Source organism: Caballeronia sp. RCC_10 (assembly GCF_041360715.1).
Taxonomy (GTDB): domain Bacteria; phylum Pseudomonadota; class Gammaproteobacteria; order Burkholderiales; family Burkholderiaceae; genus Caballeronia; species Caballeronia grimmiae.
Genome location: NZ_JBFUPT010000001.1, coordinates 340456 through 395179 on the forward strand (window position 1 = coordinate 340456; position 54724 = coordinate 395179).

At 63.8% G+C, this 54724-nt stretch carries 60 protein-coding genes and 2 tRNA genes (2 of these 62 running past the window's edge); 32 read left to right on the forward strand and 30 right to left on the reverse strand.

The window, feature by feature from the left end:
• The 3 genes in view from AB6804_RS01625 to AB6804_RS01635 are tightly spaced (at most 21 nt apart) and all read left to right on the forward strand, a layout consistent with a single transcriptional unit that may run on beyond the window.
• Nucleotides 1–289, forward strand: the end of a protein-coding gene (locus AB6804_RS01625) for an FAD-binding oxidoreductase (RefSeq protein WP_370884960.1). It extends 1169 nt beyond the left edge of the window; the window shows 289 of its 1458 coding nt (coding positions 1170–1458); the start codon falls outside the window, past its left edge; the stop codon is at nucleotides 287–289.
• Nucleotides 286–1089: a metallophosphoesterase gene (locus AB6804_RS01630; protein ID WP_370884961.1), complete on the forward strand. Its 804-nt coding sequence runs from the start codon at nucleotides 286–288 to the stop codon at nucleotides 1087–1089. Before AB6804_RS01625 ends, AB6804_RS01630 begins: the two co-directional genes overlap by 4 nt.
• 21 nt (nucleotides 1090–1110) lie before the next feature.
• On the forward strand, nucleotides 1111–1815 hold the full coding sequence (locus AB6804_RS01635; RefSeq protein ID WP_370884962.1) for an SOS response-associated peptidase: 705 nt from the start codon (nucleotides 1111–1113) through the stop codon (nucleotides 1813–1815).
• Nucleotides 1816–1821: 6 nt separating this feature from the next.
• On the opposite strand, the gene AB6804_RS01640 is transcribed toward AB6804_RS01635, so the two are convergent.
• Both AB6804_RS01640 and AB6804_RS01645 read right to left on the reverse strand, forming a co-directional pair.
• Nucleotides 1822–1989: a hypothetical protein gene (locus AB6804_RS01640; RefSeq protein WP_244792778.1), complete on the reverse strand. Its 168-nt coding sequence runs from the start codon at nucleotides 1987–1989 to the stop codon at nucleotides 1822–1824.
• A gap of 123 nt (nucleotides 1990–2112) precedes the next feature.
• The gene (locus AB6804_RS01645; RefSeq protein WP_370884963.1) at nucleotides 2113–3051 is read right to left on the reverse strand and encodes a LysR family transcriptional regulator; all 939 of its coding nucleotides are present in this window, start codon (nucleotides 3049–3051) and stop codon (nucleotides 2113–2115) included.
• A 165-nt stretch (nucleotides 3052–3216) separates the two neighbouring features.
• Between AB6804_RS01645 and AB6804_RS01650 the strand changes: the two genes are divergently transcribed.
• The 4 genes from AB6804_RS01650 to AB6804_RS01665 are packed head-to-tail and all read left to right on the forward strand — an operon-like array spanning nucleotide 3217 to nucleotide 8021.
• Nucleotides 3217–4734 (forward strand): efflux transporter outer membrane subunit, encoded by a 1518-nt coding sequence (locus AB6804_RS01650; RefSeq protein WP_244792782.1) that lies wholly within the window; start codon nucleotides 3217–3219, stop codon nucleotides 4732–4734.
• Nucleotides 4731–6929 carry an FUSC family protein gene (locus AB6804_RS01655; protein WP_370884964.1) on the forward strand — a complete coding sequence of 733 codons (2199 nt, stop codon included), beginning with the start codon at nucleotides 4731–4733 and terminating at the stop codon, nucleotides 6927–6929. The genes AB6804_RS01650 and AB6804_RS01655 overlap by 4 nt, the downstream gene beginning before the upstream one ends.
• Entirely contained in the window at nucleotides 6919–7119 is a 201-nt protein-coding gene (locus tag AB6804_RS01660) for a DUF1656 domain-containing protein (RefSeq protein ID WP_370884965.1), read from the forward strand. Before AB6804_RS01655 ends, AB6804_RS01660 begins: the two co-directional genes overlap by 11 nt.
• Before the next feature lie 38 nt (nucleotides 7120–7157).
• Entirely contained in the window at nucleotides 7158–8021 is an 864-nt protein-coding gene (locus AB6804_RS01665) for an efflux RND transporter periplasmic adaptor subunit (protein ID WP_370884966.1), read from the forward strand.
• 39 nt (nucleotides 8022–8060) lie between these two features.
• On the opposite strand, the gene AB6804_RS01670 is transcribed toward AB6804_RS01665, so the two are convergent.
• From AB6804_RS01670 to AB6804_RS01730, 13 genes are all read right to left on the reverse strand, one after another.
• Nucleotides 8061–8861: an ABC transporter substrate-binding protein gene (locus tag AB6804_RS01670; protein WP_370884967.1), complete on the reverse strand. Its 801-nt coding sequence runs from the start codon at nucleotides 8859–8861 to the stop codon at nucleotides 8061–8063.
• 269 nt (nucleotides 8862–9130) lie between these two features.
• Nucleotides 9131–10153, reverse strand: coding sequence for a succinylglutamate desuccinylase (astE, locus tag AB6804_RS01675; RefSeq protein WP_370884968.1), 1023 nt, complete (start codon nucleotides 10151–10153; stop codon nucleotides 9131–9133).
• Nucleotides 10137–11477 carry an N-succinylarginine dihydrolase gene (gene astB, locus AB6804_RS01680; protein ID WP_370884969.1) on the reverse strand — a complete coding sequence of 447 codons (1341 nt, stop codon included), beginning with the start codon at nucleotides 11475–11477 and terminating at the stop codon, nucleotides 10137–10139. Before astB ends, astE begins: the two co-directional genes overlap by 17 nt.
• Nucleotides 11478–11492: 15 nt before the next feature.
• Nucleotides 11493–12965: a succinylglutamate-semialdehyde dehydrogenase gene (gene astD / locus AB6804_RS01685; RefSeq protein WP_370884970.1), complete on the reverse strand. Its 1473-nt coding sequence runs from the start codon at nucleotides 12963–12965 to the stop codon at nucleotides 11493–11495.
• Between the two features lie 20 nt (nucleotides 12966–12985).
• Complete coding sequence (gene astA, locus AB6804_RS01690; protein ID WP_370884971.1) at nucleotides 12986–14011, reverse strand: arginine N-succinyltransferase; 1026 nt, start codon at nucleotides 14009–14011, stop codon at nucleotides 12986–12988.
• The gene (gene aruF, locus AB6804_RS01695) at nucleotides 14008–15054 is read right to left on the reverse strand and encodes an arginine/ornithine succinyltransferase subunit alpha (RefSeq protein WP_370884972.1); all 1047 of its coding nucleotides are present in this window, start codon (nucleotides 15052–15054) and stop codon (nucleotides 14008–14010) included. The genes astA and aruF overlap by 4 nt, the downstream gene beginning before the upstream one ends.
• Nucleotides 15055–15078: 24 nt before the next feature.
• Nucleotides 15079–16308, reverse strand: a complete 1230-nt coding sequence (locus tag AB6804_RS01700; RefSeq protein WP_370884973.1) for an aspartate aminotransferase family protein — start codon at nucleotides 16306–16308, stop codon at nucleotides 15079–15081.
• A gap of 138 nt (nucleotides 16309–16446) precedes the next feature.
• A complete protein-coding gene (locus tag AB6804_RS01705) occupies nucleotides 16447–17487 on the reverse strand; it encodes a GlxA family transcriptional regulator (protein WP_370884974.1) in 1041 nt (346 codons plus the stop codon).
• Nucleotide 17488: 1 nt separating this feature from the next.
• Nucleotides 17489–18280 carry an ABC transporter ATP-binding protein gene (locus AB6804_RS01710; protein ID WP_035967055.1) on the reverse strand — a complete coding sequence of 264 codons (792 nt, stop codon included), beginning with the start codon at nucleotides 18278–18280 and terminating at the stop codon, nucleotides 17489–17491.
• Between the two features lie 54 nt (nucleotides 18281–18334).
• Nucleotides 18335–19048 (reverse strand): ABC transporter permease, encoded by a 714-nt coding sequence (locus tag AB6804_RS01715; RefSeq protein WP_035967056.1) that lies wholly within the window; start codon nucleotides 19046–19048, stop codon nucleotides 18335–18337.
• Between the two features lie 13 nt (nucleotides 19049–19061).
• Complete coding sequence (locus AB6804_RS01720) at nucleotides 19062–19751, reverse strand: ABC transporter permease (RefSeq protein WP_370884975.1); 690 nt, start codon at nucleotides 19749–19751, stop codon at nucleotides 19062–19064.
• 233 nt (nucleotides 19752–19984) lie between these two features.
• Nucleotides 19985–20383, reverse strand: a complete 399-nt coding sequence (locus tag AB6804_RS01725; RefSeq protein ID WP_370884976.1) for a hypothetical protein — start codon at nucleotides 20381–20383, stop codon at nucleotides 19985–19987.
• A gap of 19 nt (nucleotides 20384–20402) precedes the next feature.
• Nucleotides 20403–21989 carry an EAL domain-containing protein gene (locus tag AB6804_RS01730; protein WP_370884977.1) on the reverse strand — a complete coding sequence of 529 codons (1587 nt, stop codon included), beginning with the start codon at nucleotides 21987–21989 and terminating at the stop codon, nucleotides 20403–20405.
• Between the two features lie 321 nt (nucleotides 21990–22310).
• On the opposite strand from AB6804_RS01730, the gene AB6804_RS01735 reads away from it, so the two are divergent.
• The 4 genes from AB6804_RS01735 to rpsU all read left to right on the forward strand — a co-directional run bounded on the left by AB6804_RS01735 (nucleotide 22311) and on the right by rpsU (nucleotide 24172).
• Nucleotides 22311–22841 (forward strand): N-acetyltransferase family protein, encoded by a 531-nt coding sequence (locus AB6804_RS01735; protein WP_370884978.1) that lies wholly within the window; start codon nucleotides 22311–22313, stop codon nucleotides 22839–22841.
• A gap of 28 nt (nucleotides 22842–22869) precedes the next feature.
• Complete coding sequence (locus AB6804_RS01740) at nucleotides 22870–23463, forward strand: YigZ family protein (RefSeq protein ID WP_370884979.1); 594 nt, start codon at nucleotides 22870–22872, stop codon at nucleotides 23461–23463.
• Entirely contained in the window at nucleotides 23460–23792 is a 333-nt protein-coding gene (locus AB6804_RS01745) for a 2Fe-2S iron-sulfur cluster-binding protein (RefSeq protein WP_370884980.1), read from the forward strand. Before AB6804_RS01740 ends, AB6804_RS01745 begins: the two co-directional genes overlap by 4 nt.
• A 167-nt stretch (nucleotides 23793–23959) precedes the next feature.
• Nucleotides 23960–24172, forward strand: coding sequence for a 30S ribosomal protein S21 (rpsU, locus tag AB6804_RS01750; protein ID WP_006999077.1), 213 nt, complete (start codon nucleotides 23960–23962; stop codon nucleotides 24170–24172).
• Between the two features lie 340 nt (nucleotides 24173–24512).
• Here rpsU and AB6804_RS01755 read toward each other — a convergent pair.
• The 4 genes from AB6804_RS01755 to AB6804_RS01770 all read right to left on the reverse strand — a co-directional run bounded on the left by AB6804_RS01755 (nucleotide 24513) and on the right by AB6804_RS01770 (nucleotide 28092).
• Nucleotides 24513–24589 (reverse strand) — tRNA-Met (locus AB6804_RS01755).
• A gap of 52 nt (nucleotides 24590–24641) precedes the next feature.
• Entirely contained in the window at nucleotides 24642–26171 is a 1530-nt protein-coding gene (locus tag AB6804_RS01760; protein WP_370884981.1) for a peptide MFS transporter, read from the reverse strand.
• A gap of 197 nt (nucleotides 26172–26368) precedes the next feature.
• Complete coding sequence (locus AB6804_RS01765) at nucleotides 26369–26995, reverse strand: LysE family translocator (RefSeq protein ID WP_370884982.1); 627 nt, start codon at nucleotides 26993–26995, stop codon at nucleotides 26369–26371.
• Nucleotides 26996–27012: 17 nt separating this feature from the next.
• Nucleotides 27013–28092 (reverse strand): porin, encoded by a 1080-nt coding sequence (locus AB6804_RS01770; protein WP_370885398.1) that lies wholly within the window; start codon nucleotides 28090–28092, stop codon nucleotides 27013–27015.
• Between the two features lie 299 nt (nucleotides 28093–28391).
• Here AB6804_RS01770 and AB6804_RS01775 point away from each other — a divergent pair, with 299 nt between their 5' ends.
• The gene (locus AB6804_RS01775) at nucleotides 28392–29135 is read left to right on the forward strand and encodes an SDR family oxidoreductase (protein ID WP_370884983.1); all 744 of its coding nucleotides are present in this window, start codon (nucleotides 28392–28394) and stop codon (nucleotides 29133–29135) included.
• A 3-nt stretch (nucleotides 29136–29138) separates the two neighbouring features.
• Here AB6804_RS01775 and AB6804_RS01780 read toward each other — a convergent pair whose 3' ends face one another.
• Nucleotides 29139–29819: a reverse transcriptase-like protein gene (locus AB6804_RS01780; protein ID WP_370884984.1), complete on the reverse strand. Its 681-nt coding sequence runs from the start codon at nucleotides 29817–29819 to the stop codon at nucleotides 29139–29141.
• A gap of 189 nt (nucleotides 29820–30008) precedes the next feature.
• Between AB6804_RS01780 and AB6804_RS01785 the strand changes: the two genes are divergently transcribed.
• Entirely contained in the window at nucleotides 30009–30518 is a 510-nt protein-coding gene (locus tag AB6804_RS01785) for a PRC-barrel domain-containing protein (RefSeq protein WP_370884985.1), read from the forward strand.
• A gap of 43 nt (nucleotides 30519–30561) precedes the next feature.
• Here the strand turns inward: AB6804_RS01785 and AB6804_RS01790 are convergent, their stop codons facing one another.
• Nucleotides 30562–30807 (reverse strand): hypothetical protein, encoded by a 246-nt coding sequence (locus AB6804_RS01790; RefSeq protein ID WP_370884986.1) that lies wholly within the window; start codon nucleotides 30805–30807, stop codon nucleotides 30562–30564.
• 136 nt (nucleotides 30808–30943) lie between these two features.
• Here AB6804_RS01790 and AB6804_RS01795 point away from each other — a divergent pair, with 136 nt between their 5' ends.
• The gene (locus tag AB6804_RS01795) at nucleotides 30944–31171 is read left to right on the forward strand and encodes a hypothetical protein (protein WP_370884987.1); all 228 of its coding nucleotides are present in this window, start codon (nucleotides 30944–30946) and stop codon (nucleotides 31169–31171) included.
• A 31-nt stretch (nucleotides 31172–31202) separates the two neighbouring features.
• Here AB6804_RS01795 and AB6804_RS01800 read toward each other — a convergent pair whose 3' ends face one another.
• Together AB6804_RS01800 and AB6804_RS01805 are read right to left on the reverse strand one after the other, a co-directional pair.
• On the reverse strand, nucleotides 31203–31946 hold the full coding sequence (locus AB6804_RS01800; protein WP_370884988.1) for a DUF2968 domain-containing protein: 744 nt from the start codon (nucleotides 31944–31946) through the stop codon (nucleotides 31203–31205).
• A gap of 273 nt (nucleotides 31947–32219) precedes the next feature.
• Nucleotides 32220–32771 carry a hypothetical protein gene (locus AB6804_RS01805; protein ID WP_370884989.1) on the reverse strand — a complete coding sequence of 184 codons (552 nt, stop codon included), beginning with the start codon at nucleotides 32769–32771 and terminating at the stop codon, nucleotides 32220–32222.
• Between the two features lie 228 nt (nucleotides 32772–32999).
• On the opposite strand from AB6804_RS01805, the gene AB6804_RS01810 reads away from it, so the two are divergent.
• Nucleotides 33000–33284 carry a hypothetical protein gene (locus tag AB6804_RS01810; RefSeq protein ID WP_370884990.1) on the forward strand — a complete coding sequence of 95 codons (285 nt, stop codon included), beginning with the start codon at nucleotides 33000–33002 and terminating at the stop codon, nucleotides 33282–33284.
• A 975-nt stretch (nucleotides 33285–34259) separates the two neighbouring features.
• Here the strand turns inward: AB6804_RS01810 and AB6804_RS01815 are convergent.
• Nucleotides 34260–34649 (reverse strand): DUF3597 domain-containing protein, encoded by a 390-nt coding sequence (locus AB6804_RS01815; RefSeq protein ID WP_370884991.1) that lies wholly within the window; start codon nucleotides 34647–34649, stop codon nucleotides 34260–34262.
• A 1206-nt stretch (nucleotides 34650–35855) separates the two neighbouring features.
• Between AB6804_RS01815 and AB6804_RS01820 the strand changes: the two genes are divergently transcribed.
• The 3 genes from AB6804_RS01820 to AB6804_RS01830 all read left to right on the forward strand — a co-directional run bounded on the left by AB6804_RS01820 (nucleotide 35856) and on the right by AB6804_RS01830 (nucleotide 37812).
• On the forward strand, nucleotides 35856–36242 hold the full coding sequence (locus AB6804_RS01820; protein ID WP_370884992.1) for a hypothetical protein: 387 nt from the start codon (nucleotides 35856–35858) through the stop codon (nucleotides 36240–36242).
• 214 nt (nucleotides 36243–36456) lie between these two features.
• The gene (locus AB6804_RS01825; protein WP_370884993.1) at nucleotides 36457–37320 is read left to right on the forward strand and encodes a hypothetical protein; all 864 of its coding nucleotides are present in this window, start codon (nucleotides 36457–36459) and stop codon (nucleotides 37318–37320) included.
• 24 nt (nucleotides 37321–37344) lie between these two features.
• On the forward strand, nucleotides 37345–37812 hold the full coding sequence (locus AB6804_RS01830) for a hypothetical protein (protein WP_370884994.1): 468 nt from the start codon (nucleotides 37345–37347) through the stop codon (nucleotides 37810–37812).
• A gap of 346 nt (nucleotides 37813–38158) precedes the next feature.
• Here the strand turns inward: AB6804_RS01830 and AB6804_RS01835 are convergent.
• The 4 genes from AB6804_RS01835 to acs form a co-directional block, all read right to left on the reverse strand.
• Nucleotides 38159–38248: transfer RNA gene (locus AB6804_RS01835), tRNA-Ser, on the reverse strand.
• A gap of 43 nt (nucleotides 38249–38291) precedes the next feature.
• Nucleotides 38292–40316, reverse strand: coding sequence for a VC_2705 family sodium/solute symporter (locus tag AB6804_RS01840; protein WP_370884995.1), 2025 nt, complete (start codon nucleotides 40314–40316; stop codon nucleotides 38292–38294).
• Nucleotides 40313–40702 carry a DUF4212 domain-containing protein gene (locus AB6804_RS01845; protein WP_370884996.1) on the reverse strand — a complete coding sequence of 130 codons (390 nt, stop codon included), beginning with the start codon at nucleotides 40700–40702 and terminating at the stop codon, nucleotides 40313–40315. The genes AB6804_RS01840 and AB6804_RS01845 overlap by 4 nt, the downstream gene beginning before the upstream one ends.
• Nucleotides 40703–40782: 80 nt before the next feature.
• Complete coding sequence (gene acs / locus AB6804_RS01850; RefSeq protein ID WP_370884997.1) at nucleotides 40783–42765, reverse strand: acetate--CoA ligase; 1983 nt, start codon at nucleotides 42763–42765, stop codon at nucleotides 40783–40785.
• Between the two features lie 330 nt (nucleotides 42766–43095).
• On the opposite strand from acs, the gene AB6804_RS01855 reads away from it, so the two are divergent.
• From AB6804_RS01855 to AB6804_RS01900, 10 genes are all read left to right on the forward strand, one after another.
• Nucleotides 43096–44025 carry a DMT family transporter gene (locus AB6804_RS01855; RefSeq protein ID WP_370884998.1) on the forward strand — a complete coding sequence of 310 codons (930 nt, stop codon included), beginning with the start codon at nucleotides 43096–43098 and terminating at the stop codon, nucleotides 44023–44025.
• A gap of 231 nt (nucleotides 44026–44256) precedes the next feature.
• Nucleotides 44257–44793: a TIGR00645 family protein gene (locus tag AB6804_RS01860; RefSeq protein ID WP_229753835.1), complete on the forward strand. Its 537-nt coding sequence runs from the start codon at nucleotides 44257–44259 to the stop codon at nucleotides 44791–44793.
• 54 nt (nucleotides 44794–44847) lie between these two features.
• On the forward strand, nucleotides 44848–46371 hold the full coding sequence (locus AB6804_RS01865; RefSeq protein WP_370884999.1) for a fumarate hydratase: 1524 nt from the start codon (nucleotides 44848–44850) through the stop codon (nucleotides 46369–46371).
• Nucleotides 46372–46392: 21 nt separating this feature from the next.
• Nucleotides 46393–46596, forward strand: coding sequence for a hypothetical protein (locus AB6804_RS01870; protein ID WP_370885000.1), 204 nt, complete (start codon nucleotides 46393–46395; stop codon nucleotides 46594–46596).
• A complete protein-coding gene (gene bfr, locus AB6804_RS01875) occupies nucleotides 46563–47039 on the forward strand; it encodes a bacterioferritin (RefSeq protein ID WP_035970068.1) in 477 nt (158 codons plus the stop codon). Before AB6804_RS01870 ends, bfr begins: the two co-directional genes overlap by 34 nt.
• Nucleotides 47040–47051: 12 nt before the next feature.
• On the forward strand, nucleotides 47052–47942 hold the full coding sequence (murI, locus tag AB6804_RS01880; protein WP_370885001.1) for a glutamate racemase: 891 nt from the start codon (nucleotides 47052–47054) through the stop codon (nucleotides 47940–47942).
• A 173-nt stretch (nucleotides 47943–48115) separates the two neighbouring features.
• Entirely contained in the window at nucleotides 48116–48358 is a 243-nt protein-coding gene (locus AB6804_RS01885; protein WP_370885002.1) for a bacterioferritin-associated ferredoxin, read from the forward strand.
• A gap of 282 nt (nucleotides 48359–48640) precedes the next feature.
• Nucleotides 48641–49372 (forward strand): energy transducer TonB, encoded by a 732-nt coding sequence (locus tag AB6804_RS01890; RefSeq protein WP_370885003.1) that lies wholly within the window; start codon nucleotides 48641–48643, stop codon nucleotides 49370–49372.
• A gap of 26 nt (nucleotides 49373–49398) precedes the next feature.
• Nucleotides 49399–50145 (forward strand): MotA/TolQ/ExbB proton channel family protein, encoded by a 747-nt coding sequence (locus AB6804_RS01895; protein WP_035970071.1) that lies wholly within the window; start codon nucleotides 49399–49401, stop codon nucleotides 50143–50145.
• 12 nt (nucleotides 50146–50157) lie between these two features.
• Complete coding sequence (locus AB6804_RS01900; protein ID WP_035970072.1) at nucleotides 50158–50580, forward strand: biopolymer transporter ExbD; 423 nt, start codon at nucleotides 50158–50160, stop codon at nucleotides 50578–50580.
• Between the two features lie 335 nt (nucleotides 50581–50915).
• On the opposite strand, the gene AB6804_RS01905 is transcribed toward AB6804_RS01900, so the two are convergent.
• Nucleotides 50916–51878: a LysR family transcriptional regulator gene (locus tag AB6804_RS01905; protein ID WP_370885004.1), complete on the reverse strand. Its 963-nt coding sequence runs from the start codon at nucleotides 51876–51878 to the stop codon at nucleotides 50916–50918.
• A gap of 162 nt (nucleotides 51879–52040) precedes the next feature.
• On the opposite strand from AB6804_RS01905, the gene AB6804_RS01910 reads away from it, so the two are divergent.
• The 4 genes from AB6804_RS01910 (at nucleotide 52041) to hemP (ending at nucleotide 54297) form a co-directional block, all read left to right on the forward strand.
• On the forward strand, nucleotides 52041–52907 hold the full coding sequence (locus AB6804_RS01910; RefSeq protein ID WP_244792863.1) for a pirin family protein: 867 nt from the start codon (nucleotides 52041–52043) through the stop codon (nucleotides 52905–52907).
• 113 nt (nucleotides 52908–53020) lie between these two features.
• On the forward strand, nucleotides 53021–53419 hold the full coding sequence (locus AB6804_RS01915) for an OsmC family protein (protein WP_370885005.1): 399 nt from the start codon (nucleotides 53021–53023) through the stop codon (nucleotides 53417–53419).
• A gap of 42 nt (nucleotides 53420–53461) precedes the next feature.
• On the forward strand, nucleotides 53462–53950 hold the full coding sequence (locus AB6804_RS01920; protein WP_035970074.1) for an SRPBCC family protein: 489 nt from the start codon (nucleotides 53462–53464) through the stop codon (nucleotides 53948–53950).
• Nucleotides 53951–54066: 116 nt separating this feature from the next.
• Nucleotides 54067–54297 (forward strand): hemin uptake protein HemP, encoded by a 231-nt coding sequence (hemP, locus tag AB6804_RS01925; protein ID WP_370885006.1) that lies wholly within the window; start codon nucleotides 54067–54069, stop codon nucleotides 54295–54297.
• Between the two features lie 248 nt (nucleotides 54298–54545).
• Here the strand turns inward: hemP and AB6804_RS01930 are convergent, their stop codons facing one another.
• On the reverse strand, nucleotides 54546–54724 hold the 3' portion of the coding sequence (locus AB6804_RS01930; protein WP_244792871.1) for a heme-binding protein. It continues 235 nt past the right edge of the window; the window shows 179 of its 414 coding nt (coding positions 236–414); its start codon lies off the right edge, out of view; its stop codon occupies nucleotides 54546–54548.

Here is a 54724-nt window from a genome sequence, read left to right on the forward strand (position 1 = left end):
GCACTACAACGTCCAGGCGCCCGAAGGCGTGGATCAGAAGGCGTTTCTGACCGAGTTTCAGACGCCGATCAACGCGCTCGTCTACGAGCAGGTACACAGGCATCGCGGCAGCATCAGCGCGGAGCACGGCCTCGGGCAATTGAAGGTGGACGAAGCGATGCACTTCAAGTCGCCGGTCGAAGTGCGCCTCATGCAGACGATCAAGGCCGCGCTCGATCCCGACAACCTGATGAATCCGGGCAAGGTCGTGCGATGGAACGCGCACGCCGGCAAGGAGAACACCGCATGAAAATCCGAGTGCTGTCCGACCTGCATCTGGAATGCGACGAGCCGCTCGCCATTCCCTATGCCGACGCCGATCTCGTCGTGCTCGCGGGCGATATTCACAACCACGCCGAAGGGCTGCGCTGGGCCGCGGAGAATTTCGATAACGGCGTGCCCGTCGTCTATGTCCCCGGCAATCACGAGTATTACGACGGCGAGTTCGGCGCGATGGAAGCCGCGATGCACGACGCCGCGCGCAGCGTCGACAACGTGCACTTTCTGAACAACGCGTCGCTCGTCGACCGCAGAGGCGCGTGGCGCGTGCTCGGCACGACGCTGTGGACCGACTTCGCGCTGTTCGGATCGAGCGAGGCGCAAATCGCGAAAGCGCAGGAAGCCTGCACGAAGGTCATGCTCGACTATCGCGGTCTGATTCAGCTTGCATGGCCCGAACCCGAAGGCGAGCCACGCTCGTTCACGCCCGACGACTCGCTCGCGCTGCATATCCAGTCGCGCGCGTGGCTCGAAAGCGAGCTGGCGAAACCGTTCGCGGGGCAGACGATCGTGGTCACGCATCACGCGCCGATGCGCGAGAGCCTCGCGCCGCGCTATGCGGAAGACATCGTTTCGGCGGGCTTCATCAATCACCTGCCGGCGCTCGCGCGTTCGCCCGTCGCGCTCTGGATTCACGGCCACACGCACACCGCGTTCGATTACACGGTGAACGGCACGCGCGTCGTGTGCAATCCGCGCGGCTATATCGACAGGCGCACCGGGCGGCTGGAGAATCCGCAGTTCGCATGGGCTAAAGTCGTCGAAATCTGACGCTTCAAAGCGAGGATATTCATGTGCGGCCGAATCAGCCAGTACCGACTGCCGGCGCATTACGCGCAGCGCCTGCATCTGAAAGATCCATTCGTGCTCGTCGATGCCGCCGACCGTCGCCCCGGCTATAACCTGTCGCCCGGCACGCATCCGCTCGCGATTTTTCCGGACGAAACAATCCGCGCCGTGCATTGGGGATATTGCCCGCCGTGGGCCATGCGCAAGAAACTGCCGCAGACGATCAACGCGCGCGTCGAAACTGCGTCGACCAGTGCGTATTTCAAGGACTTGTGGAAGAAGGCGCGCATTCTCGTCCCCGCCGATGGCTGGTTCGAATGGCGCATCGAGCCTGCGCCGGGCGATCCGGCCGGCAAGCCGTTCAAGCAGCCGTACTTCATCCAGCGCGCCGACGGGGAGCCGATGTTCCTCGCCGCGCTCACGAGCGTCGTGCGCGAGCAGGACGCGGCGGCGCCGGGCGCGGGCTTCGTCATCGTGACATCGAAGGCGGACGAAGGTCTCGTCGACGTGCACGATCGCCGCCCGCTCGTCTTCTCACCGGCGGCTGCACGCCGATGGCTCGACGCGGGCGCATCGTCCGACGATCTTCATTCGCTCGTGAGAACCGACGGCGTGCCGGCGTCGCATTTCGTCTGGCATCGCGTGACGAGCGACGTCAATCGCACTGTCAACGACGAACCGCGTCTCATCGAGCCGCTGGAAACGTGAGTGGAATCAGCGCGGGTGACGATCGCGCCGGCCGTCGTCGATGCGCACCGGTACGAGCCGCTGCTTCGCCTGACGCTCGGACTGGGCGCGCATGGCGTTGAAGAGATCGCGCGAAGCGGGGATGGCGATCAGGACGAGAAGCGTGGCAAGGGCGAAGAGAAGAGGCGTGCTCATGTGACGTTTTCCCGAAGAAGCGGTGAGGACGAGTGCAAACGGTATCAAAGCTGCGGCCGAAACGGGAGTAAGCAAGTGTTGCGCCGCACGAAATTTCGTAACCGAAGCTGCGCGGCTGAGAAATCAGGCCGCAACGAACTCCTTGAGTGATTCCGCGTCGGCGTCGAGCGTCGCCGGCAACGCCTCGCGCAGGAATTCCACCCACGTCCGGATTTTCGCGTCGAGATACTGGCGCGACGGATACAGCGCGTAGACATTCAGCTCCTGCATCGTGTATTGCGGCAGCACGCGCACCAGCGTGCCCGCGCGCAGCCCCGGCAGCGCCGAAGATGTCGGCAGCACGCCGATACCCATGCCCTCGCGGACCGCGACGACCATCGCTTCGGCCACGTTCACGGTGAAGTTCGCCGGGCCGAGCGTCACCGTTTCCTGACCGTTCGGGCCATCGAAGACCCAGTGGCCAGGCGGAAACACGGGCGTCATCAGATGCAGGCACGTATGACGCACGAGATCCGACAGCACGTGCGGCGCGCCATGCTTCTCGATGTACGCCGGCGAAGCGCACGCGATGCTGAACACCGTCCCGAGCCGCGCCGACACGAGGCCCGAATCGGGCAGATCGGACGCCAGCACGAGCGACACGTCATAGCCCTCGTCCAGCAGATCGGGCACGCGCTGCGCAAGCGTCAGATCCACCTGCACCGAGGGATGCCGCTGCTGATAACGGCAGATCATCGGCACGATGTAATGCTGGCCGAAGCTCGTCATCGAATGCACCTTGAGCTTGCCGGCGGGCCGCGCGTGCGCGTCGCTGGCTTCGGCTTCGGCCTGATCGACATAGGCCAGTATCTGCTCGCACCGTTGCAGATAACGCTCGCCGGCTTCCGTCAGCGCGATGCGGCGCGTCGTGCGGTTGAGCAGGCGCGTGCGCAGATGCGCTTCCAGATCCGATACGGCCCGCGAAGCGTACGCCGTCGTCGCGTTCAGATGTTGAGCCGCGCCGGTGAAACTGCCGGCTTCGACCACGCGTACAAAGACGCGCATGTTTTGAAGCGTATCCATAGCGTCTTTCGACTCGCTCTCGTCTTAATCCCGAAGGCATTGTTGCACGGCCTGCAAGGTCGATTATCACGCCCTACGTAAGAATGCTTTGCCGGACGACCGGTTATTCGCGAATCGTTGCAAAAATATAATCGACGCTTGATCGTTTTCCATTGGAGCAGTGACGTGCAAGGCCGGGGGTCCAGATACGCTGCTTGCGCTGCGGTTCTTACAGCAATATTAATCATCGCCGGCTGCGCGAGCACCGGCAACATCGCGCCGAAAGACTCCCGGACGGATGCCGCCACGCTCGATGTCGGCAGCGCGATCAGGGCCGCCAACGCGGATGCCGCCTGGCCCGATGCGCAATGGTGGCGCGCCTACCGCGACCCGCAGCTCGACGGCTGGATCGAGCGCGCGACGGCCGGCAGCCCGACGCTCGCCATGGCCGCCGCACGCGTGCGCGAAGCGCAGGAGCAGGCGGGCGTCGCGCGCTCGGCGCTCTTGCCGCACGTGGACGGCAGCATGGGCGTGCAGCGCAAGAACTGGCCGAACAACGCGTTCTACGGCCCCGGCCCGTTCGCCGATACGACGACCTGGGACAATACCGCCGGCCTTTCCCTCTCCTATAACCTCGACCTCTGGGGCCGCGACGACAACGCCGCCGAACGCGCGCTCGACGTCGCCCACGTGCGCGCCGCTGATGCCCGCGCCGCTCAGCTCGAACTCGAAGCGAACATCGTGCGGGCGTATATCGGCTTGTCCCAGGCGTTCGCGCAACTCGACATCGCTCGGGAAACGCTCGAACAGCAGGAACGGCTCGCTGAACTGGCCCGCCGGCGCCTGAAGGGCGGCCTCGGCACGCAGCTCGAAGTGAGCCAGGCCGAAGCGCCGCTGCCCGAATACGAACGCCAGGCCGACGTCTTCCAGGAAGAGATCGAGCTTGCGCGCCATCAGCTTGCCGCGCTGGCAGGCGAAGGCCCCGGCGCGGGCGAAGCGCTTGCGCGGCCGCAACTGTCGCTGGCGACGCCGCTGCCGTTGCCGTCGTCCTTGCCGGCTGAACTGGTCGGGCATCGGCCGGATATCGTCGCGGCGCGCTGGATGGTCGCGGCTCAGGCGCGCGGTATCGACGTGGCCAAGGCGGAGTTCTATCCGAACATCAATCTGGCGGCGTCGCTCACGCAGGCGTTTGCGGGCGGCGCGCTGCTGAGTTTTCTGACGAGCAAGGCGACCGGCTATTCGTTCGGCCCGGCAATCACGCTGCCGATTTTCGAAGGCGGACGGCTTCGTTCGCAACTCGGCGCGGCATCGGCGCAATACGATCAGGCCGTCGATCACTACAACGCGACGCTCGTGGGTGCGCTGAAGGACATCGCCGATCAGGTGGTGCGGGTGAAGTCGCTCGATACGCAGATGGATGCGTCTGCCCGCTCGGTTGCCGCCGCGCGCAAGAACTACGACCTCGCGAACGAAGGGTACCGGCGCGGTCTCACCGATTACGTCAACGTGCTGCTCGCGCAATCGCAACTGCTGCGCGCGCAGGACGCACAGGCGCGCGTGCGGGCGCAGCGGCTCGGCGCTTATGCGACGCTCACGGCGGCGCTCGGCGGCGGTATCGACGATCCCGCGAACGGGCCGAAGGACGCGAAGCTCGCGCCCGCGCAGCACATCGGGCCGTTCAGCCGCGCGGCCGAAGCGAAATGAGGCCGGCCTTGTCTGCTTCCCTCCCGGCATCGGGCGAGTCCCTGCGCGCGTCGATCATCGACTGGGCGCGCACCGATGGCCTCGCGTGGGTCTATATCTTCAAGGCGGTCCTGGCCGCCCTGCTCGCGCTCTGGATCGCGATGCGCTTCGACATGCAGCAGCCGCGCACCGCGATGACCACCGTTTTCGTCGTGATGCAACCGCAGAGCGGCATGGTGCTCGCGAAGAGCTTCTATCGTTTCTGCGGCACGATGATCGGTCTTGTCGTGATGCTCGCGCTCATCGGCCTGTTCGCCCAGCAGCCGGTGCTGTTTCTCTCCGCGACCGCGCTGTGGGTCGGCATCTGCACGGCGGGCGCGGCGCGCAATCGCAACTTCCGCTCGTACGGTTTCGTGCTGGCGGGCTACACGGCGGCGCTGATCGGCATTCCGGCGGCCCAGCATCCGGATGGCGCGTTTCTGTCGGCGCTCACGCGGGTCGGTGAAGTCACGCTCGGCATCGCCTGCGCGGGTGCGGTGAGCGCGCTCGTCTTTCCGCAACACGCAGGCGAGCAGATTCGCACCACGGTGCGGCGGCGCTTCACGCAGTTCGTCGATCACGTCTGCCGCGCGATGTCCGGCACGATGGACCGCACGCAGATCGAGCGAGCAAATCTTGGTTTCGTCGCGGATGTCGTCGGTTTCGAGGCGGCGCGCAGTGTCGCCGTGTTCGAGCATCCCGAGTCGCGGCGGCGCAGCGGACGGCTCGCGCGGCTCAACAGCGAATTCATGAGCGCGTCGACGCGCTTTCACGCGCTGCATCAGTTGATGAACCGTCTGCGCGAAAGCGCATCTGCGATGACGATCGCGGCGCTCACGCCGTTCATCCACGAAGTGCCGCCGCTGCTGTTGCGAGCGGGCGAGCCCGTGCGCAACGCCGCCGATGCCGCGCATGCCGCCGCGCAACTGCACGATTACAAGGCCGCGCTGCCGAAGCGCGTGCGGGCCGCGCGAGCCGGCATCGAAGCCGATCCGGCTTTCTCTTCGCTCGAATTCGATACCGCGACCGAACTGCTCTACCGCTTCGTCGACGACATGCTCGCCTACGCCGAGACCTACGCGTCGCTCGGCGCGCCGTCGCATGAACGCGAACGCTGGGTCGCGCGCTATGTGCCGAAGACCAACATGCTCGCCGCCGCGATCTCGGGCTTGCGCGGCGCGATGGTGATGTTCGCGCTGAGCGCGTTCTGGATGCTGAGCGCGTGGCCGAGCGGCGGCACGATGGTCCTCACCGCGGCCGCCGTGTGCGCGCTCGCGTCGTCTTCGCCGCGCCCGACGCTGATGTCGATGCAGATGGCGATCGGCACCGCGCTCGCGAGCGTCGTCGGAATGATCGTCGTGTTCGGCGCGTATCCGCATATGGACGGCTTCGTGCTGATGGGCGTCGCGCTCGTGCCGGCGCTGCTGCTCGGCGCGTTCATCAGCACGCGGCGCGCGGTGACGGGCGTGGGTATCGGCTATTGCATCTTCTTCTGCTTTCTCGCGGGGCCGGACAATCTCGTCCACTACGATCCGGCCAGCTTCATGAACGACGCGCTCGCGCTCATGTTGTCGATGATCGTCTCCGCGATTGCGTTCGCCGTCATCCTGCCGACCGATGCGCCGTGGCTGCGCCGCCTGTTGCTCGCGGACTTGCGCCGCGAAGTCGTGCTTGCGCGGCGCGAACGCCTCGCGCGGGTGGCGACGCACTTCGAAAGCCGCACGCGCGATCTGCTGTCGCAGATCGATGCGCTCGCCGCCGGCAAGCCGGACGTGCAACGCGAGGCGCTGCAGTGGCTCTTCGCGGTGCTGGAGACCGGTCGCGCGGTGATCGATCTGCGGCGTGAAATCGCCGCTTTGCCCGATGCCCCGCATTACGCCGCATCGACGCCCTGGCGACGCACGTTGAAAGCGACGCTCGATGCCGTCGCGCGTCTCTTCGACCGGCCCGGCGCGCCGCGCTTCGAGGCCGCGCTGGATAGCACCTCGCGCGCGATCGCGGATGCGCAGGCGATGCTGGCGGCGGTGAATCCATCGCGCGAGGAGCGGCACCGGTTGCAGCGGATCGTCAGCCATCTGCATTTCATCCGCACGGCGCTGCTCGATCCGGCCTCGCCGCTCGCGCAGTTCGCTCAGTCAGAATCGCCTTCAGTCAAAGGAGCGCCGCATGCCGCGTGATACCGCGATCCTCGAAGCCTATGTCCCGACTCTGCTCGTGCTGTTCGTTGCCGGCGCGCTGATTACGTGGGTGATCGACCGCGCGCTCGCGATGACCGGCCTTTACCGCCTGGTCTGGCATCCGGCGCTCTTTCGCGCGAGCCTGCTCGTTTGTATTTGCGGCGCGCTCGGGCTCGCGGTGTATCGCTGATTGCAGGCACTCGTTCTTACAGGTTCAGAAGACTCATCATGGTTCTTAGAAAAATCATCGGCTTCGTCATGACGATCGCCATTTTTGCAGCCGCCCTGCTGATCGGCCGCGTGTTGTGGGTGCATTACATGGACGAGCCATGGACCCGCGATGGCCGTGTGCGCGCGGAGGTTGTCAATATTGCGCCGGACGTGTCGGGCGCGGTCGTGCAGTTGCCCGTTCGCGATAACCAGTACGTGAAGAAAGGCGATCTGCTGATGGAGATCGATCCGTCGCACTATCACATTGCCGTCGAGCAGGCAGAGGCGAACGTCGCCGCGCGTGCCGCCGAATTGCGGATGCGGCGCGCGGACGCTGCGCGGCGTGCGGATATGGATAGTCTCGTGGTGTCGCGCGAGGCGCGCGAGAATGCGTCGCAGACGGCATCGACGGCGGCGGCGCAATTGCAGCAGGCGCAGGCCGCGCTGGATGCGGCGAAGCTGAATCTTGCGCGCACGAAGGTGTATTCACCCGTCGACGGCTACGTCACGAATCTCAACGTGTATCGCGGCGATTATGCGACGGTGGGCGCGGCGAAACTCGCGATCGTCGATAGCCATTCGTTCTGGGTCTATGGCTATTTCGAGGAGACGAAGCTGCCGCGCGTGCGCGTGGGCGACCGGGCGCAGATTCGGCTCATGAGCGGCGGGGAACTGAAGGGGCACGTCGAGAGTATTTCTCGCGGCATCTACGATCGCGACAATCCGCAAAGCCGCGAATTGCTCGCCGATGTGAACCCGACGTTCAACTGGGTGCGTCTTGCGCAGCGCGTGCCGGTGCGGTTGAAGATCGATGAGGTCCCGAACGGGATGCTGCTGGCGGCGGGCACGACGTGCACCGTGGTGATCACGCCGTCGATGTGAGTTCGCCCGCCCCGGCCATCGCCGGGACGGGCCAGGCCCTTACTTCAATACGACCTTCACGTCGAAGTACTTCGTGGCCAGACGGTCGATCGAGCCGTCGTCCTTCAGTTCCTTCAACGCGCGGTTCATCGATTCCTTGAGCGCCTTGTCGCTCTTGCGCACGCCGAAGCCCACGCCCGAGCCGAGCAGCTTGTCATCCGCGACCGCCGGCCCCGCGAACGCGTAACCCGCGCCCTGCGGCTGCTTCAGAAAGCCCTTCGACGCCGCTTCGGCATCCTGGAACGCCGCATCCAGACGGCCAGACGCCAGGTCAGCATAAATCTGGTCCTGCGCCTGATACGACTCCACGTCGATGCCCGCCGGCGCCCACTTCGCCTTCGCGTACGTTTCCTGGATCGAGCCTTGCAGCACGCCCACGCGCTTGCCCTTCAGACCGTCGACGGTCGGCAGCACGCCGCTGCCCTTCTTCGCGATGAGCTGGTTCGGGATCGAGTAGATGGGATCGGTGAAGTCGATCGCGAGCTTGCGCTTGTCGGTGATCGTCATGTCCGAGTTGATGCCGTCGAACTTGCGCGCCTGCAACGCGGGAATCAGGCCGTCGAACGAATTCTCGACCCACACGCACTTCATCTTCAGCTTCGCGCAGACCGCGTTGCCGATGTCGATATCGAAGCCCGTCAGTTCCCCGCTCGCGGTCTTCGACTCGAACGGCGCATACGATGCCTCCACGCCGAAGCGCAGCGTCTTCGTGTCATCGGCGGCGTGCGCGCCCATCGATGCAGCCAGCGTTCCGAGCACCGCGACGGCGGCGAGCTTGCGAATGATCCATTGCGATTTCATCTACTGCCATCTCCTTGCATTGCGTTCGTGTTTCGTGATCTGTGTCCGATGCGGCCAGTAGCCGGCGAATCAAGCATCGCGGCGTCAATAAAAACGCTCAAACAGCGCGAGCGGTTTTGGTGCGGTGCATCAGGCGCAGCGCCGCGATTGTAGCGTGCGCGTTCGCGCGTCCGTCCGGGCGCGGACAGGCGCCGCGGGCTTGGGCGGCGTATCGAACGAAAAAGGAAATTGGCAAGCGGACGTCGCGCTCGTGCAAGCCCGGGCGCGAATCACTCGAGCGATGCGAGCGTGGTGTCGGTCGTATCGACGACCATCAGGCCGGCGCGCAGGCCCGGCTTCACCTTCGGATTGGGAAACACGATGCGCTCTTCTTCGTGCGTCACGCGATATGCGTAATCGCCATCGCGCGCGAGTTCGGCGCCGGCGGAAAACGGCGTGAAATTGGGCACATCGCTCGCGACGTTGAGCACGAACTGTTCGCTCTGCTTGTCGATTTGCGCGACGACCGTGAATACGCGCAGCGGCGTCTGGTGGCTCGCCGCCTCGCCCGCGATCAGCCTGCGCAACGCCGCATCCGATGCCGCGAAGCGCGCGAGGTCGTTCTCGCCGAACGGCCGCACCTTGCCGAGTTCGAGCGTGCAGGCGAGCGCGCCGCACTGCGCGGCGGTGTAGTGCGTGAACGTCATGCCTTTTTCGCGATGCAGCAGCACCGCTTCGAGACGCGCATCGCGCAGCCAGTCGAACATTGCGCGGGCGAGCGGCGCGCCCGTGTGCGGCAACAGCGCGAACCGTTCGAAGACCGACGCGCGAATGGCCGTGTGCATGTCGATATGCCACTTCGGATGCGTCACGTTCTCGAAGAACGCCGCCGCCGCGCGTTCCAGTTCGGCGGCGCGCGGGGCTTCGACGCTCTGCGGCAAGCTCGCATGACGGCCGCTGAAGAGACGATTGAGGTCATCGTCGATATAGCGCACGCCCGCACGCATCGCGCCGGCGTTGCCAAGGACGACGAGCATCCGCGACGCGAGCCGCGCGTCGCCACTGGCGATATCCGCGATGAGCCGCGACAGCATTTCGATCGGCGCGGTCTCGTCGCCATGGATGCCGGCTGATGCGAGCACGCTATGCGCCGGTGCCTGCGCCGCCGGAGGTTCGAGCAGCAGCACGCCCTCGGCTTGCCACGTCCATCGCACGCCGGAAGCTGCCGTGCCGGATGTCGCCGATGGCCGCGCGCCCGCGAGCGTGTATGCGAGGAAATCGCTCAGAAGCGATGCATCAGCGCTGGAAGTCATAGACGGCGCCTAGTCCCAGAATGGTCGTCAGTTCGTCGAGCGCGGCACGCGATTCCGTCAGCAGCCGCGGATCGGCCAGGTCGCCAGGCGCGAGCGAATCGCGGTAATGCGCGTCGATCCATGCATCGAGGCGGGCGAAGAGCGTGTCGTTCATCCACACGTTGGGGTTCACGGCTGCGCGCTCGGCGTCGTTCAGCACGACGCGCAGACGCAGGCACGCGGGACCGCCGCCGTTCCTCATGCTTTCGCGCAGGTCGAAGACGAGGACTTCGTCGATCGGCGTCGTGCGCGTGGCGAGCGAATCGAGATACGCCGCGACGCGGGCGTTCTCGCGGCATTCCTGCGGCACGACGAGCACTTGCGTGCCGTCCGCACGCGACAACAACTGGCTGTTGAACAGATACGACGACACCGCATCCGCGACGCTCACCTCGTTGGCCGGCACTTCGAGCGCCGTGAACGATGCTCCCTGCGCCTGCAACTTCGCGCTCAATGCGTCGTAGACCTTGCCCTGATCGACGAACGCGCGCTCGTGACAGAACAGCGTCGTGCGATTGCCGACCGCGATCACATCGTTATGGAACACGCCGGCATCGATGACATCGGGCGATTGCTGCGCAAACACGGTCGCCGCTTCATCGAGGCCGTGCAGGCGCGCCACCGCGCGGCTCGCTTCGAGCGTTTGCCGCGCCGGAAAGCGTTGCGGCTGCGGACCTTGCCCGTATTCGCTGCGCCCATACACGAAGAATTCGACGCCCTTGTCGCCGTACTCGCGTGCGAAGCGCGTGTGATTGGCCGCGCCCTCGTCGCCGAGCGCGGGCGTGCCGGGCAGCGCGTGATGAATCCGAAAGCGCGATTCATCGGCGAAGATCGCGGCGAGCGAACGGCGCGTCTCCCCATGTTCGATTGCGCGATGCAGCTTCGCCGCAAGGTTCGCGGGCGTGAAATGGACGCGGCCATCGGCGGTGTCGGCGGACGGGCTGACCGTCGCGGCGTTGGCGGTCCACATCGCGGAAGCGGAACTGGCGGCGGCGAGCAGTTCGGGCGCATCGAGGGCGGCGCGATGGATCACGGCGGCGTCGTCGCCCGTGAAGCCGACGCTGCGCAACAGCTTCACCGACGGCCGTTCGAGCGGCGGCAACACGCCCTGATGAAAGCCGAGGTCCGCAAGCCGCTTCATCTTGCGCAAGCCCTGCTTCGCGGCGGCCTTTGGATTCGCGACGGACTTTTCGTTGCTGCGCGACGCGACGTTGCCGAACGACAAGCCCGCGTAGTTGTGCGTCGGGCCGACCAGCCCGTCGAAGTTCGCTTCGTATGCCTGCATGTCGAGTCCCGATGCTTAGAACGTGAGCCCCGGCGATACGCTCGCCGGCATCTGCAATTGCGCGCTTTCCACCGACGCCATCGGATAAGAGCAGTAATCCGCCGCGTAGTACGCGCTCGGCCGGTGATTGCCCGAGCGCCCGATGCCGCCGAACGGCGCCGCCGACGATGCGCCGTTGGTCGGCCGGTTCCAGTTGACGATGCCCGCGCGGATCGTGCGCTGGAAGTGCGTCCACGCGGCTTCGTCGTCGGCGAGCAGGCCCGCGGACAGGCCGTAGGCGGTGTCGTTGGCGCGCTCGATCGCTTCATCGAACGTCGTGTAGCGCGTGACCTGCACCATCGGGCCGAAATGCTCTTCGTCGGGAACGTCGCGCGCGTCCGTCACGTCGAGGATCGCGGGCGTGACGAAACCGAGGTTCGCCGCGCGCTGCTTCATCTCCAGCACCGGCTTCGCGCCCGCATCGATCAACTGCGTCTGGGCCAGCACGAGCCGTGCCGCCGCACGCGCCGAAATCACCGCGCCCATGAACGGCTGCGGGTCTTCGTCGTAAGCGCCAACGCGGATGTTCGCGCTGACTTCCGCGAACCGCTGCATGAAGCGCTCGCCGAAGGCATCGTCCGGAACGAGAAGACGCCGCGCGCACGTGCAGCGCTGGCCCGCCGAGAGAAACGCGGATTGAATGGTGTGATGCACGGCGGCGTCGATGTCGTCCACCTGCGCCACGACGAGCGGATTGTTGCCGCCCATCTCCAGCGCGAGGATGATTTCCGGCCGCCCGCCGAACTGGCGATGCAGCAGCGTGCCGGTATCCGAGCTGCCGGTGAAGAACAGCCCGTCGATCTGCCGATGATTCGCCAGCGCGACGCCCGTGTCCTTCTCGCCCTGCACCAGATTGAGCACGCCCGCAGGCAGCCCCGCTTCGATCCACAGCGCGACGGTCGCCGCCGCGACGCCCGGCGCGAGTTCGGATGGCTTGAACACCACCGCGTTGCCCGCGATCAGAGCCGGCACGATATGCCCGTTCGGCAGATGCCCCGGAAAGTTGTACGGCCCAAACACCGCAACGACGCCATGCGGCCGGTGCCGCAGCACCGCGACGCCATCGGCCATCGGCGCGCGCTTCTCGCCGGTGCGCTCGTGATAGGCCTGCACGGAGATATCGACCTTCGCGGCCATCGACGCCACTTCGGTGCGCGCTTCCCACAGCGGCTTGCCGGTTTCTCGGCCGATTGCGTGCGCGAGCGCTTCCTTGTTCTCGTTGAGCAGCGCGGCGAAGCGTTTGGCGATCGCCACGCGCTCGTCGAACGTGATCGCGGACCACGACGCAAACGCACGCCGCGCCGACGACACCGCGCGATCGACGTCATCGACGGATGCGCTCTTGCCCTGCCACACGACTTCATCGCTCGCGGGATTGCGCGAAGCGAACGCCGCGCCGTTGCCGTCCTGCCATTCCCCGCCGATGTACAGCTCGTTCCGGATATCCATGACTTGTCTCAACTTGATTTTTAGCGCGGCTGCGATGTCAGCACGCGCACCGTGTCGCCCGCCTTCACGCGCAAGGCGGCGGCTTCGTCGGCGGTGAGGAGGAACGCGCTGTCTTCGACCGCGCCCGTCGTCGCGCCGCAGCGGAAATCTTCGAGCGACGTATTCGATACGAGACTCTTCGCCTCACCCTCTTTCGCAACCCGCTCGCCGATGCGCACCGTCGCCAGCACGCTCTCGCGCACCGTGCGCAAATCGGAGGTGTGGCATTCGAGCACCGGGCCGGCATCGAAGATATCGACGTGATTCTCGTAACGCAGCCCTTCCGCTTCGAGCATCTTGCGCGCGGGCGCGGTATCGCGATGCGTGACGCCGACCGTCCGTTGCGCGTCCTCGGGCAGCAGATCGAGGTACACCGGATAGCGCGGCATCAGTTCCGCGAGGAACGACTTCTTGCCGTGCGAACTGAGATAGTCGGCTTCGTTGAAATCGATCTGATAGAAGTGCGAGCCGACCGCGTTCCAGAACGGCGACTCGCCGTTCTCGTCGAAATGACCGCGCAACTCCGCGCAGAGCCGCTGCGGAAAACGCTGCTTGAATTGCGCGATGAACATGAAGCGCGAGCGCGACAACAGCCCGCCTACGCCCGCCGTGCGATAACGCGGGCTCAGGAACAGCGAGCAGACTTCGGCGTAACCCGTGAGATCGTGCGAGATGTTGAGCAGGGACATGCGCGTCCACACGCCGAGATCCTTGCTTGCATGCACGACGGTCGCGACGCGATAGTTATAGAACGGCTGCTCCAGCCCGACTTCCGTTTCGATGCCGCACACGCCGGCGACATCGCCAGTCGCGGTGTCTTCCATCACGAAGAAGTAACCGGCTTCGTAGGGCGCGGCATCATCGGCGAGCGTGCGGCGCGCGCGCTCGACGCGCGCGGCGAGCGCCTCTCTATCCGGCTTGAACGTGGTGAGCCCCGGACCCGTTTCCTTTGCCAGCGCGACGAGCGCGTCGACATCTCCCGGCTGCACGCAGCGCACGACGATCATTGCATTTCTCCCGAGGCTTGATGCAGCGGCACGCAACGCACCGTGTCCTTCTCATGCACGCCGAGGGCGTCGCGTGCGGCGGCGGTCAATGCGGCGCCATCGGCGCGCGTGCCGTTCAGATCGGCGAGGATGCAGCGGAAGCCGTGCGCCCCGCCCGCTGCGATCAGATACGGCGCGCCGCCCGCGACGACGCCATCGCGCACCGGGCGCAATTCGCCCGAGCCCGCCGATGCGCTCTTGTCGACGGCCAGCGTCAGCACTGGGCCGGCATCGAAGATATCGACGAAACGGTCCGGCTCGAATCCTTCTTCCAGGTGAATGTCATACGCGAGCAGCGTGCTGTCGTTCGGCTCGCCCAGCACGCGCTGCGCTTCGCCCGGCAGAAGCGGCACGTAGATGGGATACGTCGGCATGACTTCGGCGATGAAAGTTCGGCTGCGCCCGCCGGATTCGAGCTCGACCTGCTCGAAGTCGCGCCCGAAGAACTTGCGGCCCACTGCCTCCCAGAAGGGCGACGAGCCTGCATCGTCGGTGACGCCGAGCATCAGCGAGAAGACTTCGCCCGAAAAGCGCTTGCGGTTCGCGACGACGTACATCATGCGCGCGCGCGACAGCAGATGCGCCGCCGCTTCGCCTTCGGGCGTGCGCAAGGACGGATCGACATAGAAGCCCGTCAGGCGGCTCTTGCCTGTCAGCTCATGCGACATCGTAAGCGCGTGAATCTTGCGATTCACCTTCAGCTCGCGCGATGCGTGAATGAGCGCGTCGTTGCGAAACGTGTAGAACGGCTCGGAATAGCCCGCCGACGCGACGATGCTCGACGTGCCGAGCAGCCGGCCCGTGTCCGTGTCGTCGAGCACGAAGAGATAGAACTCCTCGCCGGGGAAATCGACCTCGGCGCGGAACGAATCCTCGGAGAGCGCGACGCGCCTCGCGAGCTGTTCGCGGTCGCGCGGCAGCGAGTGCAGCACGGGCTGGGCGGTGCGCGCCATCCGTTCGAGTTCGTCGAGATCGGAGAGTCTTGCGGGACGAACGAATAGCATCGTCGTTTCCTGTTTAGCGATGAATCAGCGCGCGACGGCCGCCGCGCCCGCGACCTGCTCGATCGCCTTCTCGATGCGCGCGAAGCCTTCGTCGAGATCGGCCATCGGCATGATGAGCGAGGGCGCGAAGCGGATTACGTTCGGCCCGGCGATCAGCATGATGATGCCGTTCGCCGCTGCCGCGTTGAGCACGTCCTTCGCGCGGTCCTTGTAGGCATCAGCCAGTTCCGCGCCGATCAGAAGGCCGCGACCGCGAACCTCCCTGAACATGCCGAAGCGCTCGTTGATGCGTTCGAGATGCGCCCGGATCGCCGCGCCGCGCACGCTAACGCCTTCGAGAAGTTTCGGATCGCTGATCAATTCGACGACCTTCTCCGCAATCGACGCGCCGAGCGGATTGCCGCCGTATGTCGTGCCGTGCACGCCGACCTTGAAATGCTGCGCGATGGCGTCGGTGGTGAGCATCGCACCGATCGGGAAGCCGTTGCCGAGCGCCTTCGCGGTGGTGAGGATGTCGGGCGTCACGCCGTATTGCATGTACGCGTACAAGGTGCCCGTGCGGCCGACGCCCGTTTGCACTTCGTCGAAAATCAGCAGTGCGCCGTGCTTGTCGCACGCTTCGCGCAAGCCCTTCAGGAACGCGGGATCGGCGGGCAGCACGCCGCCTTCGCCCTGCACCGGCTCGACGATCACCGCGCAGGTTTTGTCGCTGATGGCATCGAGCGCCTGCGCCAGATCGTTGTACGGCAGATGACGGATGCCTTGCGGCTGCGGGCCGAAGCCTTCCGCATACTTCGGCTGACCACCGACGCTCACGGTGAAGAACGTGCGCCCGTGAAACGACTGCGTGAACGAGATGATCTCGATCTTCTCCGGCCCGAACTTGTCGATGGCGTACCGGCGCGCGAGCTTCAGCGCCGCTTCGTTCGCCTCGGCGCCCGAGTTCGCGAAGAAGGCGCGATCCGCGAAGGTGAGATCGGTCAGGCGTTTCGCGAGACGCAACACCGGCTCGTTGGTATAACCGTTGCCGATGTGCCAAAGCTTGTCGCCCTGTTCGTGCAGCACCTTCAGCAATTCCGGATGCCCATGCCCGAGCGCCGTCACCGCGATGCCGCCGGCGAAATCGACATAATCGCGTCCTTCGGTGTCCCAGACGCGCGAGCCGCGGCCCCGGTCGGGCACGAAACTGGCCGGCGCGAATACCGGAACCATTACTTCGTCGAACGTACCGCGATTCACATTGATGTCGGTCATGAGCCACTCCTTTTCTGGTTCGTGCTGCACGGGTCGTGCGCCGTGCTGATCGCGCACTGCAATGCTTTCGATATTAAGCAATCGCACGCGTTCCGTCTTGCGCGTTCGCGACATGCTTCGATGGCCTTCGCCGCGCCTTCAGCACGTGCCGGGGCGCTCGATCAGCGCGCCGCCGCGCGGCTCGTCCACTGCGCCGCCGCGCTGCTTTTCGATCCAGTTGCGGCGTTCCTCGCGCGGCGTCACGCCGAAGCGGTCGCGGTACGCATTGGAAAAATGCGCCGCCGATGAAAACCCGCACGCGAGGCTGATCTGCACGACGGACTTGCTCGTGCGCTGCAGTTGCGTGCGTGCTTTGGTGAGGCGCAGATCGAGGTAGTACTTCGACGGCATCGCGCCGAGATATTGCCGGAAGAGCCGCTCCAGTTGCCGTCGGGAAATGCCGACGAGCGTCGCGATCTCATCGGTGGCGAGCGGGTCTTCGATGTTCGCTTCCATCAGTTGCAACGCATCGTTCAGGCGCGGATGCCGCTCGCCCGGGGCGGTCACGAACGGAATACGCTGACGCTCGGTGCCCGCGCGCAGCACGCCGATGCCGAGCGAATCCGCGATACGCTCGGCGAGATCCTGGCCGTGATCGCGTGCGATCATCGCGAGCATGAAGTCGATGCTCGCCTGACCGCCCGCGCAGGTCGCGCGATCGCGGTCGATCTCGAAGATCTGCTGCGTGACGATGGTGCGCTCGAACTGCTCCGTGAACTGCTGATACGTCTCCCAGTTCACCGCGACGCGATATTGAGCGAGCTGCCCAGCCATCGCGAGCCACCAGACGCCGTGATGAATGCCGGAGACGAGCGGCGTGCGCGGCGCGACACGCGCGAGACTCGCGAGAAAGAGCCGGTAGTCCGCGAACTGCTGATAGCGTTCCGACACGACGATGAGCCAGTCGCATTGCAGCGCGTCGTTGAATGCGCAATCGGCGGGAAGCTGCGCGCCGCCGGAAAGCGGCACGGCGCGCCCGTCCCACGAACACACGCGCCACTCGTAGAGACGATGACCGTCGATTTCGTTGGCGAGCGCGAGACTGTCGATGATCGGCCCGATGCCGCTCATCGAGACCGGCGGAAGAGCGACGATCGCCACTTGCAGCGGCCCGCGCGCCGGGCCCGATGGACTTGCCACGTTACTTGAGGCTGCCCGACAGGAACTGCCGCAGACGCTCGCTCTTCGGCTGCGTGAGCACCTCGGACGGCACGCCCTCTTCTTCCGTGCGCCCCTGATGCAGGAACATCACGTGATTGGACACGTTGCGCGCGAAGCCCATCTCGTGCGTGACGACGATCATCGTGCGGCCCTCTTCCGCGAGCTTCTGCATGACCTTCAGCACCTCGCCGACGAGTTCGGGATCGAGCGCGGACGTCGGTTCGTCGAAGAGCATGACGTCGGGGTGCATCGCGAGCGCGCGCGCAATCGCCACGCGCTGCTGTTGTCCGCCCGAGAGATGCGACGGATACTGCTTCTCGACGCGCGGCGGCAGGCCGACCTTCTCCAGATACTCGCGGGCGCGCTCCTCGGCTTCCTTCTTCGAGATGCCGAGCACGTGAATCGGCGCTTCCATCACGTTCTCGATGGCCGTCATGTGCGACCACAGGTTGAAGTGCTGAAAGACCATCGCGAGCTTCGTGCGCACGCGCTGAAGCTGCTTGTGATCGGCGACATCGAGATTGCCGTGACGATCGGTCTTCGTGCGGACGGCTTCGCCATCGACGACGATCTGCCCCGCGTTCGGCTTTTCCAGAAAATTGATGCAGCGCAGGAACGTGCTTTTGCCCGATCCGCTCGCGCCGATGATGCTGATGACATCGCCCGCACGCGCCGACAGCGACACGCCCTTGAGCACTTCGTTATCGCCGTAGCGCTTGTGAATGTCCTGTGCGGCGAGTTTCGTCGCGACGTCTGTGGGCTTGGGCTCCAACGCTTTCTCCTCGGGTGATGATGGGTTCGCCACGATTGCGGATTCTAACGCCCGTCAATGCGCGGCCGGCCGCAAATAAGCAAGCCAGCGGCGCTCGGCCCGCCTGAACGCGGCGACGAGCGCGAATGAAACCGCGAGATACAGCAGCGCCGCGACGCCGAACGAGCCGAACGATTCATAGGTTGCCGAATTCACATCGCGCGCCACCTTCAGGATATCCGGCACGGTAGCAGTGAAGGCGACAGTCGTCGCATGCAGCATCAGGATCACTTCGTTGCTGTACAAAGGCAAGGCGCGGCGCAGCGCGGACGGCAGGACGATGCGCCGGTACATCGTGAACGTGCCCATGCCGTACGCGCGTGCGGCTTCGACTTCGCCGTGCGGAATTGAGCGGATCGCGCCGGCGAAGATTTCCGTCGTATAGGCGCACGTGTTCAGCGCGAACGCGAGCACCGCGCAGTTGAAGCCGCTTCGGAAGAACGCTTCGAGCAGCGACTGGCTGCGGATGAATTCGAGGCTATACATGCCCGTGTATAGCAGCAGCAATTGCACGTAGAGCGGCGTGCCGCGAAACACGTAGGTATAGAGGCGCACGGGCGTCGAGAGCCAGCGGCGTTTAGACACACGCGCGCACGCGAGCGGCACCGACGCGCAGAAGCCGATCGCTATCGACACCGCCAGCAGCCACAACGTGACGACGAGACCCGAGGCGTGCATGCCATCGGAGTACAGAAACGGACGCCAGTATTCGGCGAGGATCGGGATCATGGCGGCTCCGTCGTCAGAGGTCGGCGTGACGCACGCCCGTCGAGTAGCGGCGCTCGAGCGTCATCAGCACGAGGTTGGATGCGGTCGTGATCGCCAGATAGATGAGCGCGGCCACGAGCACGAAGAAGAACATGTTGAAGGTGCTCTTGCCGGCGTCCTGCGCCGCCTTCACGACATCGGCGAGACCGATGATCGACACGAGCGCCGTCGCCTTCACCAGCACCTGCCAGTTGTTGCCGATGCCCGGCAGCGCGAAGCGCATCATCTGCGGAAAAAGGATGCGGCCGAACACGCGCATGCCGCTCATGCCGTACACGGTGCCCGCTTCCAGCTGGCCGCGCGGCACCGCGAGGAATGCGCCGCGAAACGTCTCCGTGAAATACGCGCCGTAGATGAAGCCGAGCGTAAGCACGCCGGCCGTGAACGGGTCCATGTCGAACTGCTCCCAGGCGAACGCGTCGGTGACTTGATTGATCGCGATCTGGATGCTGTAGAAGAGCAGCAGCATCAGCACGAGATCGGGCACCGAGCGAATGAGCGTCGTATAGGCAGTCGCGATGCCGCGCAGCAAGCCGTGCCGCGACAGTTTCGCCGACGCGCCGGCGAGCCCCAGCAGCACCGATACCGCGAGAGAAAGCATCGCGAGCGCGAGGGTTTCCTTTGCGCCCGCCCAAAGCAGCGGGCCATAGCCGTACAGCGTCACGAGCGCCTCCTTCGTTTCCGTCGTTCGATGGGAGGCGATCGTCGCAAGCCGAAATAAACGCTCAAACGAGGCGGCGCTGGTTTATTGCAATGCAGCAAACGGCCATTCGTGGACGCGCGGGGCGCCCGGCCCACTGCACACGCGCCGCCGCCGCGTTATCGCCGTCGAAACGTCGATCCGCGCGGCGCGCGGAATCTATGCTTTTGCGTCGCTTTTTCGATAGAAGATGCGCCCTAATCGCGCGCACTGCCCCGCACGACCTGCACCACGTGCCCGTTCGCCACGGCGATTTCCGGACTTTCCTGCAACAGTGGCAGAAACCGCTCCGCAAAAGCCGCATCGCGGGTTTCGGCCCGGAACATCGCGGCGACCGCCTTCGCATGGGCGATGCGCGCATCGGGCGTGGCTTCGCTGTCGTCGAGAACGTCGTCGATCGCCGCGATCAGCGTCGACAACGGAGCAAGCCAGCGATACGCGCTGCCGTTGATGACGATTTGCAGAAACTCGCCCGGCGACACCGGCCCGAACTCAGCCTCGTGCCGCACGCGCAAGTGCGCCAGCACGGCGCGATGCAGTCCGAGCAGCGGATGCCGCACGTCGCGAAGGAAGGATACTGCGGTGTGATCGTCCATGAACTTTGCCTTGTTGGAGTTAGCTGGTGCGCGTCTCGCCCGCATAACGGACGAAGTCGGCGGCGGAAAGCGGCGGCGAGAACAGCCAGCCCTGCCCGAACTGCGCGCCGCGTGCGCGCAGATACGCGGCCTGTTCCTCGCGCTCGATGCCCTCGGCGATCACCTGCACGTCGAGGGTCGCCGCCATCTCGATGATATGCGACGCCACGCTGCTCGACGCGACGTCCTGTCCGACGGTATCGACAAACGACTTGTCGATCTTCAGCCCGTCCACGCTGAACGATTGCAAGTGCGACAGGCTCGAATAGCCCGTGCCGAAATCGTCGAGATAGACCGCGTGGCCCGCGCGGCGAAACGCGCTGATGACGTCCTTCGCGGCGTCGGCGTCGAGGAACGCGCGCTCGGTCGCCTCGATGCGAATCTGCTGCGGCCGCACGCCCTGCTGTTCGATGGCCGGGCCGAGCACGTCGAGAAAACGATGCGTCGTCAGGTCGGAAGCCGAGAGGTTCACGGAAATGTAGTAATCGTCGTAGTGCCGGAGAAACTCGCCGAGTTCGAGCAGGACAGTGTCGAGCACCTGATCGGTGATCGCCTGGATCAGCCCGCCATGTTCCGCGAGCGGAATGAAATGATCCGGCCGCACGATGCGGTCGTGATGCTTCCAGCGCACAAGCGCTTCGGCGCCGACGCATCGGCGCGTGGCGAGATCGACGATCGGCTGATACGCGACGATGAACTGATGCCGCCGCACGGCGTCGCTCAACTGACCGCGCGGCGAAATCCTGCGCACGACGAAATACGCGGCCCAGCACGCACAGGCAAGACCGACCGCGACGCCGCCGAAGAGCCATCCCCAGGGCAGCGAGCGCACGCGTTGCCGCCATGTTTCGCGCGGCACGCTGACGATGACCGCGAGCGGCATCGACGCCGACTGGCGCACCGCGACGGCCGAACAATCCGGCGGCGGCTGGTGCTGGCTATAGACGGCGAGAACGGCGGAAGCATCCGTCGCAGGCGTGCCGGCGATCACCCGCCGCGCTTCGGTGTTGATGACGGCGACGCGGCCCTCGGGCGCGAAGTTGGTATCGATGCCATCGACGTAAAGCGACGGGTCGGCGGTGATATAGAAGCCGTCGCGGCCCAGCACGAGCGATTCCTTGCCGCCCGGCAGGCGCGCGAGGCCGTACCACGCGCTGAGGCCGTCGGACGAGCGCCAGTCGGGCGGCGGCAACGTGAGACCATCGAACGTGCCCGCCGATACCGCGCCCAGGAGCGATGAGCATTGCCAGCGGCCGTCGCGATCGTACGCGCCGGCGTCGCGGACCTGGTCGTGCGTGAGCGTGATCTGGCGAAGCGCGTGGAGATACGGCGTCGAGCACGGCGTTTCGTTCACCTTGCCGATTTCGCCGAGCGCGCCCGACAGACGGCGCGTGATGTCTTCGGCGCGATAGAGCGCGGCATCGGCGAGGATGCTCAGGCGTTCGACGCGCTGCTGCCGCTCGCTGCGCGCCGCGACGATCAAGCCGATCCCCGCGGGTGCGAGCGCCGCAGTCCCCACGATGACGATCAGAAGCGCCGCAAGCGCCCCACGTTGAAAGTTGTTCATTGCGTGTCATGGTCGCGCCGCGAAGCGAGCGGCTCTCACGCTGTGGCGCGCGCCGCCGGAGAAGTTTTCGTGTTGCCGGCGCGGGCGGAAGGCCGCGAATGCGAATCGCTACACAAGCGAGTAAGTGTAGAGTCGGGCCGTCACGCGCTTCAACGTTTTAATTCGGCAATAAGTCGCGGTTTTCGTGGTCTGGCGCACGGCCCGCCGCACATTTATTTGACCCGGCGCGGCGTGAGAGAATTCCGGCTTGCGAGCACGCGCGTGCGGCCCTTCTGCGGCCTGGTCGCGCCGTGCAAATCCGTTGCTCGATTCGAAACCGCCATGACTTCATCCAGCGCCCGCCAGCCCGTGATTCGCGACGCCACACCCGGCGACTTCGACGCCATCGCGCGCATCTATTCGCATTACGTGCTCCACGCGCTCGCCACGTTCGAAGAAGCCCCGCCTTCCGCCGATGAGATGCGCGCGCGCCATGCGGCCATCGTCGCCGCTGGCCTGCCTTATCTCGTCGCGGAACTCGACGGCGAGATCACGGGATACGCGTATGCATCGGCATATCGGGCGCGCTCGGCGTACCGGCATACGATCGAAGACTCGGTCTATGTCGCCGATGGCTTCGGCGGGCGCGGCATCGGGCTCGCGCTTCTGTCGGCGCTGATCGCGCGTTGCGAGCGAGGGCCGTGGCGGCAGATGGTCGCGGTCATCGGCAGCAGCGGCAACGCGGGATCGATCGCGCTGCATGCGCGGCTCGGATTCGAGCACGTCGGCGTGCTGCGCAATGTCGGCTTCAAGCTCGGCGGCTGGGTCGATAGCGTGCTGATGCAGCGCCCGCTCGGCATGACGGTTTCCTGATTTTTCCCGATTCGCGAAGTTACCCGCCTTGCCGACCTACACCCTCGCCTCTCCCGTCAGCGCCGAAATCGATATACGCAAAAGTCGCTTCATCGCGCTGGCCATTCCCGTTACTGACCGCGATGCCGCGATGCGCGAACTCGACCGGCTGCGCGCCGAGCATCCGGGCGCGACGCACGTTTGCTGGGCGCTGCTCGCGGGCGGGCAGTCGGGCATGTCCGACGACGGCGAGCCGTCCGGCACCGCGGGCCGGCCCATTCTCGAAGTGCTGCGGCACCATGAGGTCGATGGCGTGCTCGCGGCCGTGGTGCGCTACTACGGCGGCATCAAGCTGGGCGCGGGCGGACTGGTGCGCGCCTACACCGATGCGATCGCCACCGCGATGCAGTCGGCCGAGCGCGTGGAGCGCATCGAGCGCGGGCTGATGAACGTCGACATCGACTATGCCGATGAAGCCCGCGTGCGCCGATGGATCGAGCAGCGCGACGCCGAACTGGTCGACAGCGCCTACGCCATGACCGTACGGCTCGTGGTGCGCATGCCCGCCGCCGAGCGCGAATCCGCCGCCGCGGAGTTGCGCGATCTAACGAACGGCCGGGCGATCATCGAGGTCCACGCGTGAGCGAGGCGCGCGTTTTCAAGCTGACGATCGCGCCGGGGGGGCAGGTCGTCGAAGCGGAGGCCGGCGTTTCGTTGCTTGCGGCGGCGTCGCGCGGCGGGGTGTCGCTGCCGAGTTCGTGCCGCAATGGCACGTGTCGCGCGTGCATGTGCCGGCTGATCGCGGGCGAGATCGGCTATCGCATCGACTGGCCGGGTCTGACCGCCGAAGAGAAAGCCGATGGCTGGATTCTTCCGTGCGTCGCGCTGCCCCGATCGGACGTGACGATCGACCAGCCGGATGCAAAACTCGCCGCCGCCGCGCCGCGTACGGTTCCCTCGCGCGGCTTCTGACGCACACGGGTATTTCGGGATTGTCGTCACGATTCAACGACCTACGATGTGAGTCCCGAACCTCTGCAAGCACATCTTCGCTCAAGGGGGATGCGGAGCGGCTCTCAAAAAGTGTACAATTGCGCTTTGCCCCAATTTCTGGCAGGGCCAGATCAACCGAGATTTCAATGACTAAAGTACTGTTGAAAGAGAACGAGCCTTTCGACGTCGCCATGCGTCGTTTTCGCCGTACCGTCGAACGCACGGGCCTGATTCAAGAACTCAAGTCGCGTATGGCGTACGAGAAGCCGACCACCGAGCGCAAGCGCAAGAAAGCTGCTGCTGTCGCTCGCCTGCGCAAGCAGATCCGTCGCGCGCAATTGCCGAAAAAATTCTATTGATTGACTGATGGCGCGGGCATCGCCCTCGCCTTTTAAGTTTCGGTCAGTACGCCGGAAGTCGGCGGGTCGCGGTTTCGCCAATGCCGTGGCGTTGAGCCACGGGCGAAAGCTCGCGAGTAGCACGCCTGCCGCGTGCGCCCGTCGGAACCGGTTGTCGGAATAGCAAAAAGCCTGCATGAGTCGATGCTCATGCAGGCTTTTTGTATTGTGCGAGGTCCATAGCGACGAGCGGACGAAACGTTGCCATCACCTGGTTGCCATCACTTCGTTGCGATGACCTCATTCGCCTGACGCACAAAAGCAAAGAGCCCGGCTGAACCGGGCTCTTTGCTTGACATCTTGGTTGCGGGGGTAGGATTTGAACCTACGACCTTCGGGTTATGAGCCCGACGAGCTGCCAGACTGCTCCACCCCGCGTCTGAAGAAAAAGATTATAGACCGGACAGGCCCGCGAAGTCAAACAGTCTTTTCATCTCGACGCCGACGCCGTGCCCAATGGCGCACCTTTGCCATCGTTCGAGGCGAGCACCGCATCAAGGTGCGCCCGCGAGAGCTTGCTCAGGAGCGGCAGCAGCAGAGTCGCGACCACTGCTCCGCCCGTCGCGAGCCAGCCGAGCCAGACGAACAGGTGCGTGTAAAGCGGCAGCGAGCGCAGCGGATCGAGATCGCCGGAAGGCATGCGCGCCATATTCGCGACGAGGCTTCCCAAGTACTGCGATACACCCGTCGCCACGAAATACGCGCCCATCATGAAGCCGCCCATGCGAGCCGGCACGTAACGCGCGATCATCGCGAGGCCGAGCCCGGACACCAGCAGTTCACCGAGCGAATACAGCCCGTAGCCGGCCACCATGAACCACGACGACACGCGTCCTTCCACGGCGTATCGACCGCTCAGGCCGAACACGAAGAAGCCGATCGCGACGACCACGAAACCCAGCGCATACTTGCCCGCGACCGGGATATCGCGCCCGCGCCGCGCGCGCCGCGCATAAAGCACGGCGAGGACAGGACTCAGGAACATGATCCAGATCGGATTGAGCGCCTGAAACTGCGCCGCGCTCCAGGTGAAGAGATGAACGCCGCCGATCGAAAACGCCGGGTCGACATTGCGCAGCGCGAAGAGCGTCAGCGACGTCGACATCTGCTGATAGAACACGAAGAAGAGGATCACCTGCATCGTCAGGATCAGCGCGGCGACGAGGCCCGCCCTTTCGCTGCGATCGCATCGCGTGAGCATGTAACCGAAGATCGCCAGAATGCCGAGCCCGGCCACCCACACGCACATGCGTGCCACCGTCTGATGCTGGAGGATGAAGACCGTCGCCGCTGCGAGCGCCACGCCGCCCGCTACGACCGCAGCGAAGTGATTCCAGCGGATCGGCTGATCGTCCGGTGCGGAGCCGATATGCGCAAGCGTGCGATGCATCAGCGCGAAATTGGCGAGGCCGAGCAGCATGCCGCTGCAGCAGACGGCGAACGCGGCATGCCAGCCCCAATGGTCCTTGATCCACGGTGTCGCCAGCATCGACGCAGTCGAGCCGATGTTCACCGCCATGTAATAAATCGTGAAGGCGCTGTCGATTTGCGCGTCATCGCCTTCATAGATGCGGCGCACGAGATTAGCCGCATTCGATTTGAACAATCCGTTGCCGACGACCACCACGCCCAGCGACGCATACAGGAAGCCGAGCGAATCGAACGGCAGCGCGAGCATGAGATAACCAGCGGCGAGGACGACCGCGCCAATCGTCATCGTGCGTCGGGTGCCGAGCACCTTGTCGCCGATCCAGCCGCCAACCGACGGCGCCGCGAAAACGAGCGCGGTGAATGCGCCCCACGTCAGGTTCGCGTATTCATCGGCGAAACCGATTTTGTCGATCATGAACAGCACGAGCAGCGCCGCCATACCGTAATAGCCAAAACGCTCCCACATTTCGATCAGGAAGACGGTCGTGAACGAGCGCGTCCGCGATACCGCGGGCGTTTGATTCTTCATTGGGAAATCCTTCAACAGCGATAAGCAGTGCGTCGCGTTTTCGAGTAACGCGTTCAGAAGTGAGAACGAACATCGCCCCGTAATGGACGATGGCTGCCAGAAACAGGCAATTATCGCCGATCAGGATTCCGCGGCGAGCGCGTATCTTGAAATGCGCTTACGCGGATCAGAAACAGAGAAGCGATGGGCTCAGGCACTCACCCGGCCGGCCGGCGCGCGAACGCCAGCAAGAGGCCAAAACCGATCATGAGCGCCCCGCTCGCGCGATTGAACCATTTCAGTTTGCGTGCGCCGCGCGACAAAGAAGTCAGACGCGCACCGAGCGCGGCATAAACGACGATCGCCACGAGTTCGAGCAGCAAAAAGATGGCGCCGAGGATGGCGAAACTCGTCGCATAGGCCGTGCGATCGACGAACTGCGGAAAGAACGCGGTGAAGACGAGAATCGCCTTCGGATTGCCTGCCGCGACGAGAAACTCCTGGCGCATCAGCCGCGCGACGCCCGCCGGGCCGTCCGCGTCGCCGTTGGGAACGAGCGACGGCCCCGAGCGAATCAGCTTCACGCCGATCCACACGAGATACGCCGCGCCCGCGAGCTTCACCGTCGTAAACAGCGCTTCGGACGCGAGCAACAAAGCGCCGAGCCCAAGTCCCGCGATGGCGATCATGATCGCGAACGCCGCCAGCCGCCCGAACGACGCCAGCACGGAAGCGCGCACGCCTTCGCGCGCGCCGTTCGACAGCGAGAGCATGTTATTCGGCCCGAAGGCCATGTTGATGGCGAAGCACGCCGGAACGAACAACCAGAAAGTCTGAAGCGACACGATGCACCTGCCGGGAGTCAGAAGCGGTGACGGATGCCCGTCGTGAACATGAGCTGATTGCGGCCGCTTGCCGGATCGTTGCTGTTGATGATCGCGGGCGCTTGCGACGACGCGCGCTGATAGATTGTCTCGACATAGACATCGGTGCGCTTGCCCAACAGATAGTCGACCTGCAACGCGCCTTCGTGCCAGTGCGCCCCGCCGCCGTTCGTGTACACGTACATGCCCGCGAGCAGGATGGCCGGCGTCAGCTTGTAGATGCCGTTGACCTCGTAGTTGTTGAGCGCGAGCGAGGCGAGCGCGTCGCCGGTGTCGGCATCGACGGGACCGGTGTTGATCGAGCGCGAGAACGTGCCCGCCAGTTGGAAATCGCCGATGCCGTAACTCATCCCCACGCCGAACGTGTTCTGGCGCTGAACGGTCGCGTTGACTACCGCGCCGGGCGCGGCGCCAGGCAACGCGAGCGTGTCGTAAGCGCCATTGGCCGTGTTGCCGCGCCCGTTGTTGTGCAGATATGCCGCGCCCGCGCTGAAGGAACCCGCCGAATAATTCGCGCCGATGCTGTACGCGCGATTGTTCGCGAACTGTCCCGCCTGGTTGGAGAACGCGTAGAGGCCGCCGAAGCTCAAGCCGCCGTATGTCGCGCTCGTGTACTTCAGCGAATTGGCCGCGAGGAACGAATTGTTGGCGTTGTCGTTGTCGAGCAAGTGGGCGAACGCGGTCCCGCCCGTGCCGCCCGTCAGCGTGAACGGCGCGAAATAGTCGTGCATCGAGTCGTATTGGCGGCCGAAGGTCAGCGTGCCGAGATCATCGGTGCCGAGTCCGACATACATCGGATGATCGTTGATGCCCTCGCCCGTCGATACCGCAAAGCCGCGCTCCAACCGGAAAATCGCCCGTGCGCCGCCGCCGAGATCCTCTGATCCTTGCAGGCCCCAGTAGCTGCCGTCGATGGTCCCGCTGGTCAGCCGATATTGCGCATGGCCGCCGACGTTGTTCACATACGCGACGCCGGCGTCGAGTTCGCCATAAAGCTGCACGGAGCTTTGCGCCCACGCACAAGCCGGAATGCCGACGAACGCGATGCACGCGGCCATCACGGCTTTTGATTCTGCTCGGTAGCGAGCGCGGGCGGGACGTTCGGCGGAAAGGCAGTCTGCGGGACTGATCGGCATAAGATGCTCCGGATGCTTTTTTTGACTGACGATGATTGTCGATTCCTCGCTCAATCTTGTCAGGTAAAAAACCCGCGTAGGGGAGCGCTGTGACCTCTAACCAACGAACGGCCGTCTGCCCCTTTCCTTTCTGCCGATTCGACGCTATTAGCGCCGCGGCGCTCGTCGCGGCCTGTCGCTAGAATCGACGCGACGCTTCTCTCATGCAACCGGACCATTCGATGCCCAACAAAACTCTCGCAATCGTCACCGGCCACACGCGCGGCCTCGGCGCGGCGCTGGCCGACACGCTGCTGTCGCTCGACGCCGACATTCTGGCGATCTCGCGCCATCGCAACGCCGCGCTGGCCGCACGCTATCCCGGCCGGCTGCAGGAAGTCGAACTGGATCTCGCCGATCTCGCCGCCCTCACCGCCTGGCTCGCGGACGGCGCGCTCGGGCGGTTCGTGGCGGGCGCGAATCGCGTGGTGCTGGTGAACAATGCGGGACTGCTCGCCCCGGTCGGGCCGCTCGCGAGTCAGGACGCGGCGGCGATCGCACGCGCCGTCAGCGTGAATGTGGCCGCGCCGCTGATGATCGCCGCAGCGTTCGCCGCGCAGAGTGCGCATGTGGCGGATCGGCGCGTCGCTCATATTTCGAGCGGCGCCGGGCGCAATGCCTATCCCGGCTGGAGCATCTACTGCGCGACGAAAGCCGCGCTCGATCACCACGCCCGCGCCGTCGCGCTCGATGACAACCCGTCGCTGCGGATTTGCAGCGTCGCGCCGGGCGTCGTCGATACGGACATGCAGGCGGAGATTCGCGGCGCCGGGCTCGACCGCTTCCCGCTGCGCGAGCGCTTCGATGCGCTCAAGCGCGACGGCCAGCTCGCGACGCCCGAAGAGTCGGCGCGCAAGCTCGTCGATTACTTGTTGAGCGATGCGTTCGGCAGCGCGCCGACCGCCGACATCCGCGAACTGGCCTGACTTTCAGGCAGCGCGCAGCGCAGGCAGTCCAAGCGCCTGCCGCGAGAGGCGGTCTGCGTCGGCGTTACGGGCGCGCGGAATCCATTGCAGGCGCACATCGCCGATCTGCGCGATGAGCGCCCGCACCCGATCGGCATGATCCGTGAGTCTGCGGATACCGGCGCTTGCGGGTGCGGCGACGTCGTCGATGACGACGCGGCTGTCGCCATAGATCACGAGCCGCGTCGCCCCGTTCCGCGCCGCTGCCTCGAGGAGCGCGAGCAGCGCAAGATACTCAGCTGCGCTGCTATCGCCGATACCAGCCGCCGCGCTAATTTCGATGCGCTCGCCGTGCGGCGCCTTCAACACCCCGCCGATGCCGATGCGCCCCGGATTCGGCAGCGCGGAACCGTCGAACCAGCCGATCCAGGCGTCGCTTTCACCCGCCGATAAATCGTCGAACGCCGTGCGTCGTTTTGCGCGCGTCACGCGTTCGAGCTGGCGGAGTCGCAATGCATCGGCGGCTTTGGCTTGCGCGGCGCGGCGTGCGTCGACCAGATCGCGCAAGGACTGCTCCGCCGCCGCTTCCTCCAGCGTTCTGACGAGTGCCGCATGCTCCGACAACCCCGCGTGCCTGACAAGCCTGCGGCTTCGCAAGCGCTCCTTCTTGTAGGCGACGGCAAGCAGTTCGTGCAATTCGACCATGGGCGGCAAATGTGTTTGGGAAGCGGGCAGCTTAGCAGACGCTCGCGCGCCAGCCGCCGACATTGGCGGATGCCTTATAGACGGCATGTTGCCTGCTAGCAGAGAAGAAACCGGACACGCACGGCTGGCGAAACCGCGTCGATCTGACAACCCGCCAGGCATCGGCCTGGAACCTGCAAGGAGCAGATCATGAATCAATCGATGGAGCAGTCTTCCGGCGGCGCGACAATCGTAGGGAAAGGTGCGTCGACGGCTGCCGGTCCCGGCCCGGACGTCATGGCTGCCAGCACGCTCGATGACAATCCGGTGCTCAGCAGCGACGGACACGACGTTGGCTCGGTGAAGGAAATCATGCTGGACGTACGGAGCGGCCGCATCGCGTATGCGGTGTTGTCGAGCGGCGGCTTTCTCGGCATCGGCGACAAACTGCTGGCGGTGCCGTGGAGCGCGCTGACGCTCGACACCGATAATCGATGCTTCCGCATCGCCGCGACCGCCGATCAGGTGCGCAACGCGCCGGGCTTCGACAAGGACGCGTGGCCGTCGATGGCCGACCGCGTCTGGGCGAGCAGCGTTCACACGCACTACGGCCGCGAGCCGTACTGGTCGAATGACACGCGGCCGAGCGACGTCGCCGCCACCGGCGCGATCCCGCCCGGAGGCGTTGACGCGCCCGAAGCGGGCGGCGTCAAGCTCTGATCGTGACGCGCCGGGACGGCTTCGCCCCGGCGCGCCGGCCTCGCTAATCGAGCGGACGTTCGCCGAGCGGGATGTCGACGGTTTCGGAGCCGTCGCCCATCAGCGCGCGGAGCACATCGCTCGCGAAATCCTCGACGGCGAAGTGCCATTCGAGCGAACCGACCGGAAAGTCGTTCGGATTAGTTTTACCTTGCGCGCGACGAATCGCGCCAACGGACAGACTCAGCGCGCGTGCATGCTGAAAATGCGGATCGTCCGAATCGAGAAACGGCAATTGGTCTTTTTCCATGACTGCCTGAGGCCCCCGTCGCTGACACATGACAACGATATCGGCCGGGATTGCTTGTTCTTTAGCCCGGCTTTTCGAATCTGTCGTTCGCGGACGGCGCGCTGCGTCAACGCGAACGAATGACGAAAGGAAACTGATGACGCCCTATCGGAATCTGGCCGGTAACTCCGGTGTAGCCGCATTCGAGATTCGGGACGATAGCATCAAGGTCCGCTTCGCCAATGGCGTCACTTATTTGTACGACTATGGCACGCCGGGCCGGGTGCACGTCGAGCAGATGAAGCGCCATGCCCGCGCCGGACGCGGACTCAGCAGCTATATCTCGCAGGAACACCCGCCCTACGCCGCCAGGAGCGATCACTGAGCGCGCAGCGCGCTCGTTGCGTCATCCGCCTTCAGCGCCCCGACGGCAGGAAGGGAACGTTCTCGTTGCTGGTCGCCGTCAATTGATGCACTTGTCTTTGCAGTTTGTTCAATTGCGCCTGTGCGGCGACACGGCGCGCCTCGAGTTGCGCGAGTTCCTTCCGAGTCTCCTGCTGCCTGAGCGCAACTTCCTGGTCCTGGGTGCTGCCGCGCTGAAGGTCGACCCGCACGCGTTCCACCTGCGCTTCCGAATCCGCGATGAGTCGCGCAAATTGATCGTTTTGTGCCTGGAGATGGATACGCCGCATGTCGGCGTCCGCGAGGCGCATTGCCTGCTCCGCAAAATGGCGGAATGCCGGCTCGGCGGCGCTAATGTCGCCGGCTTTCAGCACGCTCCAGACGGCGTTTTCGTGATGAAGCACGGCATAGTAGGTCAGGTCGCGCGGATGGAAAAGGAGGCTCACCGAATAGGCGAAGCTCTGAAACGTGCGAAACGTTGCGAGCGCCCCCTGCTGCACCAGCCATTCGACTTCGGCGATCTGCGCGGCCTGGAGCGCGTGCGGTCCCGGTTGCGCCATTGCGCCGACCGCCCGCAGCGGCGTCACGCGCGGGGTAGCCGCAGCGGGCAGCGACTTTGCGACGAGGTCGTCGGACGGGGTATCGTCATCGGATTTGAGCGACTGGGCGAAACGAACCGGCGCATTCGTTTTTTGCCGTACCAGGAAGGACGGTGTGCTTTCGAGAAGGGTGCCTCGTCTGCTTAGCAGGCTTTTCACAATGACTCCAGGGTTGGCTTGCCGACGATGCTCGACATCGAGCGTTCACGAATCGAATTCACGCGCGATCGGCTTACTATAACGTTGCTTGCTACTAGTCCGGATTGCAGACGATGTCGCCCGTCCGTTATTGGCTGATGAATCCAAGTATAGGCGAGTCATAAACGGATGCAATTACGGCTTTACCGAGCCCCGCAGTATTTTAATACGGAGAAAAAGCGTCATAATTCGTGCGAGAACGCGTTTCGCGCGGCAATCTAAAAATACAGATAATCACGAATGGCGATAGACAGCCTGCGTTCCGCTGAGTCGCAGATTTGCCAATTGCGCTGACCGCGCTTTCGACATCAGCGCCACCATGCGCATGATCCTGACACCTTGAACGCCGCAACCGATACCCGGCGTTTGAGCCACGAGCGCTTCCAGCGACTGTAATCGCCCATAGAATTCGATGACCGGCGTGGCTACGGAACCTTCAGCGTTTGTAGCTGACGCGCTGGCGTGCGCGAGCACCGGCTCGCACAGGCGGTCGGGGCCGGCGGACTGGTCGCCCAGCGAATCCGCCAGAACCTCCGGCGGCTCGTAATGCAGGCGCCCTTCGCTACGGTCTCGGAAATACTCATAGACCGCTTCCAAATGACCTTCGACGTTTGTTCGACGCGCCGGGCCGTGGCGGCACATCGTTGCAATTTCCAGTTCTCGCGCTCGCTCACTGCAGCAATCAGATCGGCGATGCCCGTCCTTAATTCCGCTTCGCGCCGCTCCATCAGGGCATGCAGCAATTTCGCTTCCTCGGTAGCCTGATCCGGCAAGCGTTCGCTCCATGCCAAAAAATCGTTAAGTGTGGTCGACATGAAACACTCCGTCGCAATAACCCAATAAATCGTTCTCGGGTCGGTAAATTCGTTTGGATCGCGAATTGTAGAGAATCGGCAGTCAATTGCCATCGCTTTCAGCCGACACGCTTAATCGTAGTCGCTTTGACGAGCCGCGGCACGGTCGATGCTGAACGAGTGCAGCGGCGCGTCTTGCGCCCAATACCAGGAGACAGTCATGAAAGCGACCGCAGCAATCGCAGGCGCACTCCTCGCGCTTGCCAGCACAGCCACTTTCGCGCAAGACATGTCGCGCGATCAGATGAATCAACGTCCGAAACAGATGCAGGGGCAGCCGAGTGCATCGCCCACGCCGGGCTCCAATGATGCATCGCAAGGCGGCGCGCCGGCCGGAACGTCCGGCAGCGGCACGCTGATGCAGCAGCGCGAGCAAGGCATGTCTCCGGACGCATCGGCAGCACCGTCCGGCGGCGGGAAGGCGACCGGCACGATGAAGCAGTAAGTCGGACGAGACGATGCTTGCGTCGGGAGGCTCAGGCATCGTCTCCAGCGAAGTGCGACACCATGCCCTATCTGTTTGTCCCGGAACGATGTGATTCGTAATAGATGGTTGCGCTCGGCGTGATTAGGAAAAATCCGGCTGTATTTACTTAGGCTAACGGTTCAAATGCGCCTTCATTGGCTCGGATGAGGCAATCTGCAGTGAAGGACTCGCGCATTTCCGTCGACGCACAACGCGACGCAACGCTGTCGCCACCATGCACGGCACGACACGCACACAGGTGCTGTCATCGCCAGGAAAACGCATGAGCCCCGTTGGGCGGCTTTTGCGAATCCGGAGCATGTCACCGTCAATGAGAAGATGCCGCTCGACGAGCGCATGACTCGCCCTTCTGCGACTTAGGCATTTACGCTGCCGGCGATTAACGGGCTGTTCCCACACACCAAAGCAGTCACGGCCATCGCTGACGGGCCCCGCATGACCTGTGATCGTCCGCTGATACCAGGCGGTCAGCGCCCTCTCGTTCGCCGACGCTCGCTCCTCAACCTTTGCATTTCGACAAACGAAAAGAAAGACTTCATGCCAGTACGTAACGCCTTTCGACTCGTCCTGATTCCCATTGCGATGATCATGACCGCGCCGGCTTTCGCCAAGTACACGGAAGAGTGGGTGGGCGGGAGAGACGACGCTGAGGCGCACACCACGACTCACGTCAACGTACATGCGGCCGCGTCTCACACGAGCGATGCCCTACAGCCTCACGCCAAGCCGAAGGTGTTCAGCCCACCGTTCGCATCCGATCCGATTGCAGCCTTCGCGGACGACCCTATCGCAGCGTTCGCGCGGTCGCGAAGCAAGTAGACGGCGCGCTGATTCGTCTGAGGCCGCAAGCCGGGACTTCCCTCGCTAAGTAGAATGACAAAAGCCCGCGATTGTCGCCTGACGGTCGCGGGCTTTCGTTCGACTCTCGTGTGTTTAGCCGATCAAATCGGCCGGCAGCTTCCCGCCGTTCGCCGCAAGCGCCTGCATCAACTGCTTGTGCAACCAGATATTCATAGACGCGGAATCGTTCATGTCTCCGCCGTAATGCAGTTCAGTTGCAAGCTGCTTGCGATGTTCGAGACTGCTGTCGACTTGCAGCAGCTTCATCAAATCGACGATCGACACGCGCCAGTTCAGCGTTTGGCTGCTCTCGCTCGCGAGTTGATCCATGACGGCTGCGACGTCGATATTCGTCAAGGCCTGAGAGGGAGCGCTGCCCTCGACGGCGGGCGCGGGCGCCGGGTCCGGCTCGACGACCGGCGCCGGCTGCTCCGGCTTGGCTCTGTGGAAGATCTTGCCCACGATGTCACCGAAGATACTCATGTCTGTGTCCTTGTTCGAATTGAAATACGGCGGAACGCAGGGCTGACGCTTTGACCGCGGCGAGCCTGCCGCGCCTTAACGCGGGCATCGCGGCTCAGTTGACCCTCGTGGACAATTCGAGTGGAATCAAGACGAAATATTGCAGCGGGACGGTCAGTAGTACGCTTGTATTCGGCGGCGCTCTCCGTTTGCGTATCGGCTGGCAGATTTTCGGAGCGAATCCGAGGCACCATGCGCCCGTGACGCAGGCAGCGAGAGTCCACGGATCCTCGACGCCACGGGAACTTATGTGCCGCCCTACTAAGGCATCTGCCGCATCGCTCTTCTGGCTTGGCGGGTTCGCTTTCGCCGCAGGTCACTGAGCGCTTTGCGCAAAGCATCGTACTGTTCCCAGTAGCCCAACTCCTTGAGCCAGTCACGCACCTGCACAGGGCTCACGCCGCGCTCCAGCGCCGCGTCCTGCATCGTGATATCTCCGCGTAACAGCCGTCTGGCGACCGCGCGCCGCTGAGTTTTCGTCGTAATCGGGATGGGAGGTATGACTCGCATAGGAAATTGTCCGTTATAAGTCAGCGTTTGACGTCGCTGAGGTGTTTGCAAACGACGTCGAATCGGAACGCTGAACTCGCCAGCATTGGCTGGGAGTTGCTGATGTTCATCGATTCCACCAATGCCTGAACCGGCGCTTCTCAATTAGCCGCGCTCTCATGCCGCACCGAACCTTCAGTGTCGATGCATTCAATCAGCGGACTGAACATGTTGCACTGTCCCATCGTCGGTCGCTGCGCGCTTTAGCTCACGATGCTTGCTTGTGCCGATCTGCATAACGGCATAGGCCGATTGAATCTCATGCGTTCATCAAGCGCGTTGTGCTTGCTTGCGACAGCCACCCGATTCATTGGGCAGCGATGGTCGTTTGCGTTGCCCACGCGGACGCTATTCATCTCAGAGCTAGACCCTTCATACTTTGCTTTCCTTATTGATTTGTAGACGAGCGTATGTGAGAAATTGAAGCGCACCTGCTCTGTCTCTCGCCATCGGAGCAGACCTAAAAACGGACGATGAGTGGGACGTGGTATCGGTTCGACTGCTTTCTTGATGCTTCAGCGATTCGCCATAGCGCAATTAAAGCGACCGCTTATGCCATTGTTCAGGACGATTGCCAAATAGCATGGAATAGCTGAGTCCGATGCCCTCAGGCTGCAATTGATCGATTTCAACCTAGACGGTGACCGAATCACACTGGTTCGACGGCTTCAAGCAAGCGCGCCCCGCGTGTCTTTATCATGTGACGAGGGACTGCGCTTTGACGGTGTGCTGATATCGCGCTCGATGGGAAGCGACCACACAACCAGCTCGCGTCAAGAATGGCAAAAGAAGCGATGCGGCGATACCGGCGTGGCAACGGCGCATGGGTTCCGCAGCAGCTTGCGGGATTGGGCCAGCGAACACGGTTACGCCCGCGATCCTGCGGAGCGCTCGCTCGCGCATACCGTCGCGAACAAGGTCGAAGCTGCATATCACAGAGTCGACTTGCTTGAGCAGCGCCGCCCGTTGATGGAAGCATGGGCGAAGCACGTTCTTGGCGAGTAACCCCGCCACCTTTCTATATATTGAGATTCAGCGTCGAAGCACGCGCTCATACTCGTTACAATTTGCACTCCTGTCAAAGACGGAGGTGACATGTCGTTTCCAGAATGGGGGCGTTCGTATAACGGGCTTTCCGTACCGCTAACGAGCGACTGGCAATGTTCGCTCATACCGATCCGCGACCTGCCGGACGTTGATCGCGGCTGGAAGCTCTCCTATGATGAGCGGCAGAAAGCACGCAAAGAGCGCGACGAACAAATCGAGCAAGACCGGCAAGACTTCGACCGGCTATTTCGGGTCCATCGACCGCCGCGCGGCGCGCTCCTGTACTGAGTTCCGCGCATATGCGGCATTCATTAGCGAACACCTTCGTATTTCAGGATTGTCCGCGCCGGTCGATGGGGATGGCGTAACGCGCATCCTCAGTGATGCGGTACGCGATGGTCAACTCGTTCCTGCCATTAGCCGCGCTTGGTGCGGTAGTCGGCGGGTCGTCCGACAGTACGCACCGCAAAGCTGGCCGAAGCGAGCGCCAGATGCTAAACCTACCATCTACTCCTTCCGTGACGGGCAGCTTGTACCGCTTGACGCGAGTGGGCGCTTTAACGATGACACGCCATACGTTTCCACGCGAGTTGCGGCCAAAGCTGCCGCCTCTGCGGGCTCGTCTGATGGTTCTGATGGCAGCGGTTTTGACTGGCTCGGCGCGGCTGAAACGGTCGCCGGGGCGGTGCTTGGCGGTGCGGGTTCGAGCGACGGCGATTCGATGCTCAAGAGCTTCGGAGATACTGTCGATGGCGAAGGCGGTTCGTTGCTCAGTGACGCGCAGCCGTTCGAGTATGTGCCGGACGCATTGAGCGATGATGTAACGGAACTAGCGGCGCGGGGCGTTCGTATGACAGGGAACGAACCCGGAGGTTTTGCCATTAACCCGAATAGCCAAGATGTGGATTACTTCGATTCAAACGGCAATCTCTCGGCTCAATATCATGGAAGCCACGGTGATCCGCACGGACATAATTTTTCTGGTGGCGTGCGGGACAACACGCATCTTCCAATGTCACCGATCAATTTAAATTAGATTCGCGACAAATAGGGGGCTGTCATGAGCAACGCAAACAAGACATGGGGTTGGCATCATGCAAAAAGCGCCGAATGGCTTAAAGCCGTTCTAGGCGGATATTCGTCTTTTCACGACTCCGCTGTACGTTCATTGTGTCTGCGGAGAATTCGACAAACGCACGAAGATGTCAATGGCCTACCCTTAACGGGAAATCGCGTGCGCGAATTGCTCGACCTTCGGCTGGAAGTGCTTCACAACCGCTATGGTGCGCCGCCCGTTTCGGAGCGCCCCGATTGCATCGTCGTGCTTGATTTCCTGGACATTCGAACATCGGATATTGACGTAAACGGCATGATTGAAGAGGCGACGATCATGGAAATGACACTTGCCGAAATGCCCGGTGAACTAATTCGACTAGACCTTACGCCAAATGTCGGCCTCGATATTCGGTTAACGTGCAAGGAGGTCGTGGTAGTCGATATAGGCCCGTACAAGCGCGATATTTCGTAGAATTGGTGAAATTGCAGACCCTTGGCCACGGCCATTCGCACGTTCCCGCGCCCGCATGGCGCTTAGAGTCAGGAAGGACCTGTGCAGGCCGTCGCCGCCATAACGTAAGGGGGCGTTCCCCCAGGTTGCCGTTCTCGCCAGCTATAACGAAAACTAAGGCCGCATCCGGCCTTAGTTTGAGGAGCTACGGCTCGCAGCTTCGCTGTAGCGTCGTGCCAACACATATTGAAAAGTGGGACGGACGCAACAGAACGATAGCCTGCGCCCGCTGATGGGCTATTTGATGGGCCAGAAAAACGAAAAGCCCCGCAAATCATTGACTTGACGGGGCTTTACATGTCCTGCTTGGCGGAGAGAGGGGGATTCGAACCCCCGATAGGTTTTACCCTATACACGCTTTCCAGGCGTGCGACTTAAACCGCTCATCCATCTCTCCGGAAGACGGCAATTATACCAACTTCGCGTCGCCCGCCTAGCCCCTATGGGTGACGAATGTAATCGACCAGTGCGCGCGTGTATTCATCGGGCTTGCGGTCGATCAAACTGACCACGATCGCCACCGCAAAGCCCGCAGGCACGCCGAACACGCCCGATCCGATCGGCTCGATGCCCAGCCAGCGCCGCCCGTCGAAGCCCGTGAGATGTGTAAAGAATGGATACGTCGACACGATGTAGTACACGCACACGCCGAGTCCCGCGATCATGCCCGCGACGACGCCCCGCTGCGTCGTCCGCTTCCAGAACACGCCGAGCACCAGCGCCGGAAACAGTCCCGATGCCGCCAGCGAAAACGCCGCGCCCACGAGGAACAAAATGTTGCCCGCATTCAGCGACGCCACGTACGACGCCAGCAGCGCCACGCCGAGCAACAGAATCTTCGAAATCGTCACGCGCCGCTGGCTTGTAGCGCGACGATCGACCATGCAGTAATAGACGTCGTGCGAGAGCGCGTTGGCAATCGTGAGCAGCAAGCCATCCGCAGTTGAAAGCGCAGCCGCCAGCGCGCCCGCCGCAATCAATCCCGAAATCACATAAGGCAGTCCAGCGATTTCCGGCGCCGCGAGCACCACCATGTCCGGCTGCATCTGGATGCCCGCCCATCGCACGATGCCGTCGCCGTTCACGTCGCTCACGCGTATCAGATACGGTTCGATACGCCGCCACTGCGTCACCCATTGCGGCAGGTCCGCGAACCGATGCCCGACGAGGCCCGTCAGAATCTCATGCTTGATGAGCACCGCGAGCACCGGCACCGTCAGATAGAACAACGCCACGAAGAACAGCGTCCAGCCGACCGAACGCCGCGCCGACGCAACCGACGTCGTCGTGTTATAGCGCGTGAGAATGTGCGGCAGGCTCGCCGTGCCGATCGACAGACACAGAATCAGCGCAAGAAAATTCAGTTGATGCGCACGCGGGCTTTCATCGTCGGTCGACGTGCGCGCGAACGCATCGGTCATCGGCACCGGGGCGGCGACGCGCTCGGTCAGCGCATCCCGTTCGCGCGACCATCGGGCTTGCGCGTCGGCGGGATCGCGAGGAAACGATGCCAGTTCGCGCTCGCGCTCATTGATCTCGCGCAGCGGGCCGTTGCGTCGCCGCAGTTCCGCGATCTCATCGACGAGGCGCGCGTGCTCGTTGAAGTAAGAACGCGGCAGCGCATCGATGCGCCGCTGCATGCGCGCCGCCTGCCGCCCAAACTCGGCACGCACGCGGGCTTCGTCGGGCGACGCCGCCAGTTGGCGCTCGAGCGCTTCGACACGCTCCATCACGCGGCCATAGCTCAGTTGCGGGAACCAGCCGAGCCCGTCGCGATGGCCGATCATCGAGACGGGAATCAGAATCGCGCTGATCAGAATGATGTATTGCGCCACCTGCGTCCACGTGACCGCGCGCATGCCGCCGAGAAACGAACACACGAGGATGCCCGCCAGCCCGCAGAAGATGCCGATGGAAAACTCGATACCGATGAAGCGCGACGCGATCAGCCCGATGCCCTGAATCTGCGCGACCAGATAAACGAACGAGCAGAGAATCGCCGCAACGGCCGCGAGTCCGCGAACGAGGTTGCTCGAGAAGCGCGTGCCGAGGAAGTCCGGAATCGTGTAGCGCGCGAGCTTGCGCACATAAGGCGCGAGAAGGAACGCGACGAGGCAATAGCCGCCGGTCCAGCCCATCACGTAGGCGAGGCCGTCGTAGCCGCTCGCGTAAATCGATCCGGCCAGCCCGATGAATGATGCCGCCGACAGCCAGTCAGCCGCGGTCGCCATGCCATTGAACGCCGACGGCACGCGCCGTCCGGCCACGTAGTATTCGACGAGATCGGACGTGCGCGACAGAAGGCCGATCACGGCATACACGGCGATCGGCACGAACAGAAACACATAGCCGACCCACATGCCCGCGCCCGCCACGCGCTCGATGCGCTCCATCACGAAGATGAACAGCAGGAAGCCGAGCGTATAGAGCGCGTACGTGAGGATGAGGCGATTCGTGAGCTTCATCGCACCGGATCGTCCGGCGGGGACTCGGCGACGTTCGCGGCAAACTTCGCGGACACATCGTCGCCCGCTATCGCAACGGCGCGCGCCAGACGCGCATCGGCAATCTGCATCAGCACGATATAGATGACGATCAGCGTCACGTAGACGAGGATCGCGCCTTGGGCGCCGAAATAGAACGGCAGCGGAAAGCCCGCGATGCGAACGTGCTGAAGGCGTTGCGCGAAAAGCGGCACGCCGAACGAGACGACGAAGCCAACCGTCATCAGCACCGCGATCAGCGCGACATTGAAGCGCCAATAAGCGCGATGGGCGCGCGCCATCGCCGCCGGCACGGGCGGCGGCAGAGCGAGCGTGGAGTTGAGGGTATCGGCGTGCGGCGTGGCCATGCGGTTATTTACCAAAACCGCGTCACGCCGGCAATCGGGATCGACCGCCGCTATTCAAAGCGGCGGCCGCATGAAGCGGTTTAGCGCGCCTCGCCCAGTTGATCGAGAATCGCGGGGTTCTCGAGCGTGGACACGTCCTGCGTGATCTCCTCGCCCTTCGCGAGCGAGCGCAACAGACGCCGCATGATCTTGCCCGAGCGCGTCTTCGGCAGGTTCTCGCCGAAGCGGATGTCCTTCGGCTTCGCGATCGGCCCGATCTCCTTGCCGACCCAGTTGCGCAGTTCGGTGGCGATCTGCTTCGCTTCATCGCCCTCGGGACGCGTGCGCTTGAGCACGACGAACGCGACGACCGCTTCGCCCGTCGTATCGTCCGGACGGCCGACGACCGCCGCTTCCGCCACGATCGGATTCGCGACGAGCGCCGACTCGATCTCCATCGTGCCGAGCCGGTGACCCGAGACGTTCAGCACGTCGTCGATGCGGCCCATGATGGTGAAGTAGCCGGTTTCCTTGTCGCGCACCGCGCCGTCGCCGGCGAGATACAGCTTGCCGCCGAGTTCTTCGGGGAAGTAGCTCGTCTGATAACGCTTCGGGTCGCCCCAGACGTTGCGCAGCATCGACGGCCACGGTCGCTTCACGACGAGAATGCCGCCCTGCCCGTTCGGCACGTCCTGGCCAGTTTCATCGACGATCGCGGCCATGATGCCCGGCAGCGGCAGCGTGCACGAGCCCGGCACGAGCGGCGTCGCGCCCGGCAGCGGCGTGATCATGTGGCCGCCGGTTTCGGTCTGCCACCACGTATCGACGATCGGGCATTGTCCACCGCCCACGTTCTCGTAATACCACATCCACGCTTCCGGATTGATCGGCTCGCCGACCGTGCCGAGAATGCGCAGCGTCGACAGGTCGTAGCTCTTCGGATGCACCTTCGCGTCGGCCTCCGACACCTTGATGAGCGAGCGGATCGCGGTGGGCGCCGTATAGAAGACGGTGACCTTGTGACGCTGGATCATCTCCCAGAAGCGGCCCGCGTTCGGATACGTCGGCACGCCTTCGAACATGACCTGCGTTGCGCCGATTGCGAGCGGTCCGTACGCGATATAGCTATGGCCCGTGATCCAGCCGATGTCCGCCGTACACCAGAAGACGTCGCCCGGCTTCATGTCGAAGGTCCACTTCATCGTCTGCGCGGCCCACAGCAGGATGCCCGCCGTGCTGTGCTGCACGCCCTTCGGCTTGCCCGTCGAACCCGACGTGTACAGGATGAAAAGCGGATGCTCCGCGCCGACCCACTCGGGCTCGCACTGCGGCGCTTCGTTCTCGACGATCTCGTGCAGCCACACGTCGCGGCCTTCGGTCCACGCGACATTGCCGCCCGTGCGCTTGTAGACGATGACATCTCTCACGGCCTCGCAGCCGCCGGCGGCGAGCGCCTCGTCGGCGATGCTCTTCAATGGCAGCGCCTTGCCGCCGCGCATTTGTTCATCAGCAGTGATGAGCGCGACTGCGCCGACATCGACGAGACGCTCGTTGAGCGACTTCGACGAGAAGCCGCCGAACACAACCGAATGCGTGGCGCCGATGCGCACGCACGCCTGCATCGCGACGACGCCTTCCACCGACATCGGCAGATAGATGACGACGCGGTCGCCCTTCTTCACGCCGCGCTTCTTCAGCGCGTTGGCGAGGCGGCACACGCGCTCGAGCAGGTCCTGATAGGTAACGTTGGTGACGGCGCCGTCGTCGGCTTCGAAGATGATTGCGGTCTCGTTGCCGCGGCCCGCTTCGACGTGACGGTCGAGGCAGTTGTACGACGCGTTCAGCTCACCGTCGGCGAACCACGTGTAGAACGGTGCGTTGGATTCGTCGAGCACGTTCGTGAAGGGCTTGTGCCACGAGAGCGTTTCGCGCGCGAGCCGCGCCCAGAAGCCTTCGTAATCGCGTTCGGCTTCCGCGGCGAGCGCCTTGTAGGCGTCCATGCCCGATATCGCCGCTCCCGACGATGCCTTGGCTGACGGCGGAAACACGCGTTTTTCCTGAAGAACCGATTCGATCGCAGACATCGACAACCCCTCTGATGATGATTCCAAGAACCGCCGGCGCGCCTCGTGTAAAGCGATCGCGCCGCATGTTATGAGGTTCGAAAGCGGGACGCCCGTGCGCGTTTCCTGCCAGAACCCTGTCTCCCTTCCATGCAAAGCTGCGGAGCCTTGCGCTCCGCCATCTTCCAGCACTGGTTCGAAGATATGCCGCCCAACTTACCCGCTTCTTACGCGAGCGCCCTTGCTGGCACGGGGTATACACGGAGTCGGCGTGGCTTCTACAATGCGTCCCCACAATCGTAACTGAACTCGTCGCGCGCTTGTCGTGCACGCGGCGCGGAAATTCATCGCGTGAATCGCTACGCCCTCTGTCTCATCGCGTCGATGCTGCTCGTCGGGAGCAACGTCGGAATCGGCAAGTCGATCGTCGCAAGCGTGCCGGCGCCGCTCTTCGCGCTGCTGCGCTTCGTGATCGCGCTCGCGGTGCTGTGGCCGCTCTTTCGTCTATCCAAGATGAAGCAGGTGCGCCGCGCCGAGTGGATCAACCTCTTCCTGCAAGCCCTGTTCGGCACGTTCGGCTTCACGCTGCTGATGCTCAACGGCGTCGCGCGCACGAGCGCAGTCGCGGCGGGCGTTATCACGAGCACGTTGCCTGCCGTCGTCGCCCTGTTCGCGTGGCTCATTCTCAAGGAGCGCCCCGGCGGACGCGCGTTCGTTTCCATTGCGTTAGGCGTCGTCGGCGTGGTCATCGTCAACGTGGCGCAGAGCGGCGGCGCGCACGCAGCCGCCGATGCAGACGCGGGCGGCGCCGGTTCGCTCGCGGGCAATCTCATGATCGTGGGCGCGGTGTGCTGCGAATCGCTTTATGTGATCCTCTCGCGGCGGCTCACGCAGACGCTGCCGGCCATCGACATCTGCGCATACACGCACGGCTTTGGCCTCCTGCTGATGCTCCCGCTCGGCCTGCCGTCCGCACTCGCGTTCGACTGGAGCGGCGTCGACTGGATCACGTGGGCGCTCGTCGGCTGGTACGGGCTTTCGGCGAGCGTCTTCGCCTTCTGGCTTTGGATGAAGGGCATCCGCCATGTGCCCGGCAGTCTCGCGGGCGTGTTCTCGGCCCTTCTGCCCGTGGCGGCGGCGCTCTACGGCATCGCGTTTCTCGGCGAACGGCCGACGCTCGCGCACGGCGCGGCGCTCGCCTGCGTCATGGCGGGCCTCCTGCTGGCGAGCCTTCGCCGCCCGCCGCGCAGAGCGCCGGAAAGCAGCGAATCCGGCGTCTGAACCGGCCCGCCGCAATGGGCATCACGGCGGCATCGCGCGCCGACGCGCTACAATGCTGGGCTTTGTCACGCGACCCTCGCGCAGCCCTCGCATACGCGGCGCGCGTTCCGGTTTCGCGTTCATCGTTTCAATCGCTTTCCCGGCATCTCTCTTAGCCGACCGCCCTACCCCGACAAGCCGCCCATGTCCGCTCCCAAGCACATACCAGATTCGCCCATCCGACCCGGCACGATGAAGGCGTTGCCGAGAATCATCTTCATGAGCCGCTGGCTTCAGGTGCCCCTGTATCTCGGGCTGATCGTCGCGCAAGCCGTCTATGTCGTGCTGTTCCTGAAGGAAGTCTGGCATCTCGTCACGCACGCGATGACGCTCGATGAAACCAACATCATGCTCGTCGTGCTCGGCCTCATCGACGTGGTGATGATCTCGAACCTGCTGATCATGGTGATCGTCGGCGGCTACGAAACCTTCGTGTCGCGGCTCGGCGTCGAAGGGCATCCGGACGAGCCCGAATGGCTCGATCACGTCAACGCGGGCGTGCTGAAAGTGAAGCTGTCGATGGCGCTCATCAGCATCTCGTCGATCCATCTGCTGAAATCGTTCATCAACCCCGATCAGCACAGCTACCACACGGTGATGTGGCAAGTGGTGATCCACGTCGCCTTCCTCGTGTCCGCGCTGATCATGGCGTATGTCGACCGGCTGACCACGCACACGCACCCGAAGCATTTCCACAGCGAAACCGCCGCGCGCGGTGCGCTGGATTGACCAGAGCGTCATCCGAACGCTCACAGCAAGATCCACGTCCCCAGAGCACAAGCCATGACCGTCATCAAGCAAGAAGACCTGATCCAGAGCATCGCCGATTCTCTGCAGTACATCAGCTATTACCATCCGCTCGACTACATCCAGGCGCTCGGCCGTGCCTATGAACTCGAGGAAAGCGCCGCTGCAAAGGACGCCATCGCGCAGATCCTGACCAACAGCCGCATGTGCGCCGAAGGCAAGCGGCCGATCTGCCAGGACACCGGCATCGTGACGGTGTTCGTGAAGGTCGGCATGGACGTGCGATGGGACGGCGCGACGATGTCCGTCACCGACATGATCAACGAAGGCGTGCGCCGGGGCTACATGAACCCGGACAACGTGCTGCGCGCATCCATCGTGAGTCCGCCCGAAGGCGCGCGCGAAAACACGAAGGACAACACGCCGGCTGTCATCCACTACGAGATCGTGCCGGGCGACAAGGTCGACGTGCAGGTCGCGGCCAAGGGTGGCGGCTCCGAGAACAAGTCGAAGTTCGCGATGCTGAACCCGTCCGATTCGATCGTCGATTGGGTGCTCAAGACCGTCCCGACGATGGGCGCGGGGTGGTGCCCGCCGGGGATGCTCGGCATCGGCATCGGCGGCACCGCCGAGAAGGCGATGGTCATGGCGAAGGAATCGCTGATGGACCCGATCGACATTCAGGACATCATCGCCCGCGGTCCGCAGGACTGGATCGAGGAACTGCGCGTGGAGCTGCACGAGAAAGTGAACGCGCTCGGCATCGGCGCGCAAGGCCTCGGCGGTCTGTCGACGGTGCTCGACGTCAAGATCATGGCCGCGCCGACGCATGCGGCGAGCAAGCCCATCGCGATCATCCCGAACTGCGCCGCAACGCGTCACGCGCACTTCACGCTCGACGGCTCCGGCGCCGCGAAACTCGAAGCGCCGCCGCTCGACGCCTGGCCGAACGTCACGTGGGCGCCGAACACGGAAACGAGCCAGCGCGTCGATCTGAACACGCTGACGCCGGAACAGGTCGCAGCGTGGAAGCCGGGCCAGACGCTGCTGCTCTCGGGCAAGATGCTGACGGGCCGCGACGCCGCGCACAAGCGCATCGCGGACATGCTGGCGAAGGGCGAAAAGCTGCCCGTCGATTTCACGAACCGCGTGATCTACTATGTCGGCCCGGTCGATCCGGTGCGCGACGAAGCCGTCGGCCCGGCCGGCCCGACCACGGCCACGCGCATGGACAAGTTCACCGAGACGATGCTCGCGCAGACCGGCCTCATCTCGATGATCGGCAAGGCCGAGCGCGGTCCGGTCGCGATCGAGGCGATCAAGAAGCACAAGGCGGCGTATCTGATGGCGGTTGGCGGCGCGGCGTATCTCGTGTCGAAGGCTATCCGCGAAGCAAAGGTGCTCGCCTTTGAAGATCTCGGCATGGAAGCCATCTATGAGTTCGACGTGAAGGACATGCCGGTCACGGTGGCCGTCGATTCGAACGGCACTTCCGTTCACAAGACCGGCCCTGCGGAGTGGCAGGCGAAGATCGGCAAGATTCCGGTCGCGACAGTCTGAGCGAGCATCGGCAGGCGGCGCGTGGTTGAACAGCCGGGCATGGCGCCCGGCTTTTCTTCAAACGCCAGCGCCGTCGCTAAAGAGATTCATTCTCAGTTTTATCTGAAAGAAAAAATATCTCCCTACCTTGGCAGAACCACGCTCAAGGATTATCTTTCTCCAATGCCCCGCGCTCGAGACAAGGAACAATCATGCAAGGCGACGCAAAAGTCATCGAATACCTGAACGCGCAGCTCAAGAACGAGCTGACCGCGATCAATCAATACTTCCTGCACGCGCGGATGTATAAGCATTGGGGCCTGGAGAAGCTGAACAAGCACGAGTACGACGAGTCCATCGGCGAGATGAAGCACGCCGACTGGTTGATTCAGCGCGTCTTCATGCTCGACGGCCTGCCGAATCTGCAAGACCTGCACAAGCTCCTGATCGGCGAGGAAACGAAGGAAATCCTCGAATGCGACCTGAAGCTCGAGCAGATTTCGCAGTCGACCTGCAAGGAAGCCATGGCTTACTGCGAGTCCGTGCGCGATTTCGTTTCGCGCGACATCTTCGACAAAATCCTGAACGACACCGAAGAGCACATCGACTGGCTGGAGACGCAACTGGATCTGATCGACAAGGTCGGCATCCAGAACTACCAGCAGACCATGATGGGCGACCACGAGTAATCCGCAATCGCAATGTCCGTTGTCGCCGTGCCATCTGCTGTATCCGCCCTCTCCGCCGATACACCGAACGCGCGCGCCGTGCCTGACACGAGCGCGCCGGTCGGCATTTTCGATTCCGGCCTGGGCGGGCTTTCCGTCCTGCGCGCCGTGCGTGCCCTGTTGCCGCACGAGCGGCTGATTTACGTCGCCGATTCGCTGCACGCGCCCTACGGCGAGCGCGACGACGCGTTCATCACCGCCCGCACGATGGCCATCGGCGAATGGCTCGTCGCGCAAGGGGCCAAGGCGCTCGTCGTTGCCTGCAACACGGCGACGGCGCAGTCCATCGCTTTCGTGCGGGAGCGGCTCGCGATTCCGCTCGTCGGCGTGGAACCGGGCGTGAAGCCCGCGGCGGCGGCGTCGAAGACGCGCGTCGTCGGGATGCTGGCGACGCAGGTGACGCTGAAGAGCACGCGCTTCCAGTCGCTCCTCGACCGCTATGCCGGCGATTGCCGCTTTATCTGCCAGCCGGGGCACGGGTTGGTGCAGGCGGTGGAACGCTGCGATACCTCGTCGCCGCAACTCATGGCGCTGCTCGAAAGCTATCTCAGGCCCATGCTCGACGCCGGCGCCGATACGCTCGTGCTTGGCTGCACGCACTACCCGTTTCTCGACCGCGCCATTCGCGAAATCGCGGGCGAGCGGCTGCAAATCGTCGATACGAGCGTGGCCGTCGCGCGCCAGCTCGAACGTCTGCTGGACGCGAACGCGCTCAGAAACACCGACGCATCGCTCGAACGCCTGCCGCGCTTCTGCTCCACGGCGGACGGCGAATCCCAGCGGCAACTCGCCGCATCGCTCCTGCAGCTCAATGCCAGCGTCGAGCACGTGGACATTCCTTCCCGCGCACCGCAAGCCGTCTGAGCAGTTCCTTGCGGCTCACGCACGTTCGTGAGCCGCTTTTCCCCCTTGACGATACCTCGCGGCAACATCCCCGCTCTTCTACGACGTGTTAAAAAAAACACCGCCCCTCGCTTGCAAAGGTTCGCATACTGAATGATAATAATTCGCATTAACGAAAGCTATCGTGAACGATCATGATCGTGTGTGTCTGCAAATCAGTGTCTGACCGGAAGATCCGCGCCGCCATCGCCGAGGGAATCGACTCGTTCGACGAACTCCAGTTCGAGCTCGGCGTCGCGATGTGTTGCGGCAAATGCGAGGAAAGCGTTCGCGATGTGATGGCGCAAAGCGGCGTATGTGCGTCGCACTGCGGTGTCATCGAACGAGAGCGTCCGCAGGCCGTGCCGTTGACGTTCTACGAACGCAAGGCCGCCTAAGTTCGCTGTACTGCCGGGTGACGGAAGGCCGACCGCGCCGTGCCGTCGCATGATCGTTTTCCTGCAAGCCAGGTACCTTGGTTCATTCCACGGGTCGTCAGCCAGCCATGCAACGCTTGCCCCAGGAGGGAAAGATGGAATTGCTGATTGGTTTCGTGGCCACGTTGTTCATATCCCTGGTTATTTTTCGCACATGATGTCGTTCGGCTCTCTTCGCGCGTCCCGCGCCGTATCCTTTCCGGATGGCAGCGCAATCCGCAGTCAGGCCAGCAGCACATAACGATGCAGTCCCCGACCACGTCTCCTGCCGCTTTCCAGCGGCCGCCTGCTTCGAACGTCAATCCGCGCGTGCTGGCGGCGTGCGCGGCCGTGCTGGCGATCCATGCCGCCCTGCTGGGCGTCGCGCTCACGATGCGTCACGAGCCGCCGCCCCGCCCCGTCGAAGCGAAGGCGATCACCGCGCAGTTGATTAGCGAGACGCCTCGGCGCGCGCCGCAGCCCGTCGCGGTCGAATCGCCGCCGACGCCGCAGCCGCCGAAGCCGGTTCCGAAGCCGCAGCCCAAACCGAAGGTCAAGCCCAAGGTCGAGCCGAAGCCCACGCCGATGCCGGTGACGGAAGCGCCGTCGCAGATCGCCGCGCCCGCGCCCGATCCGACGCCGCCCGCTCCGCCGCAGCCCGCGCCGCCTCCGCCGGCGGCGCCCGCCATCGGCAAGCCGACGATGGATCTCGCCGCGCCGAAGAACGTCGCGCATCTGTCGTGCAACATCGCGCAGCCTGACTATCCGGCGATGTCGCGCCGTCGCGGGGAAACAGGCACGGCAATGGTCAAGCTGACGGTCGGGCTTTCCGGCAAGATCGAAGACGTGAAACTGCAGAAGAGCAGCGGCTCCTCGCGCCTGGACGACGCCGCGCTCGACGCCGTCCGCTCGAGCGCCTGCACGCCCTATAAGGAAAACGGCGAGGCGATCCGCGCGACGGCGACGGTGCCCTTCGTTTTCAGCTTGAACGACTGAACGTTTTTTAGATACAGGAAACAGAAATGCAAAACTACGGAATTGCGCACGTGTGGGCGCAAGGCGATTTCGTGACGCGCGGCATTGCGCTCGCGCTCGTCATCATGTCGGTGCTTTCGTGGACGGTGATCGTCGTGAAGGCATGGAACGTCGTGCGCCTGAAGCGTCTGACGAAGAACGCGGAGCAGGCGTTCTGGCACTCCGACGATTTCAACGACGGCATCAAGAAGCTCGGCAGCCAGTCGTCGAGCCCGGCCGACAACCCGTTCCTTGCGCTCGCGCTCGCGGGCCAGGAAGCGGCCGAGCATCACCATCAGACGCAGCCGCATCTGCACGACCGCATGGACGTGTCGGACTGGATCACGCGCTGCCTCAAGGACGTGATGGACGAAGGCGTCGGCCGCATGCAGTCGGGCCTGGCCATTCTGGCGTCCATCGGCAGCACGTCGCCGTTCGTCGGCCTGTTCGGCACCGTGTGGGGGATTTATCACGCGCTGCTGACCATCGGCGCGACGGGTCAGACCTCGATCGATCAGGTCGCGGGGCCGGTCGGCGAGTCGCTCATCATGACCGCGTTCGGCCTGTTCGTCGCGATCCCTGCCGTGCTCGGCTACAACGCGCTGACCCGTGCGAACAAAGGCATCGTGACCAAGCTCAACCGCTTCGCGCACGGCCTGCATGCGTTCTTCGTCACGGGGGCGAAGCTCTCGTCGCGAAAGCCCGCCGCGAACGGTCAGGCCGATAGCCTGCGTCTCGCGACGCGCGCCAGCTAAGCGGAGGTCCTCATGGCCATGAGCCCATTCGCCAGCGAAGAAGACGACGGCATGATGAGCGAAATCAACATGACGCCGCTCGTCGACGTCATGCTGGTGCTGCTGATCATCTTTCTGGTGACGATTCCCGCGATGCATCACGCGGTCAAGATCGATCTGCCGCACGCGAGCAGCCAGCCGCAGGACGAGAAGCCTTCGCACGTGAACGTCGCGATCCAGGCAGACGGCACGATTCTCTGGGACGATCAAAAAATCGACGACGCGACGCTGAACGCGCGCATCGCGCAGGCGGCGCAGCAGACGCCGCAGCCCGAAATTCACTTGCGCGCGGACCGCAAGGTGGCGTACGAACGCGTTGCTGATTTAATGTCGGCGGCGCAGGCAGGCGGCCTGACGAAGATCGGTTTCGTCACGGAGCCGAAAGGCGGGAAGTAGCAGCACCGCGAGCAGAAAGTAAAAGGCCTTCATCGTCAGACGAAGGCCTTTTTTATTGCGCGCTCGGCGCATTCGGGCGAGGCGATTACTTTGGGCTCGAATAACCTGAACCCGCTGAATCACCGCATGCGGCGGCCGTGTTCGACACGGACAGCGCGATCAGCCCTATCAGGCTAACTATCAGAGTAGCCGTCAGTTTTCGCATAAGAAGCTCCTTAGCGAAAGGCATCCCAATATAACGCCGTCATTTTCGCGGGACAAGATCTTGTCCGATTGAATCTGACCATCGCAAGCGCGCGCTTCAATGTCTCAGACGATGCAGCACGCCCGGGCGATCAAACCGTTTCCTGTTCGGGCCGCTCGATGACAGGACATTCTCCGGGAAAGCGTCTGCCGTCATCGATCGACTCGACGAGAAAATCGACGAACGCGCGAATGGCCGGCACCATGCCTTGCCGCGACAGAAAAACCGCATAGAGTTGCGGCGACGGAAACGTCCAGCCCGGCATCACCGGCGACAACTGGCCGCTGCGCAGCGGCGCGCCGTACATCATCTCCGGCAACGCGGCGATGCCGACGCCGCGCATCACGGCTTCGCGAATCATCGACAGGTCCGCCGTGACGAGACGCGGCTCGTGCTCGTACTCGTGGCGCGTCCCGTCAGGCGCGATCAGGCGATAGACGTGCCGGCCATCCGACGACGGCATGTCGAGCGTGTCGTATTGCGCGAGGTCCGCGACGGTCATCGGCGGCGTGTTCGGCTTCAGGAGCGACGGCGCGGCGACCAGCATCTGCTGCGTGCGCCATAGCGGCCGCGCGACGACGTTCGAGCTCGCAGGCGCTTCCGAGCGCACGCGCAATGCGACATCGATCGCGTCCTCGAACAGATCGACGACGCGGTTCGTCACGCGCAGCACCACGCGCACTTCGGGATAGCGATGCATGAAGTCGGGCATCACGGAGGCCAGAAACGTCTGCGCGATGGTCACCGGCACGCTCACGCGCACCGTGCCGCGCGGCGAATCGCGCAGGCTTTGCACGACGTTCACCGCCGCCTGCGCCTCGGCGAGCATCGCCTGACAGTGCTGATAGAAAAGCTGACCCGCCTCGGTGAGCGCGAGCTTGCGCGTGGACCGCTGCAACAGCCGCACGCCGAGCGAGGCCTCCAGTTCCGACACGCGCCGCGACAGCCGCGACTTCGAAATGCCCAGCACGCGTTCGGCTGCGGAAAATCCGCCGTGCTCGACCACGTGCGAGAAGTACATCAGGTCGTTGAGGTCGTGCGAATCGGCTTTCATTTTCGGTAGTCGCTTGGTGTCGTCGGCCCGGGCCGTTGTTTATCGCAGCAGGACAATGCTTTGCGCCGCAGCGTCTTTTACCGCCAAATACGGGCCATATAATAGCTCCATCGTTTCAAATTTAGCGCCATTCCCCTATTGGCGACGCGAGGCAAGGACACCATGAGCCGCACTATTTCGAGCATCATTCCCGCGACCCGCACCGTCGAAGGCGGCGGCTTCGTTGTGTACCGACCGTTTCCGACGCGCCTTCTGATGGACTTCGACCCGTTTCTGCTGCTCGACGAAATGGGTCCGGTCGACTACGCGCCCGGCGAGGCGAAGGGCGCGCCCGATCATCCGCATCGCGGCTTCGAAACCGTCACCTACATGCTGGAAGGCGAATTCGGCCACAAGGATTCAGCCGGCCACTCCGGCACGCTGCGCGCGGGCGACGTGCAATGGATGACGGCCGGCGCGGGCGTCGTGCACAGCGAGATGCCGGGCGAGGCGTTCACGCAGCGCGGCGGGCGCGTTCACGGCCTGCAACTATGGGTCAACCTGCCGCAACGCGACAAGATGATCGCGCCGCACTATCAGGAGATTCCGTCGGCGAACATTCCGGTCGCGACCAGCGAAGACGGCAAGGTGCGCGTGAAGGTCATTGCCGGTGAGGCGCTCGGCGTGAAGGCCGCGATCGAAACGCGCACGCCCATTCTGTATCAGCACTTCTCGCTGCAGCCGGGGGCGAAGGTCGAGCATCGCGTGCCGCGCGACTTCCGCGTGTTCGCGTATGCGCTGTCCGGCACGGCGCTGTATGGTCCGCAAGCCCAGCCGGTGCGGGCGCAACAGATGGTCATCTTCCGCGACGACGCCGACACGATCACCCTCGCCGCCGGCGATGAACCCGTCGAACTGCTGCTGCTGGGCGGCGTGCCGCTCAAGGAGCCGGTCGTGCGCTACGGTCCGTTCGTGATGAACACGGAAGACGAGATCCGTCAGGCGGTGATCGACTATCAGTCAGGCCGGATGGGCGCCATCACGCACTGATTCAAAAGCGTAAAACGGCGCGGCACGAACGAGCACATTGCGTCACAATGGCCGTTCGTCCCGCGCCGTTTCGTTTTGTCCGGCGCGTCCGCTCCCTACTAGAGGAAAAGCGCATGTCCGCTCCTGTCGTGACCGCCAGCATCGGCGAGGCTGAGTTTCGAACGCGCCTCGACGACGGCACGCACACCTGGTTCGCCGATGAACCCGTCAGCCTCGGCGGCGCGGATTCCGGCCCGCAACCGGCCGCCCTGCTGCTGTCGAGCCTGGGCGCGTGCACGTCGATCACGCTGAAGATGTACGCGAAGCGCAAAGGCTGGGCGCTCGAATCGGTGAGCGTCGAGTTGTCGATGAAAAGCGCGGACGGCGGCACGGTCATCGACCGTCGCATCAGCGTGACAGGCGCACTCGACACCGAACAGCGGGAACGACTTTTGCAAATTGCCAACGCGTGCCCGATGCACAAGATCCTGTCCGGCGCGATCCGCATCGATTCCGGACTCGCCGAAGCCTGACGGCCTCGCAGCGGCATACCGAACGTCCAAGGAAACGTCGTTTTGAATTTTGAACACCTGATCCAGATCAACGATCCGCACAACCCGCTCGTCGCCTCGCTGACGCGCGAGCAGTTGTGGGAAGGCCTCGTCCTGCGGGCCGAGCAGCCGCAATTGTTCGTGCTGGGCCTCGATAGCTGCGCGATCCTTTCCCGCGACGGTGACGTCATGGAGCGCGAGCTGCATTACGGCCAGGCCGTCGTGCGCGATCGCGTCACGCTGTATCCGAACGACAGCGTGCGCTACGACATCCTGCCGACCGCCGAACACGTCGGCGGTTCACTGACGATGGCCATCGAGCAGCCGGACGCGCTTCAGCTCTTCCTGCGCTTCACCTACAGCACGACGCTGCCGGAGAACGATCATCCGACGCCGGACGAGCGGCAGACGCAGGAAATCGTGAAATCGGCGTATCGCGAGTCGGACATCGATACGGTGCGGCTCATTCGCCAGTACGCGCATGGCCGCACAGGTGAAAGCCCGCTGCACTGAGCAGATGGAGCGCGGCTATCGGAGGTCGCGCTTTGATCGGAAAGTCTGCTTGCAAATAGGAATGGTTATCATTTACTATGGGTCCATCGAATCAACGAACGCACCTTCCGACCGACATGACCGACACGCTGCGATCCTCCACGCTCAGGCTGCGCCGTCCGGCTGCTCGCGACGCGGCTATCACCCGCCCCAAGGCGACGCCCGCCCCGGCAGCCGATGCCAACGCCGAGCGGTCGCTGCGCAGCGATACGCTGCTGCAGGGCCGCAGTCATGTCGCGATCGTGCATAACGGGGAGACTTATCAATTGCGCGCTACGCGTCTGGGTAAGCTGATCCTGACGAAGTAGCGGAAAGAACAGAAGCACGTACCGTGTATTGTGGGGACCACCTCGCCAGGAGGTGTTTGGCCTTAGCCAGCAAGGACGACTTGCACGCGAGAATTTAGACCCCTTCGTGCAAACACCAGCCAGTCGTCGATAGCAAGCGAAGCCGTTTTTTTTGGTTCCTGCCGAATGCGCCTGCATGGCGAACGTAGAAGACGAAACGGCACGCTTTCGTAAAGAAAGCGTGCCGTTTGTTTTTTGCGGCTAACGCCTCAGACGTTCTCGATACCCAGCGCCCCGATGCCCGCGCGGGCAATCTGCGCATCCTGATCCGATTTCACGCCCGACACACCCACCGCCCCGACGATATCGACGCCGACGAAAATCGGCACGCCGCCTTCGAGCATCGCGGTCATCGGTGCGGACAGGAACGCGGTGCGTCCCTGCTTGA

Bases quoted from the DNA above. Each gene is read 5' to 3' on its own strand.
- AB6804_RS01660 (WP_370884965.1), top strand. From the start codon at position 6,919: ATGCCGCGTGATACCGCGATCCTCGAAGCCTATGTCCCGACTCTGCTC.
- AB6804_RS01890 (WP_370885003.1), top strand. From the start codon at position 48,641: ATGCAGTCCCCGACCACGTCTCCTGCCGCTTTCCAGCGGCCGCCTGCT.
- AB6804_RS01780 (WP_370884984.1), bottom strand. From the start codon at position 29,819: ATGGTCGAATTGCACGAACTGCTTGCCGTCGCCTACAAGAAGGAGCGC.
- AB6804_RS01670 (WP_370884967.1), bottom strand. From the start codon at position 8,861: ATGAAATCGCAATGGATCATTCGCAAGCTCGCCGCCGTCGCGGTGCTC.
- AB6804_RS01790 (WP_370884986.1), bottom strand. From the start codon at position 30,807: ATGGAAAAAGACCAATTGCCGTTTCTCGATTCGGACGATCCGCATTTT.
- AB6804_RS01915 (WP_370885005.1), top strand. From the start codon at position 53,021: ATGTCCGCTCCTGTCGTGACCGCCAGCATCGGCGAGGCTGAGTTTCGA.
- AB6804_RS01905 (WP_370885004.1), bottom strand. From the start codon at position 51,878: ATGAAAGCCGATTCGCACGACCTCAACGACCTGATGTACTTCTCGCAC.
- AB6804_RS01815 (WP_370884991.1), bottom strand. From the start codon at position 34,649: ATGAGTATCTTCGGTGACATCGTGGGCAAGATCTTCCACAGAGCCAAG.
- AB6804_RS01640 (WP_244792778.1), bottom strand. From the start codon at position 1,989: ATGAGCACGCCTCTTCTCTTCGCCCTTGCCACGCTTCTCGTCCTGATC.
- AB6804_RS01770 (WP_370885398.1), bottom strand. From the start codon at position 28,092: ATGGCCGCGTGCATCGCGTTCGTCGGCATTCCGGCTTGTGCGTGGGCG.
- AB6804_RS01910 (WP_244792863.1), top strand. From the start codon at position 52,041: ATGAGCCGCACTATTTCGAGCATCATTCCCGCGACCCGCACCGTCGAA.
- rpsU (WP_006999077.1), top strand. From the start codon at position 23,960: ATGACTAAAGTACTGTTGAAAGAGAACGAGCCTTTCGACGTCGCCATG.
- AB6804_RS01760 (WP_370884981.1), bottom strand. From the start codon at position 26,171: ATGAAGAATCAAACGCCCGCGGTATCGCGGACGCGCTCGTTCACGACC.
- AB6804_RS01735 (WP_370884978.1), top strand. From the start codon at position 22,311: ATGACTTCATCCAGCGCCCGCCAGCCCGTGATTCGCGACGCCACACCC.
- AB6804_RS01845 (WP_370884996.1), bottom strand. From the start codon at position 40,702: ATGGCCACGCCGCACGCCGATACCCTCAACTCCACGCTCGCTCTGCCG.
- AB6804_RS01715 (WP_035967056.1), bottom strand. From the start codon at position 19,048: ATGATCCCGATCCTCGCCGAATACTGGCGTCCGTTTCTGTACTCCGAT.
- AB6804_RS01795 (WP_370884987.1), top strand. From the start codon at position 30,944: ATGACGCCCTATCGGAATCTGGCCGGTAACTCCGGTGTAGCCGCATTC.
- AB6804_RS01645 (WP_370884963.1), bottom strand. From the start codon at position 3,051: ATGGATACGCTTCAAAACATGCGCGTCTTTGTACGCGTGGTCGAAGCC.
- bfr (WP_035970068.1), top strand. From the start codon at position 46,563: ATGCAAGGCGACGCAAAAGTCATCGAATACCTGAACGCGCAGCTCAAG.
- AB6804_RS01810 (WP_370884990.1), top strand. From the start codon at position 33,000: ATGAAAGCGACCGCAGCAATCGCAGGCGCACTCCTCGCGCTTGCCAGC.
- AB6804_RS01860 (WP_229753835.1), top strand. From the start codon at position 44,257: ATGAAGGCGTTGCCGAGAATCATCTTCATGAGCCGCTGGCTTCAGGTG.
- astE (WP_370884968.1), bottom strand. From the start codon at position 10,153: ATGACTTCCAGCGCTGATGCATCGCTTCTGAGCGATTTCCTCGCATAC.
- hemP (WP_370885006.1), top strand. From the start codon at position 54,067: ATGACCGACACGCTGCGATCCTCCACGCTCAGGCTGCGCCGTCCGGCT.
- AB6804_RS01865 (WP_370884999.1), top strand. From the start codon at position 44,848: ATGACCGTCATCAAGCAAGAAGACCTGATCCAGAGCATCGCCGATTCT.
- AB6804_RS01805 (WP_370884989.1), bottom strand. From the start codon at position 32,771: ATGGAGCGAACGCTTGCCGGATCAGGCTACCGAGGAAGCGAAATTGCT.
- AB6804_RS01655 (WP_370884964.1), top strand. From the start codon at position 4,731: ATGAGGCCGGCCTTGTCTGCTTCCCTCCCGGCATCGGGCGAGTCCCTG.
- AB6804_RS01895 (WP_035970071.1), top strand. From the start codon at position 49,399: ATGCAAAACTACGGAATTGCGCACGTGTGGGCGCAAGGCGATTTCGTG.
- AB6804_RS01730 (WP_370884977.1), bottom strand. From the start codon at position 21,989: ATGAACAACTTTCAACGTGGGGCGCTTGCGGCGCTTCTGATCGTCATC.
- murI (WP_370885001.1), top strand. From the start codon at position 47,052: ATGTCCGTTGTCGCCGTGCCATCTGCTGTATCCGCCCTCTCCGCCGAT.
- AB6804_RS01830 (WP_370884994.1), top strand. From the start codon at position 37,345: ATGAGCAACGCAAACAAGACATGGGGTTGGCATCATGCAAAAAGCGCC.
- AB6804_RS01630 (WP_370884961.1), top strand. From the start codon at position 286: ATGAAAATCCGAGTGCTGTCCGACCTGCATCTGGAATGCGACGAGCCG.
- astA (WP_370884971.1), bottom strand. From the start codon at position 14,011: ATGATCGTCGTGCGCTGCGTGCAGCCGGGAGATGTCGACGCGCTCGTC.
- AB6804_RS01725 (WP_370884976.1), bottom strand. From the start codon at position 20,383: ATGGACGATCACACCGCAGTATCCTTCCTTCGCGACGTGCGGCATCCG.
- astB (WP_370884969.1), bottom strand. From the start codon at position 11,477: ATGCAGGCATACGAAGCGAACTTCGACGGGCTGGTCGGCCCGACGCAC.
- AB6804_RS01900 (WP_035970072.1), top strand. From the start codon at position 50,158: ATGGCCATGAGCCCATTCGCCAGCGAAGAAGACGACGGCATGATGAGC.
- AB6804_RS01825 (WP_370884993.1), top strand. From the start codon at position 36,457: ATGATGAGCGGCAGAAAGCACGCAAAGAGCGCGACGAACAAATCGAGC.
- AB6804_RS01840 (WP_370884995.1), bottom strand. From the start codon at position 40,316: ATGAAGCTCACGAATCGCCTCATCCTCACGTACGCGCTCTATACGCTC.
- AB6804_RS01700 (WP_370884973.1), bottom strand. From the start codon at position 16,308: ATGACCGACATCAATGTGAATCGCGGTACGTTCGACGAAGTAATGGTT.
- AB6804_RS01665 (WP_370884966.1), top strand. From the start codon at position 7,158: ATGGTTCTTAGAAAAATCATCGGCTTCGTCATGACGATCGCCATTTTT.
- aruF (WP_370884972.1), bottom strand. From the start codon at position 15,054: ATGCTATTCGTTCGTCCCGCAAGACTCTCCGATCTCGACGAACTCGAA.
- AB6804_RS01635 (WP_370884962.1), top strand. From the start codon at position 1,111: ATGTGCGGCCGAATCAGCCAGTACCGACTGCCGGCGCATTACGCGCAG.
- AB6804_RS01775 (WP_370884983.1), top strand. From the start codon at position 28,392: ATGCCCAACAAAACTCTCGCAATCGTCACCGGCCACACGCGCGGCCTC.
- acs (WP_370884997.1), bottom strand. From the start codon at position 42,765: ATGTCTGCGATCGAATCGGTTCTTCAGGAAAAACGCGTGTTTCCGCCG.
- AB6804_RS01785 (WP_370884985.1), top strand. From the start codon at position 30,009: ATGAATCAATCGATGGAGCAGTCTTCCGGCGGCGCGACAATCGTAGGG.
- AB6804_RS01885 (WP_370885002.1), top strand. From the start codon at position 48,116: ATGATCGTGTGTGTCTGCAAATCAGTGTCTGACCGGAAGATCCGCGCC.
- astD (WP_370884970.1), bottom strand. From the start codon at position 12,965: ATGGATATCCGGAACGAGCTGTACATCGGCGGGGAATGGCAGGACGGC.